This window comes from Providencia sp. PROV033 (assembly GCF_028484855.1).
GTDB lineage: Bacteria > Pseudomonadota > Gammaproteobacteria > Enterobacterales > Enterobacteriaceae > Providencia > Providencia alcalifaciens.
In genome coordinates, this window is sequence record NZ_JAMPSW010000002.1 from 57,672 (window position 1) to 115,342 (window position 57,671).

At 43.3% G+C, this 57,671-nt stretch carries 54 protein-coding genes, 2 tRNA genes and 1 pseudogene (2 of these 57 cut by a window edge); 35 read left to right on the forward strand and 22 right to left on the reverse strand.

Features of this window, described 5'->3' with window-relative positions; genetic code table 11:
• Positions 1–399 carry the 5' portion of a LysM-like peptidoglycan-binding domain-containing protein gene (locus PSF16_RS00825; RefSeq protein ID WP_272688622.1) on the reverse strand. It extends 222 nt beyond the left edge of the window, so the window shows 399 of its 621 coding nt (coding positions 1–399); its start codon is at positions 397–399; its stop codon lies beyond the left edge, outside the window.
• A gap of 208 nt (positions 400–607) precedes the next feature.
• Here PSF16_RS00825 and PSF16_RS00830 point away from each other — a divergent pair, with 208 nt between their 5' ends.
• Together PSF16_RS00830 and cysQ are read left to right on the forward strand one after the other, a co-directional pair.
• A complete protein-coding gene (locus PSF16_RS00830; protein ID WP_006662392.1) occupies positions 608–1,228 on the forward strand; it encodes a peptidylprolyl isomerase in 621 nt (206 codons plus the stop codon).
• A gap of 136 nt (positions 1,229–1,364) precedes the next feature.
• Positions 1,365–2,099 (forward strand): 3'(2'),5'-bisphosphate nucleotidase CysQ, encoded by a 735-nt coding sequence (gene cysQ / locus PSF16_RS00835; RefSeq protein WP_272688623.1) that lies wholly within the window; start codon positions 1,365–1,367, stop codon positions 2,097–2,099.
• Positions 2,100–2,162: 63 nt separating this feature from the next.
• Here the strand turns inward: cysQ and mqo are convergent, their stop codons facing one another.
• The 4 genes from mqo to PSF16_RS00855 form a co-directional block, all read right to left on the reverse strand.
• Positions 2,163–3,656, reverse strand: coding sequence for a malate dehydrogenase (quinone) (gene mqo / locus PSF16_RS00840; protein WP_272688624.1), 1,494 nt, complete (start codon positions 3,654–3,656; stop codon positions 2,163–2,165).
• A gap of 8 nt (positions 3,657–3,664) precedes the next feature.
• Positions 3,665–4,054, reverse strand: a complete 390-nt coding sequence (locus PSF16_RS00845; RefSeq protein WP_006662395.1) for a cupin domain-containing protein — start codon at positions 4,052–4,054, stop codon at positions 3,665–3,667.
• Between the two features lie 463 nt (positions 4,055–4,517).
• Positions 4,518–5,111 carry an NUDIX domain-containing protein gene (locus PSF16_RS00850; RefSeq protein WP_272688625.1) on the reverse strand — a complete coding sequence of 198 codons (594 nt, stop codon included), beginning with the start codon at positions 5,109–5,111 and terminating at the stop codon, positions 4,518–4,520.
• A 119-nt stretch (positions 5,112–5,230) separates the two neighbouring features.
• Positions 5,231–5,644, reverse strand: coding sequence for a YgiW/YdeI family stress tolerance OB fold protein (locus PSF16_RS00855; protein WP_006662397.1), 414 nt, complete (start codon positions 5,642–5,644; stop codon positions 5,231–5,233).
• A 177-nt stretch (positions 5,645–5,821) separates the two neighbouring features.
• On the opposite strand from PSF16_RS00855, the gene qseB reads away from it, so the two are divergent.
• Both qseB and qseC read left to right on the forward strand, forming a co-directional pair.
• The gene (gene qseB / locus PSF16_RS00860) at positions 5,822–6,484 is read left to right on the forward strand and encodes a quorum sensing response regulator transcription factor QseB (RefSeq protein WP_272688626.1); all 663 of its coding nucleotides are present in this window, start codon (positions 5,822–5,824) and stop codon (positions 6,482–6,484) included.
• Positions 6,481–7,833 carry a quorum sensing histidine kinase QseC gene (qseC, locus tag PSF16_RS00865; protein WP_272688627.1) on the forward strand — a complete coding sequence of 451 codons (1,353 nt, stop codon included), beginning with the start codon at positions 6,481–6,483 and terminating at the stop codon, positions 7,831–7,833. The genes qseB and qseC overlap by 4 nt, the downstream gene beginning before the upstream one ends.
• Positions 7,834–8,029: 196 nt before the next feature.
• On the opposite strand, the gene PSF16_RS00870 is transcribed toward qseC, so the two are convergent.
• Positions 8,030–8,593 (reverse strand): YtfJ family protein, encoded by a 564-nt coding sequence (locus PSF16_RS00870; RefSeq protein WP_006662400.1) that lies wholly within the window; start codon positions 8,591–8,593, stop codon positions 8,030–8,032.
• A 288-nt stretch (positions 8,594–8,881) separates the two neighbouring features.
• On the opposite strand from PSF16_RS00870, the gene PSF16_RS00875 reads away from it, so the two are divergent.
• Positions 8,882–9,088: a DUF1107 domain-containing protein gene (locus PSF16_RS00875; RefSeq protein ID WP_006662401.1), complete on the forward strand. Its 207-nt coding sequence runs from the start codon at positions 8,882–8,884 to the stop codon at positions 9,086–9,088.
• 72 nt (positions 9,089–9,160) lie between these two features.
• Here PSF16_RS00875 and PSF16_RS00880 read toward each other — a convergent pair whose 3' ends face one another.
• Complete coding sequence (locus tag PSF16_RS00880; protein WP_272522531.1) at positions 9,161–10,504, reverse strand: hemolysin family protein; 1,344 nt, start codon at positions 10,502–10,504, stop codon at positions 9,161–9,163.
• Positions 10,505–10,670: 166 nt separating this feature from the next.
• Complete coding sequence (gene msrA, locus PSF16_RS00885; protein WP_272688628.1) at positions 10,671–11,300, reverse strand: peptide-methionine (S)-S-oxide reductase MsrA; 630 nt, start codon at positions 11,298–11,300, stop codon at positions 10,671–10,673.
• Between the two features lie 133 nt (positions 11,301–11,433).
• Between msrA and tamA the strand changes: the two are divergent.
• From tamA to PSF16_RS00900, 3 genes and pseudogenes are all read left to right on the forward strand, one after another.
• Positions 11,434–13,175, forward strand: a pseudogene (tamA, locus tag PSF16_RS00890) (autotransporter assembly complex protein TamA).
• On the forward strand, positions 13,172–16,942 hold the full coding sequence (gene tamB, locus PSF16_RS00895) for an autotransporter assembly complex protein TamB (RefSeq protein WP_272688629.1): 3,771 nt from the start codon (positions 13,172–13,174) through the stop codon (positions 16,940–16,942). The pseudogene tamA and the gene tamB overlap by 4 nt, the downstream one beginning before the upstream one ends.
• Positions 16,943–16,945: 3 nt before the next feature.
• On the forward strand, positions 16,946–17,293 hold the full coding sequence (locus PSF16_RS00900) for a gamma-glutamylcyclotransferase family protein (protein WP_006657999.1): 348 nt from the start codon (positions 16,946–16,948) through the stop codon (positions 17,291–17,293).
• Between the two features lie 189 nt (positions 17,294–17,482).
• Here the strand turns inward: PSF16_RS00900 and ppa are convergent, their stop codons facing one another.
• Positions 17,483–18,013 carry an inorganic diphosphatase gene (gene ppa, locus PSF16_RS00905; RefSeq protein ID WP_006658000.1) on the reverse strand — a complete coding sequence of 177 codons (531 nt, stop codon included), beginning with the start codon at positions 18,011–18,013 and terminating at the stop codon, positions 17,483–17,485.
• 137 nt (positions 18,014–18,150) lie between these two features.
• On the reverse strand, positions 18,151–19,158 hold the full coding sequence (gene fbp, locus PSF16_RS00910; protein WP_006658001.1) for a class 1 fructose-bisphosphatase: 1,008 nt from the start codon (positions 19,156–19,158) through the stop codon (positions 18,151–18,153).
• 171 nt (positions 19,159–19,329) lie between these two features.
• Between fbp and mpl the strand changes: the two genes are divergently transcribed.
• Positions 19,330–20,709: a UDP-N-acetylmuramate:L-alanyl-gamma-D-glutamyl-meso-diaminopimelate ligase gene (gene mpl, locus PSF16_RS00915; RefSeq protein ID WP_272688630.1), complete on the forward strand. Its 1,380-nt coding sequence runs from the start codon at positions 19,330–19,332 to the stop codon at positions 20,707–20,709.
• A 45-nt stretch (positions 20,710–20,754) separates the two neighbouring features.
• Here mpl and PSF16_RS00920 read toward each other — a convergent pair whose 3' ends face one another.
• Positions 20,755–21,165 carry a DUF6122 family protein gene (locus tag PSF16_RS00920; protein ID WP_006662405.1) on the reverse strand — a complete coding sequence of 137 codons (411 nt, stop codon included), beginning with the start codon at positions 21,163–21,165 and terminating at the stop codon, positions 20,755–20,757.
• Positions 21,166–21,272: 107 nt separating this feature from the next.
• Positions 21,273–21,743: a transcriptional regulator ArgR gene (argR, locus tag PSF16_RS00925; RefSeq protein ID WP_006662406.1), complete on the reverse strand. Its 471-nt coding sequence runs from the start codon at positions 21,741–21,743 to the stop codon at positions 21,273–21,275.
• A gap of 471 nt (positions 21,744–22,214) precedes the next feature.
• Between argR and mdh the strand changes: the two genes are divergently transcribed.
• On the forward strand, positions 22,215–23,153 hold the full coding sequence (gene mdh / locus PSF16_RS00930) for a malate dehydrogenase (protein ID WP_006658005.1): 939 nt from the start codon (positions 22,215–22,217) through the stop codon (positions 23,151–23,153).
• Positions 23,154–23,351: 198 nt separating this feature from the next.
• Here the strand turns inward: mdh and PSF16_RS00935 are convergent, their stop codons facing one another.
• Positions 23,352–23,669, reverse strand: a complete 318-nt coding sequence (locus PSF16_RS00935) for a helix-turn-helix domain-containing protein (protein WP_006658006.1) — start codon at positions 23,667–23,669, stop codon at positions 23,352–23,354.
• Positions 23,670–24,183: 514 nt separating this feature from the next.
• On the opposite strand from PSF16_RS00935, the gene PSF16_RS00940 reads away from it, so the two are divergent.
• Complete coding sequence (locus PSF16_RS00940; protein WP_272688631.1) at positions 24,184–24,540, forward strand: DNA-binding protein; 357 nt, start codon at positions 24,184–24,186, stop codon at positions 24,538–24,540.
• 100 nt (positions 24,541–24,640) lie between these two features.
• A complete protein-coding gene (locus PSF16_RS00945; RefSeq protein ID WP_272688632.1) occupies positions 24,641–24,994 on the forward strand; it encodes a DNA-binding protein in 354 nt (117 codons plus the stop codon).
• Between the two features lie 62 nt (positions 24,995–25,056).
• Here PSF16_RS00945 and ispB read toward each other — a convergent pair whose 3' ends face one another.
• Positions 25,057–26,028 (reverse strand): octaprenyl diphosphate synthase, encoded by a 972-nt coding sequence (ispB, locus tag PSF16_RS00950; protein WP_272688633.1) that lies wholly within the window; start codon positions 26,026–26,028, stop codon positions 25,057–25,059.
• A gap of 334 nt (positions 26,029–26,362) precedes the next feature.
• Between ispB and rplU the strand changes: the two genes are divergently transcribed.
• The 3 genes from rplU (at position 26,363) to cgtA (ending at position 28,256) form a co-directional block, all read left to right on the forward strand.
• Positions 26,363–26,671: a 50S ribosomal protein L21 gene (gene rplU, locus PSF16_RS00955; RefSeq protein ID WP_006658010.1), complete on the forward strand. Its 309-nt coding sequence runs from the start codon at positions 26,363–26,365 to the stop codon at positions 26,669–26,671.
• 19 nt (positions 26,672–26,690) lie between these two features.
• The gene (gene rpmA, locus PSF16_RS00960; protein ID WP_004905922.1) at positions 26,691–26,948 is read left to right on the forward strand and encodes a 50S ribosomal protein L27; all 258 of its coding nucleotides are present in this window, start codon (positions 26,691–26,693) and stop codon (positions 26,946–26,948) included.
• A gap of 132 nt (positions 26,949–27,080) precedes the next feature.
• On the forward strand, positions 27,081–28,256 hold the full coding sequence (gene cgtA / locus PSF16_RS00965) for an Obg family GTPase CgtA (RefSeq protein WP_006658012.1): 1,176 nt from the start codon (positions 27,081–27,083) through the stop codon (positions 28,254–28,256).
• An 85-nt stretch (positions 28,257–28,341) separates the two neighbouring features.
• Here the strand turns inward: cgtA and dacB are convergent, their stop codons facing one another.
• Positions 28,342–29,790 (reverse strand): serine-type D-Ala-D-Ala carboxypeptidase, encoded by a 1,449-nt coding sequence (gene dacB, locus PSF16_RS00970; protein ID WP_006662408.1) that lies wholly within the window; start codon positions 29,788–29,790, stop codon positions 28,342–28,344.
• Between the two features lie 256 nt (positions 29,791–30,046).
• Here dacB and greA point away from each other — a divergent pair, with 256 nt between their 5' ends.
• Positions 30,047–30,523 (forward strand): transcription elongation factor GreA, encoded by a 477-nt coding sequence (greA, locus tag PSF16_RS00975; protein ID WP_006658014.1) that lies wholly within the window; start codon positions 30,047–30,049, stop codon positions 30,521–30,523.
• Between the two features lie 118 nt (positions 30,524–30,641).
• On the opposite strand, the gene yhbY is transcribed toward greA, so the two are convergent.
• Positions 30,642–30,935 carry a ribosome assembly RNA-binding protein YhbY gene (yhbY, locus tag PSF16_RS00980; protein ID WP_006658015.1) on the reverse strand — a complete coding sequence of 98 codons (294 nt, stop codon included), beginning with the start codon at positions 30,933–30,935 and terminating at the stop codon, positions 30,642–30,644.
• 259 nt (positions 30,936–31,194) lie between these two features.
• Here yhbY and rlmE point away from each other — a divergent pair, with 259 nt between their 5' ends.
• The 16 genes from rlmE (at position 31,195) to PSF16_RS01060 (ending at position 49,368) form a co-directional block, all read left to right on the forward strand.
• Positions 31,195–31,824, forward strand: coding sequence for a 23S rRNA (uridine(2552)-2'-O)-methyltransferase RlmE (gene rlmE / locus PSF16_RS00985; protein ID WP_006658016.1), 630 nt, complete (start codon positions 31,195–31,197; stop codon positions 31,822–31,824).
• A gap of 57 nt (positions 31,825–31,881) precedes the next feature.
• Positions 31,882–33,849, forward strand: coding sequence for an ATP-dependent zinc metalloprotease FtsH (gene ftsH, locus PSF16_RS00990; RefSeq protein ID WP_036967645.1), 1,968 nt, complete (start codon positions 31,882–31,884; stop codon positions 33,847–33,849).
• 70 nt (positions 33,850–33,919) lie between these two features.
• Positions 33,920–34,768, forward strand: coding sequence for a dihydropteroate synthase (folP, locus tag PSF16_RS00995; RefSeq protein ID WP_006658018.1), 849 nt, complete (start codon positions 33,920–33,922; stop codon positions 34,766–34,768).
• Positions 34,761–36,098 (forward strand): phosphoglucosamine mutase, encoded by a 1,338-nt coding sequence (gene glmM / locus PSF16_RS01000; protein WP_006658019.1) that lies wholly within the window; start codon positions 34,761–34,763, stop codon positions 36,096–36,098. The genes folP and glmM overlap by 8 nt, the downstream gene beginning before the upstream one ends.
• A gap of 249 nt (positions 36,099–36,347) precedes the next feature.
• The gene (gene secG, locus PSF16_RS01005; protein ID WP_006658020.1) at positions 36,348–36,692 is read left to right on the forward strand and encodes a preprotein translocase subunit SecG; all 345 of its coding nucleotides are present in this window, start codon (positions 36,348–36,350) and stop codon (positions 36,690–36,692) included.
• A 121-nt stretch (positions 36,693–36,813) separates the two neighbouring features.
• A tRNA-Leu gene (locus tag PSF16_RS01010) sits at positions 36,814–36,903 on the forward strand.
• A gap of 57 nt (positions 36,904–36,960) precedes the next feature.
• A tRNA-Met gene (locus tag PSF16_RS01015) sits at positions 36,961–37,037 on the forward strand.
• 213 nt (positions 37,038–37,250) lie between these two features.
• Complete coding sequence (rimP, locus tag PSF16_RS01020) at positions 37,251–37,703, forward strand: ribosome maturation factor RimP (RefSeq protein WP_006662411.1); 453 nt, start codon at positions 37,251–37,253, stop codon at positions 37,701–37,703.
• 23 nt (positions 37,704–37,726) lie between these two features.
• Positions 37,727–39,235, forward strand: coding sequence for a transcription termination factor NusA (gene nusA, locus PSF16_RS01025; RefSeq protein ID WP_006662412.1), 1,509 nt, complete (start codon positions 37,727–37,729; stop codon positions 39,233–39,235).
• A gap of 23 nt (positions 39,236–39,258) precedes the next feature.
• Complete coding sequence (gene infB / locus PSF16_RS01030) at positions 39,259–41,997, forward strand: translation initiation factor IF-2 (RefSeq protein WP_272688634.1); 2,739 nt, start codon at positions 39,259–39,261, stop codon at positions 41,995–41,997.
• An 85-nt stretch (positions 41,998–42,082) separates the two neighbouring features.
• Positions 42,083–42,493 carry a 30S ribosome-binding factor RbfA gene (rbfA, locus tag PSF16_RS01035; protein ID WP_006657961.1) on the forward strand — a complete coding sequence of 137 codons (411 nt, stop codon included), beginning with the start codon at positions 42,083–42,085 and terminating at the stop codon, positions 42,491–42,493.
• A complete protein-coding gene (gene truB, locus PSF16_RS01040; RefSeq protein WP_272688635.1) occupies positions 42,493–43,446 on the forward strand; it encodes a tRNA pseudouridine(55) synthase TruB in 954 nt (317 codons plus the stop codon). Before rbfA ends, truB begins: the two co-directional genes overlap by 1 nt.
• Before the next feature lie 114 nt (positions 43,447–43,560).
• Positions 43,561–43,830, forward strand: coding sequence for a 30S ribosomal protein S15 (gene rpsO / locus PSF16_RS01045; protein ID WP_006814502.1), 270 nt, complete (start codon positions 43,561–43,563; stop codon positions 43,828–43,830).
• 280 nt (positions 43,831–44,110) lie between these two features.
• A complete protein-coding gene (gene pnp, locus PSF16_RS01050) occupies positions 44,111–46,231 on the forward strand; it encodes a polyribonucleotide nucleotidyltransferase (RefSeq protein ID WP_272688636.1) in 2,121 nt (706 codons plus the stop codon).
• 81 nt (positions 46,232–46,312) lie between these two features.
• Complete coding sequence (nlpI, locus tag PSF16_RS01055) at positions 46,313–47,230, forward strand: lipoprotein NlpI (protein ID WP_006657957.1); 918 nt, start codon at positions 46,313–46,315, stop codon at positions 47,228–47,230.
• A gap of 170 nt (positions 47,231–47,400) precedes the next feature.
• Positions 47,401–49,368, forward strand: a complete 1,968-nt coding sequence (locus PSF16_RS01060) for a DEAD/DEAH family ATP-dependent RNA helicase (RefSeq protein ID WP_006662415.1) — start codon at positions 47,401–47,403, stop codon at positions 49,366–49,368.
• Between the two features lie 69 nt (positions 49,369–49,437).
• Here the strand turns inward: PSF16_RS01060 and PSF16_RS01065 are convergent, their stop codons facing one another.
• From PSF16_RS01065 to PSF16_RS01075, 3 genes are read right to left on the reverse strand one after another with little or no spacing between them, the layout of a single operon-like run.
• On the reverse strand, positions 49,438–49,809 hold the full coding sequence (locus PSF16_RS01065) for a YjaA family stress response protein (RefSeq protein WP_036978238.1): 372 nt from the start codon (positions 49,807–49,809) through the stop codon (positions 49,438–49,440).
• Between the two features lie 23 nt (positions 49,810–49,832).
• Positions 49,833–50,549 carry a two-component system response regulator BtsR gene (gene btsR / locus PSF16_RS01070; protein ID WP_006657953.1) on the reverse strand — a complete coding sequence of 239 codons (717 nt, stop codon included), beginning with the start codon at positions 50,547–50,549 and terminating at the stop codon, positions 49,833–49,835.
• A 32-nt stretch (positions 50,550–50,581) separates the two neighbouring features.
• Positions 50,582–52,264: a sensor histidine kinase gene (locus tag PSF16_RS01075; protein WP_006662417.1), complete on the reverse strand. Its 1,683-nt coding sequence runs from the start codon at positions 52,262–52,264 to the stop codon at positions 50,582–50,584.
• A 323-nt stretch (positions 52,265–52,587) separates the two neighbouring features.
• Here PSF16_RS01075 and PSF16_RS01080 point away from each other — a divergent pair, with 323 nt between their 5' ends.
• From PSF16_RS01080 to PSF16_RS01090, 3 genes are read left to right on the forward strand one after another with little or no spacing between them, the layout of a single operon-like run.
• The gene (locus PSF16_RS01080) at positions 52,588–53,559 is read left to right on the forward strand and encodes an HlyD family secretion protein (RefSeq protein ID WP_006657950.1); all 972 of its coding nucleotides are present in this window, start codon (positions 52,588–52,590) and stop codon (positions 53,557–53,559) included.
• Positions 53,560–53,570: 11 nt separating this feature from the next.
• The gene (locus PSF16_RS01085) at positions 53,571–54,716 is read left to right on the forward strand and encodes an ABC transporter permease (RefSeq protein ID WP_006657949.1); all 1,146 of its coding nucleotides are present in this window, start codon (positions 53,571–53,573) and stop codon (positions 54,714–54,716) included.
• A complete protein-coding gene (locus PSF16_RS01090) occupies positions 54,716–55,873 on the forward strand; it encodes an ABC transporter permease (protein WP_272688640.1) in 1,158 nt (385 codons plus the stop codon). Before PSF16_RS01085 ends, PSF16_RS01090 begins: the two co-directional genes overlap by 1 nt.
• A gap of 39 nt (positions 55,874–55,912) precedes the next feature.
• Here the strand turns inward: PSF16_RS01090 and PSF16_RS01095 are convergent, their stop codons facing one another.
• From PSF16_RS01095 to ubiU, 3 genes are all read right to left on the reverse strand, one after another.
• Positions 55,913–56,401 carry a hypothetical protein gene (locus tag PSF16_RS01095; protein WP_154631842.1) on the reverse strand — a complete coding sequence of 163 codons (489 nt, stop codon included), beginning with the start codon at positions 56,399–56,401 and terminating at the stop codon, positions 55,913–55,915.
• 216 nt (positions 56,402–56,617) lie between these two features.
• Positions 56,618–57,493: a U32 family peptidase gene (locus PSF16_RS01100; protein ID WP_036967638.1), complete on the reverse strand. Its 876-nt coding sequence runs from the start codon at positions 57,491–57,493 to the stop codon at positions 56,618–56,620.
• Positions 57,494–57,534: 41 nt separating this feature from the next.
• Positions 57,535–57,671, reverse strand: partial view of a ubiquinone anaerobic biosynthesis protein UbiU gene (ubiU, locus tag PSF16_RS01105; protein ID WP_006657945.1) — the 3' portion only. 859 nt of this gene lie beyond the right edge of the window; the window shows 137 of its 996 coding nt (coding positions 860–996); its start codon lies off the right edge, out of view; the stop codon is at positions 57,535–57,537.

The window sequence follows — 57,671 nt, forward strand, 5'->3', positions numbered from 1 at the left end:
TAAGGTTTTTCCTTTTTGAACGCGATAATTTTGCCATTCATTGGCAGAAGGTCGAGTTGCTGTTGGTTGTGAAGGCTGTGTTGCTGGCGGTGTAGTTGTCGGGGCTTGTTGTGTAGATTGAGCTGTTTCTGGCTGTTCTTGAATAATTTCAGGTTCACTGGGCAGTGATGGCGAATTATTGGTAGAGGTGGCTGTCGATTGCTCTGGTTGTGACAGAACCGTATCAGGTATTGGATTAGACTGTGAAGCTGGAGGAATCACAATAGGCTGGTTTGGTATGTTGCCATCCTTGTTGTGCACTGTATTAGGCTTATCGCTAGCTGGCCAAAAAATGGCAGCGATAATAATGAGCGCTAAAATTGCAATCCCATAACGATGAAAAGTGGATAGTCTCAGCATGACCCCTCCTATATTTGAGGAATAATAAATCACAGACGTTTTAACGCATACTAGCACTATTTATGAGTAACTTAACAAGTTAAAGGTTAATTTAGGAGAACACTGAATAATTTATGCAGTTTTATTCTTCTGTTATCGGGTTTAGGTTTACCCATAAGAGATGGGCTGTTATCCTTGGTTTTTCTCAAAAAATGAAATGGGTATTTTCATGGCAAACCAAAACTTTGATTCAGTAGAAGCTCAAGCGAGCTACGGCATTGGTCTACAAATTGGACAGCAGTTATTAGAATCAGGACTGGAAGGTTTAGTTCCAGACGCAATTTTAGCAGGTCTGACTGATTCTTTAGAAGGTAATATGCCTTCAGTGCCAGTCGAAGCACTGCACAAAGCATTGCGTGAGATGCACGAGCGTGCAGATGCGGTTCGCCAAGAGCGCCAAAAAGAGCTGGCAGTAGAAGGTCAAAAATTCTTAGATGAAAATCAAAAGAAAGATGGCGTATCAACCACTGAATCTGGTTTGCAATTCTCTGTGATCAACCAAGGTGAAGGTGCAATTCCTACACGTTCTGATCGTGTTCGCGTGCATTATACTGGTCGTTTAATTGACGGTACTGTATTTGATAGTTCCGTACAACGTGGTCAACCTGCAGAGTTCCCAGTGAGCGGTGTAATCCCTGGTTGGATTGAAGCACTGACTCTGATGCCTGTAGGATCTAAATGGGAATTATACATTCCTCATGAATTAGCTTACGGTGAGCGTGGTGCTGGTGCATCTATTCCTCCGTTCAGCACCCTCGTTTTTGAAGTTGAGTTACTGGAAATTTTATAATTTTCTGACCGACTTACAGAAAAGAATAATAGCCTCATGAGTTTGCTATTTTGGCATAGCTAATGAGGCTTTTTTATTAGCGTAAGTATTCAGCCCTTGTTACTCTTGATAACGTCATGTCATAAGGGGAAATAAAATGCGTCAGCAGCTATGTAACCTTGCCCGAGAAGCGGGTGATGCCATCATGAATATCTACAATGGTCATGCACCATTGCAAGTTGAACATAAGCAAGATGATTCTCCCGTAACGGCTGCGGATATTGCCGCTCACCAAATTATCAACGCGGGGCTTTTGCGTTTGACTCCGGATATTCCCCAGCTTTCTGAAGAGGATCCACCTGAATGGTCGGTACGTCGCCACTGGCAACGTTATTGGCTTATTGACCCTCTTGATGGAACAAAAGAGTTTATTAATCGTAATGGCGATTTCACGGTCAATATTGCTTTGATCGAAAAAGGTATTCCTGTCATGGGGGTTGTTTTTGCTCCGGCAAAAGGGCTGATGTATTACGCCAAAGGGGAACAAGCGTGGAAGGAAGAGAATGGACAAGTACAGCGTATTCACGTTAAACCCACGATCCCCCCAGTGGTTGTTATCAGTCGTTCTCATCAAGATCCTCAATTGATAGCATACTTATCTCAATTGCCGGAGCACCGTACGGTCGAGATTGGTTCATCACTGAAATTTTGTTTAGTCGCTGAAGGTCGCGCTCAGTTATATCCACGTTTTGGACCGACTAATATCTGGGATACAGCCGCAGGACATGCAGTGGCATTAGGAGCAGGGGCGAGCGTGGTGGATTGGCAGGGAAATACACTGGATTATTCACCGAGAGAGTCTTTTTTGAACCCCGGTTTTGAATGCCGATAAATAACCCGATAATAAAAAGTCGGGCAGTGTAATCTACCCGACTTAATGGAACAAACTTGATACTTAGTTATCTAACTGTAGCACTTTAGCGGTTGCTGCTCGGATATCTAAGCATGCCTTAGCATCCTGTTTTAAATCAATACCATAAGTTGGAATGATGTTCTTCAGGCGCGCTTCCCAGCCATCTGCGGAGAGCTGATCCGCGAAGCAAGTTTTCAAGACATTGAGGGCGATAAAGGCAGCGGTTGATGCGCCAGGTGATGCGCCCATTAATACGGTGAACGATTTATCTGCACTCGTAATCAGCTCAGTACCGAACTCCAATACGCCTTTTTTCACAGGATCTGGCTTAATGATCTGTACGCGCTGACCTGCAACCACTTCTTTCCAATCTTCACGCTGCGCATCAGGATAGAATTTTTGCAGCATAGAGAATTGATGAGCAGACGTTTGCAGTACTTGCCCCACGAGATATTCAGCCAACGACCAATCATCTTTCGCGATGGCAAGCATCGGTTCAATATTGTTCAGTCTGATAGAATCAAACAGATCCAGATAAGATCCATGTTTTAGGAACTTACTCGAGAAACCAGCATATGGCCCAAACAGTAAAGAGCGTTTTCCGCCGATGATGCGGGTATCTAAATGCGGTACAGACATCGGTGGTGAGCCTTTATCGGCTTTCCCGTAGACTTTGGCATGGTGGCGAGCCGCCACTTTTTCATCGTCACAGCGTAGCCAAATTCCACTCACAGGGAATCCGCCATAGCCTTTACCTTCAGGAATACCGGATTTTTGCAGTAACTCAATGGCGCGACCACCGGCTCCTACAAACACAAATTTTGCGGACGTAATGGTTTTTTCGTGAGTCAGAAGGTTCTTCACTTCGACATTCCAGCGCCCATCAGGCGTCTGTTTTACATCAATAACTTCATGTTTATAGTGGAGAGAGAAACCGCTCTGTTCACTCAATTGTGCCATCAGTAAATGGGTTAAGGCGCCGTAATCGACATCTGCCCCTGTGATAACGCGAGTGACTGCAATTTTGTCATTAGGATCACGACCTTCGACGACTAATGGCGCCCACTCATCAATCTGTTTTAGATCATCGCTGTATTCCATATTTTGGTAGCAGTGATGGGCAGACATCTGGCGGAAGCGTTGCTGTAGGAATTTAATGTTGTCTGCACCAGACACAAAGCTCATGTGCGGGCATGGGTGGATAAATTCCCGTGGATTTTTAATTTTTCCTTTGGTGACTAAGTAGGACCACAGCTGGCGAGACAGGTCAAATTCGGTATTTACTTCAAGGGCTTTGCTGATATCAACCGTTCCGTCAGGATTTGGTGGCGTATAGTTCATTTCACAGTTTGCAGCATGACCTGTGCCTGCGTTGTTCCATGGATGAGAGCTTTCTTGTGCACAGTCATTCAGTCTTTCGAATACCGCAAGAGTGAGATTAGGCTCCAACTCTTTAAGAAACGTACCGAGTGTTGCACTCATGATCCCAGCGCCAATTAGCGCGATATCAACATTTTCTGCAATGGGTTTTGTCATGGAAATACCTATTTTTTATTGGGAGTGAAACACAAATCGGTGCCTTCTTGATACACCACATAGGCGCGTCTCCAAGGTTCATCACCAATCAGACGCCATTTATGCCCTGTTCCAGTATTGTCTTGAGCCAGCAAGATATCGCCTGGCTTAATAATAAATGTTGAGCCATCTTTAGTTTCGAACTCTAATGTGCCCGTGAGCGTGATGACATAACGAGGAACGGGGTCTTTGTGCCAGTCCCAAGAGCCGCCCGAAACTGTTTCACGAAACGTGAGCTCATTGACGGCAATGACAGGGCTTTGGTCATCTCCACGAGCGACACCATTAAGCTCAACAGTGCCTTCTTCAAATAGAGAATTACCATCTTCACCTGTCCACATACGAATACAACGGATCATCTTATTTAGCTCCTAATAATATTGCGTAATAACTAAGATAATGTTCAGTGTTTCGATTTTTACCTTAACGAGAAAAAATAGTTAAATTTAGAAAATATGATGTCTTCAAATCTAAAGTTTTTTAATGATAAGGTCAAAGTTAATATTTTTAAGTTGAAGAGTGTTATTGAAAAAACACTATTTTGATTTTTTTTTGATGATTGTTTTTGGATGAGTTGGTTTGATATATTTTTGATTAAAATCAACGCGATAAAAGATAATACTTTTTTGATTAAATAAACTCTATTTTATTCTTTTTATTATCATGTTGTGATGCTCAACAATAGAGAGTGTAATAAATTGTAATGTATAAAAAATAAATGAATAAAATAGAAAAATAAAGGGTAAAGAAGTCATTTAGTGATGTTTATATAGTGCTCTCTAAAATAGTCAGGGTAAAAAGGATATTTTTACCCTTTACGGATTAATTACTTTTTGGGTTTAGAATTCCGCTTAAAGCAAGATGTTGAATAAGCATGATAGTTTTACCATCCATGATCTCCCCATGTTTGATGGCAGAAAGTGCATCAGGAAATGACCATTCCATGACTTCAATATCTTCACCTTCATCAGCCAGCCCACCGCCTTCACTTTGGCGATCTTTATCGCTGTATTGTGCAATATAAAAATGCAGTTTTTCAGTGACTGAACCGGGACTCATAAAAGCTTCAAATACTTTTTCGAGATTATCGATTTTATAGCCAGTTTCTTCTTCTGCTTCAGCAATAATTCTGGCTTCTGGAGATGAGCCTTCCAGTAACCCCGCTGCGGCTTCAATAAGTAATTGTTTATATCCGGAAACGTACATCGGCATACGGAATTGGCGGATCAGAATAATGCTATTTTTGGCTTTGTTATATAGCAAGATCACGGCGCCATCACCACGATCATACACTTCACGCTCTTGCTTCTGCCAAGTGCCATCGTGTCGCTGTAGTTCATAGGTATATTTTTTAAGTATATACCAGTTATCTGACAGTAATTTTTCGCTGATATTCCTAACGTGAGGTTGTTTCATAAATAAGTGCAAGCAGAGACAAGGTAAAGATAATCTAGCACTATAAACAGAGAGGGGAAATAGGCATCAAATAGCAAAAAGCCAGCAAGGTTTATTTGCTGGCTTTTTGTGGGGGTAAATTATTTAATGATTTGAAGCTGTTTCACATCAATTTCTTTTGAGTTCCAATCTTTATCAACTTCACCACGAATTTCGATTTTATCCTTCGGTGTTACATTCACACCATTGAAGCGTTTTTGGCTAATTTCGACGGTAATGGTGCCAGTACCATCGGTAAATTCGTAATGTTTTTTATCCAGTTGTTTGACGAGGTTTCCGCGTAAAACAACCCAGCTATTGTCTGATAATTCAAGCGCTTTAGCGACGGTAGTTTCACTTGCATTAGGACCACTAAATCCGCCATCTTGGGTTTTCATGGTGTCGGTGTTGGTGGTGTTGGCAATTTCACCAGGACCTGAAAAACCACCAGTAGCAGCGAAAACAGGGGCAGTAGCAAGTGCAGCGATTAAGGTGATTAAAGGTAATTTTTTCATTTTTGTTTCTCCATGAGTAACCAGAAATTTGGTCTATGGGATGTATTTAACCAAGTAAATCTTAACAGGATCTTAAGAACTCAAATTAATTAAATATATTTTTAATTTGGGCAATCACCACTGGTCATCGTGAATTGAATAAGATAAATATAACAATATTCGATGTGGAGGTTAACTATGCGTATTTTATTAATAGAAGATGATCGACTTATTGGCGATGGATTAAAGGTGGGTTTAACCCAATTGGGATTTACCCTCGATTGGTTTATGGATGGTAAACAAGGTCAGCAAGCTTTGTTTGATGCCCCTTATGATGCCGTAGTACTGGATCTCTCTCTTCCTCATATCGATGGTATGGATATTTTGAAATTTTGGCGTAAGCAAGGGCGCGATGAACCTGTATTGATTTTAACGGCTCGCGATGCGCTTGAACAACGGGTGAATGGACTACAACAGGGGGCAGATGATTATCTGTGTAAGCCTTTTGCATTGGCAGAGGTTGCTGCTCGCTTACAAGCACTGATTCGTCGGCGCAGTGGGCAGCTCTCTCCAACCTTGGTGCATGGCGATGTGGAGATGGACCCTTTAGCGATGACCGTGACTTATCAAGGAAAACCCGTACAGTTAAAGGGTAAAGAACTGGCATTATTGTCTCTGTTTCTACATAACCCGAAAAAGGTACTATCCCGTAGTGCAATAGAAGAAAAGTTATATAACTGGGATGAGGAAGTATCTAGCAACTCAGTTGAGGTACATATTCACCATTTACGGCGTAAATTAGGCAGCAAATTTATTCAAACAGTTCATGGTATTGGCTATCGACTGGGTGATGAAGCATGAAAACATTCAGTTTAAGACTCAAATTGACGTTAATGTTATTGCTCCTTGCCGTCATGACATGGGGAATTGCGAGCTCTCTTGCGTGGTATCAAACCTATAAAACCATTAACGAATTGTTTGATACTCAACAAATGGTATTTGCAAAACGCTTGTCAGTGCTACCAACGGATATCGATTTACCCCAAGCATCATTGAGTAAAACTAAGCGATTATTACGAAAAAATCGAGGTAGCCAAGATGATGACGCGCTGGCATTTGCGATTTTTACACCAAGTGGTGAGATGGTCCTGAATGATGGAGATAATGGACGCAAAATTGAATTTCAATTTGATCGTGAAGGATTCAGTGAAGGTAAGCTGAAAGGTAGTGATGATGAGTGGCGTTTTGTTTGGCTAAAATCTATAGATAATCAATATATTATTGCAGTTGGGCAAGAATGGGAATATCGCCAAAGTATGGCTAACAGTATTATGCTTTCCCAGTTAATTCCGTGGCTGGTGGCATTACCTATTATGTTGATAGTCTTTTTGTGGTTGCTCACTCGAGCATTAAAACCGCTGCGGGATGTAGCAAAACAGTTACGACAAAGAAAGCCGGATGAGCTGAGCCCTGTCATGGTACCGACGATTCCCAGTGAGGCTAAGCCAATCTTGGATTCCCTTAATGGATTATTTGCCAAAATAAACCAAATGTTTGTGCGTGAGCGGCAGTTTACCTCTGATGCTGCCCATGAGTTACGTAGCCCGCTTGCTGCACTGAAAGTACAAACGGAAGTGGTACAAATTGCAGGAAGCGATGAGGCTATTCGTCAGCATGCGGTCGCGAATCTTTCGGAAGGTATTGATCGAGCCACTCGACTGGTCGATCAACTATTGACGTTATCTCGCCTAGAATCGTCTAACCAGTTGGACGATGTGGGGGAGGTGAGCTGGTCAGACTTAATTGAGCAAGCGGTAAAAGAGAGTGAGCGGGAAGCGCAGCAAAATCAGGTGACTTTGGATGTATCGATTGTCGAAACACCGCCACCTTTTAAGGGGCAAGCGCTTTTACTGTCCGTATTGTTAAGAAATCTGCTTCATAATGCCATTCGTTATGGTAAGCCATCGGGTAAGGTGGAGATCAACTTATATCGCCATTATTTAGAAGTGAAAGATAATGGTGCTGGGGTATCTTCTGAAGTGCTGGCTCGTTTAGGTGAACGTTTTTATCGACCGCCGGGACAAGAAAAAACAGGTAGTGGTTTAGGCTTATCAATTGTTAAACGTGTGGCTCAGCTGCACCATCTTAATGTGACATTTAATAATGTTACTGAAGGTGGATTCTGTGTAACTATTCATTGGAATGAATAATTTTGTTTGTTTTATGCGTAATGCTGCATAGAATTGCCGCGGAATAATCGACTATTGTTACATCTTATTGGGATGTGATTTTGCGGTAATATCCACTGAAATTTGATCATGATAAACGAAATTTCTGTGCGCAGGCTCATTTTTGCGCACAGAAAAATATCGCATGCCTATGATACACAAAACCTTATCGGTTCACTTATTGTTTTCCTAATTCTGCGACAATCACGCTAATCGCTTTATTAATTTCTTGTGGAGTGAGCGCGCCATCTTTATAAAATAAAACATTACCTTGTTTGTTGAGAATAATAATGGCAGAACTTTCTGGTGCAAGGCTCCATGCATTCTTCACTACGCCATCGCTGTCTATTATGAATTGGGAGTAAGGAAACTCCTTTTTACTGTCTTCTACGCTGTTTTTGACAAAAACACCTGTACCGAACATGGCATCATCAGTATTGATAATGCTGGTGGTTTGGTATTTATCATGAGGGAACTTAGCTTGCTTAATAGCTTCAATAAGCGGGGCATTGAGCTCCTTGGCTGACGACCGTCCAGCGATATGTTGGATAGTGCGGACTTTGCCCGCAAGTTGTTGGCTCTTCCATGGCTGATAATCGAACTTACCTGCGTTATCTAACAGGAGTTCACCTTTATCGGTAACGGTCACGGCAGGGACGGGTTGGTTTAATTGAATGTTAATGGCAAATCCTGTTGAAGATAAACCGAGTAAGCAGGCTAATAAGAACAGTTTTTTGATCATAAAAAGTACCTTTAGAAATCATTGTCGTTGTTGTGTAGGGTGGGGATCTCAGGTGTTGCTAGTTATAGCATAGCTCATCGGATGAGTAGTAAGACAAAAATTAACAAACTGATAAAATTCAGCATAAAAAGGAGGTTTTGGGTGAATTTAACAGAGTATTGACAATGTCATGTTATGTCAGCATTTTGAATAAAATTGCAATTCTAGAACCAAAAAAAATTTTCTAGTCTATGATTACTGAACGGTATGCAGTGGGATATCGTCAGAACAACATGGAGATTCGTTCTAATGAAAATTTTTAAGCATTATAACCCATCGAAAATTGCTCTTTATGTGAAAACATTATTCAGAGGTAGGCTCTACATTAAGGATTTTGGAGCTTTCGAATTCAATAATGGAAAAATTTTACCACCCAAAGTGAGCGATAAAACCCATTACAATGTAATGAATGAAGTGAACAAGCAAGTGGTGCTATTACGAGCTGAGTTGGGCTAACAACCTTCAAGCTCCTTAAGAATAACAACGCCACATACAGTGGCGTGTTCATATTAGCTATCAGTGGTTATTTTAAGTTTTTGACGTATCTTCACTACCCGCAGTACCTGGCTGAACCACAACTGCGGACGGTGTGTTTGTGATACGCGTGACTAACAGCTGATCAATCTTGTAGTTATCAATATCGACTACTTCAAATTTGTAGCCCGCATATTTCACATAATCAGTGCGTTTCGGCATCTTTCTCAAGCGATACATCATAAAGCCTGCGATGGTTTCGTAGTTGCTGAAATCTGGGAATTCGTCGATATCAAGGATACGTTGAACATCCTCGATTGGCGTGCCCCCATCAACCAGCCATGAATTCTCATCACGGGTAATAATTTGCTCTTCTTGTCCTGGCCCAATCAAGTCACCCATTAAGGTGATCATCACGTCATTGATGGTAATAACACCCATCACTAAGGCATATTCGTTCAGGATAACGGCAAAATCGACGCCACTATTTTTAAAGGCTTCTAAGGTATCAGATAGGGATAAAGTATCCGGAAGCATTAAGGTATTCTGGATATGTACACCGTCACGTAAACTCAGGCTTTGGCCATTCAATACGCGGTTGAGGAGCTCTTTGGAATCCACATAACCAATGACATGGTCAATATCCCCTGCACAGACTAAAAATTTCGAATGTGGCTGGGTGGAGATTTTGTGTTTGATGCTCTCTTCAGATTCGTCTTTATCAAAGAAAATGATGTTTTCTCGTGGTGTCATCGCCGAAGGAACAGTACGTGACTCAAGTTCAAACACGTTTTCAATAAGCTCGTGCTCTTGTTTACGCAACACCCCAGCGACCGCGCCCGCTTCAACAACAGCAAAGATATCATCAGAAGTAATGTCTTCATTACGTGCAGTGGGTAATTTGAAGAGTTTAAAAATTAAGTTCGCTAAGCCATTGAAGAACCATACGAGCGGGCTTAAAACCACTAAGCAGAAACGCATTGGGTTAACGATGCGTATAGCGATAGCTTCAGGTTTTACCATTCCAATACGTTTTGGTGTTAAGTCCGCCACGAGAATAAATAAGCTGGTGACGATGGTAAATGACACAATGGAAGCGGCTTGCTGTGCCCATGTAGGGGATAAGAATTTAATGAATAGCTCTTGCAATGCAGGAGAGAATGCAGATTCACCCACAATACCGGCTAAAATCGCGACGGCGTTTAAACCAATTTGTACAACGGTGAAGAACATGCCCGGCATTTCTTGTAATTTGAGAACGCGAGCGGCGTTAATGTTGCCTTCGTCGGCCATTAACTTCAATTTAATACGGCGAGAAGCTGCCAATGAAATTTCGGACAGCGAAAAAAATGCGCTGATTGCACATAATAAAAGAACGATAAGTAAACTGTTTAGCATAAATTATCCAACCCTCTAGGTAGTGAATTGTCACTTCTTGAAATCCTAAAGGCAATGTAAGGGTATTCCATTTCAATATTAATTAGCGCCTTAGCGCGGTGGGTATCGCGCTAAGTATAGCACTAGCCTATTTTATCTGGCTATATATTCGTCATTATAAAATTATTTAGGCAGGTAAGCAGACGCCAATCCCTCCCAGCCCACAATAACCATTTGGATTTTTATACAGATATTGCTGGTGGTAATCCTCCGCAAAATAGAATGTATCAAGTGGACGAATTTCTGTTGTGATTGGGCGATGGTCCTGCTTTTCAGCCATAGCGTGTTGATACGCATCACGAGTTTGTACCGCTTGTTGGTACTGTTCATCTGACACCGTATAAATAGCAGAACGATATTGCGTGCCAATATCATTACCTTGACGCATACCTTGTGCCGGATCGTGGTTTTCCCAGAATAGTGTGAGCAATTGTGCAAAACTGATTATTTGCGGATCAAAAACCACTCGTACGACTTCAGTATGCCCTGTTAGTCCAGTACACACCTCTTCATAGGTTGGGTTCAGAGTTATGCCGCCACTATAACCTGCGGATGTGGAGAAAATTCCCGTTTGTTGCCAAAATAATCGCTCCACGCCCCAGAAGCAACCCATTGCAAAATAAGCAATTTCCATATTCTTAGGAATAATCTCAATCGAATGATGGGTCACCGCATGATAAGGTGACACTTCCATTGATGTGTGACGACCAGGCAGTGCCTGAAATTCATTATCGGGCTGAAATTGATTAAAAGTCATAACGATTCCTAAATACACTCAGTATAGAAATAAAGTAAAAATTGGGATAAAAACTTGTATCAGTGGCTTATTTTACTCAAAATAAGTCGTTGCTGAGTAATAAGTCAAATTGTCTATCACCCTAGGAGCAGGCGTGTCGAAATATCTTACCCTTTGTGCAGTATGCCTAACAACGGCGGTACCTGCAGCATTTGCTGCGAACCTACGCCTTAATATTGAAGGGCTTGAAGGGCAACTCAATCAGAATGTCCGTATTCAACTTTCTAATATTTCACAAGATGAAGTGGTTGCAAATGGGCGTTTTCGTGCTCGAGTAGAAAAAGCGATTCGTGAAGGGTTAAAACCGCTGGGTTATTATGATCCTACGGTGGAATTTAGTTATGAAGAAAAAACGCCACCGGCTCGTTCAATATTAACCGCTAAGGTGTTGCCAGGTGAACCCATTCTTCTTCAAGGGGTTAATGTGGTACTCGAAGGTGGGGCGAAAACAGATCCTGATTACGCCAGTATGATTAAAAAAATACACCTAAATATGGCATCATCCAAAATGATGGTGAGTATGAAGACTTCAAAGGTAAATTTAGCAGCTTAGCTATCCGTAAAGGGTATTTCGATGCCATGATGGAAAAAAGTCAGCTAGGCATTTCTGTTGATCATCATGCCGCGTATTGGGATTTTGATTTTAACAGTGGTGAGCGCTATCGCTTTGGTAAATTAACCTTTGAAGGCTCTCAAATCCGCGAGGATTACCTCAAAAATCTGTCTCCTTTTAAAGAAGGGGAATATTACACTTCTGAACAGCTTGCGGAGTATAACCAACGGTTGGCTTCTACGGGATGGTTTAGCTCTGCAATAGTGACCCCGAATATTCAAAAAGCGCGTGAGGAACACACGGATTTATTACCAATGGAAGGCATCATGAGCCCTAGAGCTCAAAACTTCTTAGAGCTCGGTGGTGGCTATGCGACGGATGTTGGTCCTCGTGTCAAAGCAACATGGAATAAGCCGTGGATTAACTCTCGCGGGCAAAGCTTAACATCGAATATTAGCCTGTCACAGCCAGAACAAGTTATTGATGCTAGCTATAAAATCCCACTCAAAGCGAATCCTCTGGAACAGTATTATGCGGTTCAAGGGGGCTTTAAACGTACAGATTTAAATGATACGCAAGCCAACACCACGACATTGAACGTTTCGCGTAATTGGGATTATTCAAGCGGATGGCAATATGGCGTGAATATGCGCTGGATGCTCAGTAACTTTACTCAAGCCGATGTCACCAATACGACCATGTTGCTGTATCCGGGCGCAAACGTGAGCCGAATTCGCCAGAAAGGCGGCGTAATGCCAACGTGGGGTGATAGTCAACGTTATTCTATTGATTATTCGAATAAAATCTGGGGGTCGGATATCGACTTCCTCGTTTTACAAGCCAAAAATGTGTGGATTCGAACGCCGTGGGAAGGGCATCGATTTATCGTGCGCGGTAATGTGGGTTGGATTGAAACTAATAACTTTGACAAAGTCCCACCTGACTTACGTTTCTTCGCAGGGGGGGACGGTAGTGTTCGCGGTTATGGCTATCAAAAGATTTCTCCAGAAGATAGCAGTGGCAAGTTAACCGGGGCATCCAAGCTAGCCGTCGGTTCCGTTGAATATCAATATAACTTCACCGGAAATTGGTGGGGAGCCACGTTTATCGATAGTGGTGAAGCGGTTGATGATTTTAAAAACAGTGATTTTAAAACGGGTGCAGGTGTTGGTATCCGTTGGGTATCTCCAGTTGGACCGATTAAATTGGATTTAGCTAAGCCTATTGGCGATCCAGATAATAATAAAATTCAGTTTTACATCGGATTGGGGACAGAACTATGAAATGGATGAAGTGGCTAAAATGGATTGCAATCACCCTTTTATTATTGTTAGTTCTGGTCGTTAGCGCTCTATATTGGGTATTAGGAACAAAGTCAGGTTTGCATTTTGCATTGAATTCAGCCACGCGTTTTGTGCCTGAGCTCACTATCGGTTCGATTGAGGGTGATATTAATGATTTAACGCTCTCAGGTGTAAAATATCAGATGCCAGGTGTGGATGTGGATGCGAAAAAGATCCACCTAGCATTACGTTTGAAATGCCTGACCAGCCGTGAAGTTTGTATCGATGATTTATCAACAGAAAGTGTGATGGTCAATGTAGATACCAGCCAGTTTCCTCCCTCGGAAGAGACTCCACCATCAGAGCCGTTAACTGAGCTAAACGCACCTTTGACGATTCGTCTTATGCAACTGGCACTGGTTGATACCCATGTTAATGTAGATGGCACCGTTATTGACCTCGACAAGTTCGCGACAGGGATTACATGGCAAAAAAGAGCCATTGAAATCACCCCGACTGATATTATTAATTTAGCAATAAGCCTGCCTCCGAGTGAACCAGCTGCGGAAGTCAAACCTGCTGAACCTGTCGTACCTGAAGGTGAGCAGCAATCACTTGGTGATCAGCTTAAGGCATTATTCTCTAAACCGTTATTAGCGGATCTTCCTGAAATTATCCTGCCTGTTGATTTGAACGTTGAGGGGATCCATGCCTCTAATTTCCAGTTGAAAGGCGATACGGACATTACGATTAACAGCCTGAATTTGCAGTTAGAAAACACAGGGCAAAATGTTTTATTGAAACAGCTGAAAGTAAATGCACCTCAAGGGGATGTTGCCGTTTCAGGATCCATTTCACTGCAAGAAAAATGGCCTGTCGCATTGTCTGTGATTGGTGAAAGCCGCTTTGAAGATTTAAATGGGCAAAAAGTCGATTTAATGCTTAAAGGTGGGCTGATGGATGAGCTGATGCTGGCACTGAATCTAAATGGTCCAATTACCGCAACATTAGAAGCTCAAACTGATTTAGCACAAGCTGATTTTCCAATTGAGTTGACCTTAGAAAGTAAAAAATTAACGTGGCCGCTGGTGGGGGAAAGCCAATATAAGCTTGATGATACCCGCCTACGTTTGAATGGTCGTCCTTCCAGTTATGATCTCTCTTTACGTTCAGCCATTACAGGCAAAGATTTACCACCATCGAAACTGTTGTTAGATGCAAAAGGTAATGAAGAGAAAATTGATTTAACACGCCTGCGCTTATCCGCATTGCAAGGTAATGCCGACCTTTCTGGTGTTGCTGATTGGAGTAAAGCCATCAGCTGGAATATGGTACTGACGTTATCGGGTATCAATACAGCAAAACAATATCCAGAATGGCCTGCAAAAGTTGAAGGAAAAGTTGCCACGAGAGGCAGTATGTATGGCGGAAGTTGGCAACTAGAAGTTCCTGAAATTACTTTAGATGGTCATGTTAAATCGCATATTTTAAAGGCTCGAGGTAACGCGAAAGGGAATGCGGCTGGGCAATGGGATATTCCAGATTTTAACCTCATGCTGGGTAAGAACAGCGTGAATGTAAAAGGCTCCTTGGCGGATAAATGGAATCTCGATGCCAAGATAAATGCGCCAGCACTCAATGGTTTGCTACCTGGATTAGGCGGTGTAATCATTGGGGATCTGAAACTTCGCGGTGATTTACAGGCGCCACAAGCACTTGCAGATTTAACGGCTCGCAATGTGAGATGGCAAGATCTCACCGTGGAGACCACAACGATTAAAGGTAATGTCGCAACAGGTGACCAAATTAAGGGTGACTTGTCTGTAATAGTTCGTGGATTGCATCAAGGGGATCTCGCGATTAGCAATCTGACACTCGATGCCAAAGGTAGCGAAAAACAGCACACCTTAAAATTGAATGTAACGGGAAAACCGGTTTCAGGGCAGCTTGCTCTTGCGGGTAGCTTCGATCGCCAGACTGAGGTTTGGAAAGGTAATTTAAGTAACACTTTGTTTGATACTGAAGTTGGAGAATGGCGTCTTAATCAAGCAATGTCCTTGAACTACAACAACACCACGCAAGAAGTGTTGATTGGTAGCCATTGCTGGGTAAATCCAAATGCGCGCTTGTGTGTACCTAAGCCTGTTAAGGCCGGTAAAAGCGGTAGCGCAGATATTGTATTAGAGCGTTTTGATCTTGCGATGATCAAACCTTTCATGCCTAGTGATACACGGGCTACAGGCGTATTTACTGGGCGAGCGAACGCAGTTTGGAAAGCAGATGGTAGCCTGCCACAGGTGAAAGTCGACCTGAATGGTGATGGCGTCAAAGTCGTGCAGTTTGTTGATGGTGCGCGTTTACCTATTGAGTTTGATACGCTGACATTAAATGCTGGTCTTAAAAATGGTAGAGCGGATCTGAATTGGTTATTGAAGATTGCTAACAATGGGCAATTCAAAGGAAATGTACAAATTTCTGACCTAGAAAGAAAGCGTCTCCTTTCCGGTAATATCGAAATCAATGCCATTACGTTGGGCTTAATCAAACCACTGCTGGGTGAAAAAGACATTGCAAATGGGAATTTGAATGCAAATTTACGCGTAGGGGGCTCGGCTTATAATCCATTAATGAACGGTAATGTCACGTTATCTGGCCTAGAAATTAAATCTGGTTTGATTCCGTTTGATATTCAAAATAGCCAACTAGCGATTAACTTTAATGGCACCAGTTCGGTGATGGTCGGTCAGATTAAGACCCCAGAAGGTTACCTCAATATTGATGGTGATGCCGATTGGCGAAATATCGATGCGTGGCGAGCAAAAATATTGGCAAGAGGGAACAATTTACGTGTTTCTCTGCCACCGATGATCAAAATTGATGTGCAACCTGATCTCATTTTAGAGGCTTCACCGAAGTTGCTAACATTAAATGGGAGTGTGACCATTCCATGGGCACGAATTACTGTACAAGAACTGCCTGAGTCAGCAGTTAGCGCTTCTTCTGATGTTGTCATGTTAGATGATCAATTAAAGCCAATTAACCCGAAACAGCCCTCGATCCCAATCCAAACGAATTTAAATATTAATATTGGTCATGATGTGCGTCTGGATGCGTTCGGTTTGAAAGCTCAGCTAACAGGCTTATTAAAAGTTGTTCAGAATAAGCAGGGGTTAAGCTTAAACGGCCAAGTGGATATTCCTTCTGGGCGTTTCCGCGCTTACGGGCAAGATTTGATTGTGCGTAAAGGGCAAATTCAGTTCTCTGGACCTGCGGATCAGCCATTCTTAAACTTAGAAGCAATTCGTAACCCAGATAATACAGCCGATGATGTTATCGCTGGAGTCAAAGTTACAGGACTTGCCGATAAGCCGAAAGTTGAGATATTCTCTGAGCCCGCAAAAACACAGCAAGAAGCACTTTCCTATCTGTTAAGAGGAGAAGGGCTTGATAGCGGGGATGCGAATGGGTCACAAATGACTTCAATGTTGATTGGGTTGGGCGTTGCTCAAAGTGGTCAATTAGTGGGTAAAATTGGTGAAACATTTGGCGTGTCAGATTTAGCAGTTGATACGCAAGGCGTAGGTGATAGCTCGCAAGTGGTTGTGAGTGGGAAAATTACGAACGACTTGCAAGTTAAGTATGGAGTTGGCATATTTGATTCTCTAGCGACGCTCACTTTACGCTATAGAGTCATGCCGAAACTGTATTTAGAAGCAATTTCTGGCGTTAATCAGGCTTTAGACCTGCTTTACCAATTCGAGTTTTAATATATGCGTATCATTGTTTATGGCAGTTTAAGACGCAAGCAAGGGAATCATCACTGGATGACTTATGCTCAGCTGCTAGGTGAGCATAAGCTAGAAGGCTATGAACTGTATGACCTTGGATATTATCCAGCGGTTGTTCGAGGGAATGGCACGATTGAATGCGAAGTTTATCGCATTAATCCCTCTATCTTAACTGAGTTAGACGAATTAAAGAAAAATTCGCAAGATTACGAGCGCGAGTTAATCCCGACACCTTATGGTAATGCGTGGATTTATCTCTATAAACATTCAGTTGAAGGTCTTCCCCGCATCAAAAGTGGTGATTGGCTAAAGCGCAATGAAGAAGAGTAATCCGTAGTGAATCCGTAATAAAAAAACGCCGGCACTGTATCAGTGACCGGCGTTTTTTCATATGCACTAAGCGTGGCTCATCGTATTGAATTCTCTTTTTTGAAATACAGCCAGCTTGCGTGATAAACATTGAGATAAAAAAAAGCACTGGCAAAAACCAGTGCTTTTTCTATCCACGGAAGGGATTAATTATTTTTTTGCAGCGCGTTCGAAAGAAGCGATAATTTCAGCTTTAGCAGCTTCCGCATTCTCCCAACCATCAACTTTAACCCACTTACCTTTTTCTAAATCTTTGTAATGCTCAAAGAAGTGAGTGATTTGTGCACGCAGCAGCTCAGGAATATCGTTCACATCTTTGATGTGGTCGTATTCTTTGCTCAGTTTAGTGTGTGGTACTGCAACTAATTTTGCATCTTCACCAGATTCGTCAGTCATTTTCAGCACGCCAACTGGACGGCAGCGGATAACTGAACCTGGTTGTAATGGGTATGGAGTTGGTACTAAAACGTCAACAGGGTCACCATCTAAAGACAGAGTATTGTTGATGTAACCATAGTTGCATGGATAGAACATCGCAGTAGACATGAAACGGTCTACAAACAATGCGCCAGATTCTTTATCAACTTCATATTTGATTGGATCAGCGTTAGCTGGAATTTCGATAATTACGTAGATATCTTCAGGCAGTTCTTTACCTGCCGGTACATTGTTCAGGCCCATTAAAATGTATCCTTATGAGTGCTTAAAATAACGTGGGGGACATTATAGCCGCAAAGAGAGGTAAAACTCACTAGTTGGAGAGAAATTCGATCAAAAAAGGCGAGAGAGCCTCGCCTTCAGGTCAAACGGAATGTTGATTATTCTGCGTCAGGGTACTCACGCATAAAGGATTCCGCTTTTTCAACCATGGCTTTCGTGCCCACAAAGAACGGCACACGTTGGTGCAATTTAGTTGGGACGATGTCTAACACGCGGTTAGTACCATCGCTTGCTTTACCGCCAGCTTGTTCCGCTAAGAATGAAATTGGGTTGCATTCGTACAGAAGGCGCAGTTTACCCGTAGGGTGACTTGCGGTGCTTGGGTAAATGTAAATACCACCTTTGAGCAGGTTACGGTGGAAGTCTGCCACTAAAGAGCCGATATAACGAGTGGTATATGGGCGGTGGGTTGCTTCATCTTGCTCTTGGCAATATTTAATGTATTTCTTCACACCCATAGGGAACTTGATGTAGTTACCTTCGTTAATGGAATACATTTTACCTTCTGCTGGGAACATGACTTTTTCATGAGACAGACAGAATACACCTAATGATGGGTCGTAGGTGAAAGCATGAACACCGAAACCTGTGGTGTAGACCAACATGGTTGATGAACCGTAAACCACATAGCCCGCAGCAACTTGGCGGTTACCAGGTTGTAAGAAGTCAGCTTCTGTAACCGGTTGACCAATTGGAGTAATACGGTGATAAATAGAGAAGATAGTTCCAACGGAAACGTTTACATCGATGTTCGAAGAACCATCTAGTGGGTCCATTAAAACAACATATTTCGCGTTTTCTGCACGATCACCTTCGAAAATGACGATTTCATCTTCTTCTTCAGAGGCGATACCGGCAACTTCTCCGCGCGCTTTCAAAGCCGCTTTCAGTTTTTCGTTTGCATACAGGTCAAGCTTCATCTGAACTTCACCTTGGACATTCGACACACCACTAGTGCCGAGAATGTCAACGAGTCCAGCTTTGTTAATATCACGATGGATAATTTTAGCGCCCAGTTTAATCGCTGACAGTAATGCAGTCAGCTCACCTGTTGCATGAGGAAAATCTTGTTGCTTTTCGACGATGAATTCGCCTAATGTTTTCATGACGAAGGTCCTGAATAAAATTGACAGAAATTTGCGGGTCTTTATTGTACCCTCGGGCGGAGAGTTTATCTAAATAAAGAAAAGATTAATAGGCTAATACATTTATAAACCGGTGATTGATGAGTAGAATAGTAGAATAGTGACAAACCTCATGCTATTGGATGGAAAAGAATGCACATACATATTTTAGGCATATGCGGAACCTTTATGGGCAGCTTAGCCATTTTGGCTCGTTCTTTAGGGCACAAAGTGACTGGGTCTGATGCAAACGTCTACCCACCGATGAGTACATTGCTTGAAAAACAAGGCATTGAACTAATTCAAGGATTTGATCCCGCACAGTTAGAGCCAATCCCCGATATGGTGGTGATTGGGAATGCGATGACCCGTGGAAATCCGTGTGTTGAAGCGGTATTAGAGCGCGGTTTACCTTATACCTCAGGGCCTCAATGGCTCCATGATCATGTTCTTCCTGAGCGTTGGGTATTAGCGGTTGCAGGTACTCACGGTAAAACAACAACCGCGGGGATGCTTGCGTGGATCCTCCAAGATTGTGGCTATGAACCTGGCTTCCTGATTGGCGGTGTTCCGGGGAACTTTGATGTTTCTTCCCAAATTGGTAAGAGTCCTTTCTTTGTCATTGAAGCGGATGAGTACGATTGTGCATTCTTTGATAAACGTTCCAAGTTTGTTCATTACAGCCCTAAAACTCTGATTTTGAATAACCTTGAGTTTGACCATGCGGATATTTTTGAAAATCTAGAAGCGATTCAAAAGCAATTCCATCATTTGGTTCGTATTGTACCTAGTAGTGGCAAAATCTTTATGCCTAGTAATGATAGTAACCTCAAACAAGTCATGAACATGGGGTGCTGGAGTGAACAGGAGCTGGTGGGAGAAAACGGCGAATGGCATGCAGTGAAACTCAATCATGATGGTAGCCAGTTTGAAGTGTATTACCAGCAAGAAAAAGTGGGTGAAGTGAGCTGGTCCCAAGTGGGTAATCACAATATTCAAAATGGCTTGATGGCAATTGCAGCTGCTCACCATGTTGGGGTTCCTGCGAAAGAAGCCTGTTTAGCATTGGATAAATTTATTAATGCGCGTCGCCGTCTTGAGCTACGCGGTGTTGAGAATGAGGTTAGTGTTTATGATGACTTTGCTCACCATCCAACGGCAATTTTAGCGACGTTAGAGGCATTACGTAGCAAAGTTGGTGGTACTTCACGTATTATTGCTGTGCTGGAGCCTCGCTCAAATACCATGAAAATGGGGATCAGTAAGAATGATATCGCGCCAGCTTTAGGTCGTGCGGATGAGGTCTTTTTATTCCAACCCGCCAATATTCCGTGGATGGTAACGGAAATTGCGGAGCATTGTGTGCAGCCAGCGCGTTGGCACGCTGATATTGATGCTCTCGCCAACATGGTGATTGAGACAGCTCAACCTGGCGACCACATTTTAGTCATGAGTAATGGCGGGTTTGGTGGGATCCATGAAAAGCTACTCGCTGGATTGAAGCGTAAAGCGGAAGCAAAACCGGAAGAGTAATATCAAAACTTCACATAAAAGCCCTAACAGTTTGTTGGGGCTTTTTTATAGTTGCTGAAGAATTTCGGTATTTGCTGAAGCAGGAGGACCTGAACAGCTTAATACCGTACCCTGTATCTCTTTCTTCACGTTGCCTAAATAACAATCTACAGAATCAGTAAATAGATGGAACAGGCATCCGACAGCAATAGCTTTTAATTTCCAAGATGGGAAAAAGAACAGCACAACATAAGCGATTGCCGCCCAAATTGTATGCATAGGATGGAAACCCACACCGCAACGATCAGGATCAAAAATAGGATCCGCAAGAAGATGGTCGAGATCGATAACCATCGTTGAGACCATTAATAATCCAGCAAGCTTCCAATTTTTTCGCCAAAATAAATAGCCAAATAAAAAAGGCACTAAAAAATGGAAACCGTAGTGAACGATGTTTCTTAAGATCTCAAATAACACAGGTTTATCTCGATAAGAATCAGTGGAAGACGGGTCACTATAGTGCCAAAAATGAAAAGAGGGAACTCAGTTCCCTCTTTTTAGATATATAAAGCGACGGGAAAGGACTAAAGTTCTTGTTCAAAGAGAACCTGAATGGCTTCGTACAGTTCGCGAGTCGTAAAATCATTCGTTGGTGTGGAGAAAATCGTATCATCACCAGCGATGCTGCCTAAGATACCTTCAGCTTTGCCGAGGGAGTCTAGCAGTCGGGCGATGAGCTGTGCTGCCCCTGGACTGGTACGGATCACAACGACAGAGTGGTTGTAATCAACATCTAAAACTAAGTTTTTCAATGGGCTAGTAGCAGTTGGGACACCTGGCTCGGTAGGTAAACAATACACCATTTCCATTTTTGCGTTGCGGGTACGTACAGCACCAAACTTCGTTAACATTCTGGAAATTTTAGATTGATTAATGTTTTCGAAGCCTTGCTCTTGAAGCGCAATCACAATTTCTGCTTGGGAGCTGAACTTTTCCTCTTTAAGGAGTGCTTTAAAGGCTTTTACCAAGTCTTCTTGTTTCGACATAGTGCGCATAATTAACCCATCTTTTTGGTATTAAACTGAGCTGTATTATGTGGAAAAGTGCATTTTTATGCAAGATAATTGAGTTTTGATGGTTTAATGAGCGATTTAAGATACGGTTTTTCTGGTAGGACGCGCGTGATTATCTTAAATTGTTGGTTTGAAATTTAGTTTAAAAATAATTTGGTTTAACAATAAGTTGCTGTGAAAAAAATGTTAAATTATTAATCGGTGCTTAATAAAGCATCAAGTAAAATTACATTTGATGTTAAATGCAATAGCAATAAAAACTATTTGTTAAAAAAGTGCCCGTTATCTCATTAACAGATAAGGAATTTGTTTAGAATAGCCCTATTGTGTTGGTGATTTATCTTGCGTTAACACTTCTCTCTAACTGTTAAAGAATTGTTTTTTATAAGTAATATGTTTAGTGCGTAGTCAGATGAATTCATATATTTTAAAGTACAATTAAGGAGTTTTAGAATGAAAGTTGCAGTCCTAGGTGCAGCAGGTGGTATCGGTCAGGCTCTCGCCCTTCTTCTCAAAAACCAGCTCCCAGCAGGTTCAGAACTCTCCCTCTACGACATCGCGCCAGTCACTCCGGGTGTTGCTGCTGATTTAAGCCACATCCCTACAGACGTTAAAGTTGTTGGTTTCGCGGGTGAAGATGCTACACCAGCACTGAAAGGTGCAGATGTTGTATTAATTTCTGCGGGTGTTGCACGTAAGCCAGGAATGGATCGCTCTGACCTGTTTAATGTGAACGCAGGCATTGTACGTAACCTTGTTCAACAAATCGCGGTCACCTGCCCGAAAGCACTGGTTGGTATTATTACTAACCCAGTGAATACTACCGTGGCTATCGCGGCTGAAGTCCTGAAAAAAGCGGGCGTATATGATAAAAACCGTCTGTTTGGTGTAACCACACTGGACATCATCCGTTCAAATACGTTTGTTGCTGAATTAAAAGGCAAGAAAACCCACGAAATCGAAGTGCCGGTTATCGGTGGGCACTCAGGTGTGACAATTTTGCCATTACTGTCTCAAATTCCAGGTGTTAGCTTCACTGATGAAGAAATTGCTGCACTGACTAAGCGTATTCAGAACGCGGGCACTGAAGTGGTTGAAGCTAAAGCAGGTGGCGGGTCAGCAACATTATCTATGGGTCAAGCAGCAGCTCGTCTGGGCTTATCTCTGGTCCGTGGTCTTCAAGGCGAAAGCAACGTGGTTGAATGCGTATACACAGAAGGTGAAGGTGAACACGCTCGCTTCTTCGCACAACCTGTTGTATTAGGTAAAAACGGTATCGAAAAACATTTACCAATTGGTAAGTTAAGTGCATTTGAAGAGAAAGCGCTGAAAGAGATGTTAGGCGTACTGAAAGCAGATATCGAATTAGGTGAAAAATTCATTAACAGCTAATGCTAGTTAAGATTTAACGCTTAAATAAGGGCTGAATTGTTTGATGCAAATCAGCCCTTTATTTTCATGTCTTATAAGTTTTCACTTATCAAAATAAGGGGAAATCCCCTGAAGGTGTAATAGCGTAATACCGCTCATTATTAATGAGAGAAATAATATATTTTATCTTTCAGCGCTGAATAGGAATGAAGACGAATTTTAACTGTTTTCCTCTGTTGGCTCCCTGTTTTCTATTTCTTCTATTTCTGTGACTTTTCTTGGTTTATCTCGAATCCTTCTTTCTAAGAGTTCACCCGTCATGGGGTCATAATAGCGGCTAGGCCAAATTTCGGATGGGTGAATACCTAAAAAGTTTGCGATGATCCATTCACCTTTTGGCCAAGGTCGCGATAGTGCATTCGCGAGAGTTGATGAGCTAAGCCCCGCTTCACGAGAAATAGCAGCAAGAGTTGTTCCACGTTTGCGTAATGCCGCAATGATATCTGCTGGGTGCCAGTTTGATTTCCGTAACATCATTTTTTAATCCTTTTTTCATTCAGAATCATGTAGAGTTAGTGGTACATCTAACAGAATATTGTGGTACATTCAGTACAATTGTTCTGTTATTGGAAATAAAATAACAGAATTTCCCAATAATAATTTCTAATTTTTTCTTAAAGTTCATTTTTATGGAACTGTCGTTATTTTTATGAAAATAGTAGAAAGATTTAGATAATTATTGTGAGTTTAGCTAACACATTGAAAATAAAAATAACTCATCGTAGTTAGCTCTCTGTTTTTTATAATTTCTTATATTTATTCTCTTTATCGCGAAGATTTATATTTCTTAATAATGTATTGAATTATTTAAAAAGAATGAATTTCTTAATCCATACTATAAGTCTATTGATATAAAACAGAAAATACCGATATCTATATAACTTAGTAATAATTATTTTTAATATTAAAAGTAGGTATTGAAATGATTAAGAAAATAAGGAAAGTTTTTAGTTAATCGAAGTCGTCATCGTAATGACAAGGAGCGTCGATAATGATTAAAGAATGGTTAACAGCAAAAGAACTCGTTGGTCGTCAGGGGCTTCCATCAAGTACTCAGGGAATAAATGCGATGGCAAGGAGAGAAAATTGGTTGAGTCGAAAGCGAAGGGGGATTCAAGGTAAAGCACTTGAATACCATATTAGTTCGATTCCCATTGATCTCGAAGAACCAGCCGTGATGTATGAAGCTCCAAGGATTTATCACGTTAAACGTGATGAGCATGCACATATTTGGCAGGAAGCGTATAACCAGCTTTCCCATGATGAGCGAGTGGCAGTTTTATCCTTCATTATGCGTAAAGGTGCTTTAGCGTTAATTGATCTTATTAATCAAAATAATCACATGTAAATTACATACTGTATTGAATCGAATAAATTTTTAGAAAAATAACTTTGGTATAGCGACAAAAGCAGGTTGCAAAATATAAGCTAAGCGTAAAAGTGATATTATGAAAAAATTGTGGTTCACTGCGAAAGAATTAGCAGGGTTAGAAGGTCTTCCATCTTCACCTCAAGGCATTAACTTGATGGCAAGAAGGGAAGGTTGGAAAAATCGTCGAAAAAGAGGTGTTCAAGGGAAGGCCGTTGAATACTATGTAGAAAGTTTACCAAATGAGATCCAAAGGGAACTCTCACTTCACGAGCCATCGACACCTTATCAAGTGCAGCGGATTGATGCGCTACAAATTTGGTCTGAAGCTTATTATCAATTGACTGAAGCTGAGCGGAAAACGTTCGTAAAATATATTCTTCGTCACGGGCTATCGTCATTATTGGCTAAAATTGAGCCTGAAGAAGAGTAGGAAATTAAAAGGGTGAAATCACTTTCACCCTTTTAATTGTTTGTGTCGTGCTCTATCTCTGGTTATGAATGACGCTGAATTGCCACATGTGCTAAGCCAATCAAGGCTTCTTTATAAACAGAGTCTTCAAGCGCATTTAAAGCATCAATGGCTTTTTGTGCCTCTTCTTGCGCACGTTGGTATGTGTATTCTAAGGAGCCACAGCGTTTCATTGTGCTAAGAACGGTTTCTAACAGATGACGCCCATTACCTTGCTCAATAGCTTGCCTGATCAGAGCTGACTCTTCTTCATTACCATGTTGCATTGCGTGTAATAGTGGGAGCGTTGGTTTCCCTTCATCAAGATCATCACCTGTATTTTTACCTAATTGAGTATTATCAGCATCATAATCCAGAAGATCGTCAACTAATTGGAATGCCGTACCAATATAGCGACCATAATCTTGCAATGCTTTCTCTTGCTCAGGTGTTGCATTAGCTAAAATAGCGGAGGCATGGGATGCCGCTTCAAATAGGCGCGCAGTTTTACTGTAGATCACCTGCATATAGCTCTCTTCAGTAATGTTAGGATCGTTACAGTTCATCAGCTGTAAAACTTCACCTTCTGCGATCACGTTGGTGGCTTCAGACATGAGTTTTAGAACACGCATCGAATCCAGATCCGTCATCATCTGGAAGGATCGTGTATAAATAAAGTCGCCCACTAATACGCTTGCAGCATTACCAAATACCGCATTAGCTGTCTGCTTCCCGCGACGCATATCCGATTCATCGACCACATCATCATGCAATAAAGTGGCTGTATGGATAAATTCGATTAATGCAGCGACTTGGATATGTTTGTGTTCAGAATAGCCAAGGGATCGTCCCGCAAGGATCGCGATCATCGGACGTATCCTTTTTCCGCCCCCACTCACGATGTAATAACCTAATTGATTGATTAATGCTACGTCTGAGTTTAATTGGCTGAGGATCGCTTCATTTACTGCTGACATATCCTCGGCTGTCAGTTCAACGATAGATTCTAAATTCATTGTAATATATTCATATTATTAGTTTTTGGGGAATTCCCTAAGTCAAAAATGGGAAAACCGATATCACAGTAATGACGTAAGCATAACACTATTAATAATAAGATTATCGGGTGAAATGCAAAAAATGTTTAAATAAGTAACAATTCAAGATATTCCTGATAAATCAGCTGGAAAAAGATATGACTGATAAAAAAGTCGTATTTTTTGTAATCTAACTGCATTATAGGCTTGTGTTCTGCTGCTTTTTTGCGTAGAATTCGCGCCCTATTGTGAATATTTTATAGCGTGCTCTGGAATTGAAATATTTAGCGAGTACGCGGAAAGCGGAGTTAATATGTACGCGGTTTTCCAAAGTGGTGGTAAACAACACCGAGTTAGCGAAGGTCAAACTGTCCGCCTAGAAAAGCTGGACATCGCAACAGGTGAAACTGTTGAATTTGATCACGTTCTGATGGTTGCTAATGGCGATGAGATCCAAATCGGTGCTCCTATCGTTGAAGGCGTTAAAGTGAAAGCGGAAGTAGTTGCACACGGTCGTGGCGATAAAGTTAAAATCGTTAAGTTCCGTCGTCGTAAACACAGCCGTAAACAGCAAGGTCACCGTCAGTGGTTCACTGATGTTAAGATCACTGTCATCGCTTAAGATTTAGGAGAGCAGATTAATGGCACACAAAAAGGCTGGTGGTTCGACTCGTAACGGTCGTGACTCAGAAGCAAAACGTTTAGGTGTTAAACGTTTTGGTGGTGAAGCTGTATTAGCAGGTAGCATCATCGTTCGTCAACGTGGTACTAAGTTCCACGCAGGTAACAACGTTGGTTGTGGCCGTGACCACACTCTGTTCGCATTAGCGGACGGTAAAGTTAAATTTGAAGTTAAAGGTCCTAACAATCGTAAATTTATCAGCATCGAAGCTGAATAAGTTTTCTGACTTTTAATTTTTGAATTAAAGCCCTGCAAAAACCTTTTGCGGGGCTTTTTATATTCAGAATACGCCATCTCTGGGTAATACCGCCATTCGGCACTATAATGGCCAGCAGACGGAGAAAGAATTATGAAATTTGTAGATGAAGCCAAAATTTTGGTCGTGGCAGGAGATGGTGGCAATGGTTGTGTCAGCTTCCGCCGTGAAAAATATATCCCGAAAGGTGGACCTGACGGTGGTGACGGTGGTGACGGTGGAGATGTCTACTTACAGGCAGACGAAAACCTTAACACGCTGATTGACTATCGTTTTGAAAAATCATTTCGTGCAGAACGTGGTCAAAATGGTCAAAGCCGTGAGTGTACAGGTAAACGTGGTCAAGACATCACGGTAAAAGTCCCTGTAGGAACGCGTGTACGCGATCTTGGCACCAACGAAGTACTCTGTGACATGACTCGTCACGATCAACGCCACATGGTCGCTAAAGGCGGTTTCCATGGGCTTGGTAACACCCGTTTCAAATCTTCTGTTAACCGTGCTCCGCGTCAGCGTACCATGGGAACAAAAGGTGAAACGCGTGAGATCTTATTAGAATTGATGTTACTTGCGGACGTAGGAATGCTGGGGATGCCGAATGCGGGTAAATCCACCTTTATTCGCTCCGTATCAGCTGCAAAACCAAAAGTTGCAGATTATCCATTTACTACCTTGGTCCCAAGCCTGGGTGTGGTACGTATGGATAACGAGCAAAGCTTTGTAGTTGCAGATATTCCTGGGTTGATCGAAGGCGCGGCAGAAGGTGCGGGTCTGGGGATTCAATTCCTGAAGCACTTAGAACGCTGTCGTGTATTACTGCATCTTATTGATATTTGCCCAATTGACGAATCGGATCCAGTAGAAAATGCCAAGATCATCGTGGGTGAATTAGAGAAATACAGCGAAAAACTGGCACAAAAACCACGTTGGTTAGTCTTCAACAAAGTGGATATCTTAGGTGAAGAAGAGTCTGCAAAACGTGCAGCCGAAATTGCCAAAGGTATGGGCTGGGAAGATAAGTATTATATGATTTCTGCGGTGAACCACGAAGGTGTGAAAGCACTGTGTTGGGATATCATGGAGTTCATGAATACTCAGCCGCGTAATATGGCAGTTGAAGATGAAAATAGCCAACCAGAAAAAGTTGAATTCATGTGGGATGATTACCACAAAGAGCAGCTTTCTGGTGCTGAAGATCTTGATGACGACTGGGATGATGATTGGGATGAAGATGACGACGAAGGTGTCGAATTCATTTATCAAAAATAAGCATTCTTAAGTCACATAAAAAGGCACAACTTGCGAAGGTTGTGCCTTTTTTATTATCTAGATCCTAAAAGGATCTTTGATAGGATCAGTTCTTCTGATAGAGATCGCGATAAAGGCGGCTTTCAAAACGAACCAATGGTACCCGGCGGCTGTTGTATTGACTTTGTGGAACTGCATAAGCAGAAATAAACTGAACAAATGCCACTTTTTCGCCACTCGCAGTTGTGATAAAGCCTGCGAGGTTATAAACGCCTTGTAGTGCGCCTGTTTTCGCTGATACTTTGCCATTGACTCCAGCCTCATCCAAGCCACCACGATAACGTAATGTCCCGTCATGCCCTGCAAGTGGCAGCATTGAAATGTAATCGAGCTGCTGATCATTTTTCGCGATAAATTGCAAAACTTGCATCATTGTCGCAGGGGTGATCAAGTTATGGCGAGATAAACCAGAACCATCGACCATTACTGTGTTGCCCAAATCAATACCTGCTTTTTGTTTGAGAACTTGTCTAACCGCATCAGAGCCTGAGCGCCAAGTACCCGGTACACCATAATAATCCCGACCAATGGTTCTAAAAACAGTATCAGCAATCATGTTATCTGATTTTTTCAGCATGATTTTTAATAGATCATGCAGTGGCTTGGATTCTGTTTTGACGAGTACTTGAGACTGAGGTGTTGGTTGAGTTCGTTTTTTAACCGCTCCGGATAGCTCAATACCTGCAACCTGTAGTTCATTTTTGACGATAGCACCTGAGTAACTGGCACCATTTTGTACAGCAAATGCGAGTGGCAAGGGTTCGCTACGTTGGGTTAAGCAGCCTGTTAAGGTATAGCGATTCAATTCGCCAGGAACAACGTCTAACTCGCAGTAACGAGCTTCTGGTGAGCCTTTAGCGAGGGTTTTGACCTCACTAAACATATTAACGGGGTAGAAACTCGCTGTTTTGATATATGCCATCTCCCCAGCTTTATCTGATGGGTAAAGGGAAACAGAAAAACAGTTTCGATCAATAATTGCGGCAGCCGGCGGAGCACTAAAACACTGTGTCATGTCGTTCCATACCCAGCCAGGTGCTTTATCATGGCTAGCAAAAGCTGAAATATCGACAATAAGATCACCATCGACTTTATGTATGCCGATTTGTTTCAAGGCATTGACCATATTTCGAATTTGCTGGCGCGTTAAGGTTGGGTCTCCACTAAAACGGATCACCAAGTCCCCAGACAATGTATTGTTATTCAACTTTCCATTGGTTTCAAAGTTAGTCACAAAACGGTAGTCAGGACCAAGTTGTAATAATGCAGCAAGGGCAGTAACAACTTTTTGTGTACTGGCGGGCAGAGCCATCTGTTGAGCGTTATAATCGATAAGAGGGGTATTACTTCCTACTTTTTGCGCAACCAGAGCAAGGTTAGTGCCGTCAGGGAGATACTGCTTGTAATCATCGATAGGGATAGCAGAAGCTTGCGACGTGATGAAGGCAAGCCCTAAAGTGAAGATTAATTTTCTGGTTGATGTTAGTAGCGACATATATTTCACGCATTAGGGTAGACATAGTGCACATACTAAAGTGTAATGCCCAATAAAGTAAACGATGATCCGCTATTAACTCTCAGTTAAAATAGCGAACAGTATGATAAGATAAGTCATTAAGTTGGTCTGATTGAGTTATTGACACCCTAAGTTGTTGAACACCCCCTACATACCCTGGTGTTCGGTGTACTGTTGTTACAAAATCAGGAAGATACTTTTTTTTAGATAGGATTGAATTAGAGGTATTTATCAAATGAAACAGATTCCAATGACGGTATTTGGTGCTAACAAGCTAAGAGAAGAGCTCGAGTATCTGAAATCTGTCCGTCGCCCTGAAATTATTGCTTCGATTGCTGAAGCTCGCGAACATGGCGATTTAAAAGAAAACGCGGAATATCATGCTGCGCGTGAGCAACAAGGCTTTTGTGAAGGCCGTATTCAAGAGATTGAATCTAAACTTTCTCATTCTCAAGTGATTGACGTGACAAAAATGGCAAATAATGGTCGAGTCATTTTTGGTGCGACGGTTTCTGTATTGAATGTGGATACTGACGAAGAGTTAACCTATCGAATCGTAGGTGATGATGAAGCTGACATTAAAGTGAACTTAATCTCAGTGAACTCACCGATTGCACGTGGGTTAGTGGGTAAAGAAGTTGATGATGTCGTGACAATTAAGACACCGGGCGGAGATGTTGAGTTCGAAATTCTTAAAGTTGAGTATATCTGATTCCTATTTCCCTGAATTGGTTATATTATTTTACTGATTTAGAGAAAAAGGCCGCTGGCGGCCTTTTTCGTCATATAAAACATGCGTTCAATGGCATTTTTATATAAATGAGTAGTTATTATTTAGGTAAACTAATTTTGCGCTCTACTGATGGACGATAGAGAACAAGAATTTTACCGATAACTTGAACATTTGCTGCACCAGTTTCGCGAACAATCGCTTCAGCGATCAAATTTTTAGTTTCACGATCTTCGCCAGCGATTTTGACTTTGATAAGCTCATGGTGTGCTAATGAGACTTCGATTTCAGCCAAAACGCCCTCAGTTAAACCATTGTTGCCAATCATAACAACTGGGTTTAAGTGATGAGCGAGACTTTTTAGGTGTTGAATTTGTTTTTTGTTAAGATTCATCGATTTTTTGCTTGGTTAGTATTGAAAATGGCATATTCTACCGCCATCTGATTACTATCACCATCTATTAATCTTGTTTGATGGTAATGAAGCAGCTAATGATTACCCGAAAGTAATCCAGTAACAGGTTGGCAGCGCGTTAACACTTTCCCAGTAAACAGCGTTATTTATGTGACTTGGGTAGAAAAAATGAAGCTAACTCTCTGTAACTTGAAGAATGTCGGGAAATGTATTTCTATTAGTATAGTTGGAAAGTGCAATGGCCAATAAAAAACGTTCAGCAAGCTCCAGTCGTTGGTTGCAAGAACATTTTAGTGATAAATATGTTCAGCAAGCACAAAAGAAAGGGCTCCGCTCGCGTGCATGGTTTAAACTGGATGAAATCCAGCAAAGTGATAAGATTTTTAAACCAGGTATGACCGTTGTTGATTTAGGTGCTGCCCCTGGTGGATGGTCACAATACGTTGTTGGTCAAATTGGTCACAACGGTCGTATTATTGCTTGTGACTTACTACCAATGGATCCAATCGTCGGCGTGGATTTCCTTCAAGGGGATTTTCGTGATGATGCCGTGCTAGCTGCTTTGTTAGAGCGAGTGGGCGATAAAAAAGTACAAGTGGTTATGTCTGACATGGCCCCAAATATGAGCGGAACACCCGCAGTGGATATTCCCCGCTCTATGTATCTGGTTGAATTAGCATTGGATATGTGCCGTGCGGTATTGGCTCCTGGGGGAAGTTTTATCGTTAAAGTATTTCAGGGAGAAGGCTTTGACGAATACCTTAGGGATATCCGCTCCCTGTTTACGAAGGTTAAAGTTCGTAAACCCGAATCTTCGCGGGCACGATCGCGTGAAGTATACATTGTAGCGACAGGACTAAAACTATAGTACCCTGAGCGTTATTTGTTAACACAGTTGTAAGGTGAGGTTAATCCCTTGAGTGACATGGCGAAAAACCTAATTCTCTGGTTAGTCATCGCAGTTGTTCTGATGTCCTTGTTCCAGAGTTTTGGCCCAAGCGATTCGAATAGTCGCAGAGTTGATTATTCAACGTTTATCAATGAGTTAGCCCAGGATCAGGTACGTGAAGTTCGTATCACAGGTCGTGAATTGAACGTCAGAAAAGCGGATAACAGCCGCTACACTACTTATCTGCCTATGCAGGATGAGAAGTTGTTAGACACCTTGTTAAACAAGAATGTTACTGTCGTCGGTGAACCACCAGAAGAGCCTAGCTTACTGACATCTATTTTCATTTCCTGGTTCCCAATGCTGCTGTTGATTGGTGTCTGGATCTTCTTTATGCGCCAAATGCAAGGTGGCGGCGGTAAAGGGGCGATGTCATTCGGTAAAAGCAAAGCTCGTATGCTGACAGAAGATCAGATCAAAACAACATTTGCTGATGTTGCGGGCTGTGATGAAGCGAAAGAGGAAGTGGGTGAGATCGTAGATTTCCTACGTGAACCAGCTCGTTTCCAAAAACTCGGTGGTAAAATTCCGAAAGGTGTCCTGATGGTAGGACCGCCGGGTACAGGTAAAACATTACTCGCTAAAGCTATTGCGGGTGAAGCAAAAGTCCCATTCTTTACCATTTCTGGTTCTGACTTCGTGGAAATGTTTGTGGGTGTGGGGGCTTCCCGTGTTCGTGATATGTTCGAACAAGCGAAAAAAGCAGCTCCTTGTATCATCTTTATCGATGAAATCGATGCTGTTGGTCGTCAACGTGGCGCAGGCTTAGGCGGTGGTCACGATGAACGTGAACAGACACTGAACCAAATGCTGGTTGAGATGGATGGTTTCGAAGGTAATGAAGGTATTATCGTGATCGCGGCAACTAACCGTGCTGATGTTCTGGATCCTGCATTACTGCGTCCAGGCCGTTTTGACCGTCAAGTTGTGGTTGGTTTGCCAGATGTTCGTGGTCGTGAGCAAATCTTAAAAGTTCATATGCGTCGTGTGCCAATCGATCCAGCAGTTGATACTACGATTCTGGCTCGTGCTACCCCTGGTTTCTCGGGTGCGGAATTAGCAAACTTAGTGAACGAAGCGGCATTGTTTGCAGCGCGTGAAAATAAACGTGTTGTTACCATGGCTGAATTCGAAAGAGCACGCGATAAAGTATGGCTGGGTGCTGAGCACCGCTCACTGATGATGACTGAAGAGCAGAAAGAATCGACAGCCTATCATGAAGCTGGACACGCAATCGTTGGTTACTTAATGCCAGAGCATGACCCAGTGCATAAAGTGACAATTATTCCTCGTGGTCGTGCTCTGGGTGTGACTTTCTACTTACCTGAAGGCGACCAAATCAGTGCGAGCCGCCAGAAGTTAGAAGGAAATATCGCAAGTACATACGGTGGTCGTATTGCAGAAGAACTGATCTACGGTTATGACAAAATCTCAACTGGCGCATCAGGTGATATTCAGCAAGCAACCAGCACTGCGAGAAAAATGGTGACTCAGTGGGGCTTTTCTGACAAGTTAGGTCCAGTGTTATATTCTGAAGAAGAGGGTCCTGCATTCTTAGGCCGTTCAGGGCAGAGCTCAACTTACTCTGATGAAACTGCACGCATCATTGACGAAGAAATTAAAGCAATTATCGACCGTGGTTATCAGGTTGCACATAAAACCTTAACCGACAATATGGATATTCTGCATGCGATGAAAGATGCATTATTGAAATATGAAACAATCGATATGCCAATGATTGATGACCTGATGAATCGCCGCCCAGTACGCGCGCCAGCAGGCTGGGATGAGGATAAAAAAGTGAACAATGTTACAGGTTCATTTGGTGCTGCGGCTAGCACATCAAAACCTGAAGCAAAGCCAGCTGAGACTCAACCAGAAGAGCCAACTGAAAAATCAGATGAAAACGATTCATCCGATAATAACGAGAGCAAGCCACAATAAGCTGTCGTGATAAGTTGAATAATTAAAAACCCCAGGTTACTGGGGTTTTTTACGTTAAGGAAAAATAATCATGCATATTAAAGCCCGAGGTCGCCTCCTTGACTTATCAACCCCTCAAGTGATGGGGATTCTGAATGTTACTCCTGACTCATTTTCAGATGGTGGCACTCATAATCGTTATCACGATGCCCTCGACCATGTTGCTAAAATGGTCCAAGCCGGTGCAACAATTATTGATATCGGCGGCGAATCAACTCGACCAGGTGCTGCTGAAGTTTCGATTAGTGAGGAGCTCGATCGTGTTGTACCCGTGGTAGACGCTATTGCAAAGCGTTTTGATGTGTGGATTTCTGTCGACACTTCGAAAGCTCAAGTTATGGATGAAGCCGCAAAAGTAGGTATGCATATTATTAATGACATTCGTTCACTACATGAAGCAGGTTCCCTTGAAGTGGCTGCAAGGCTGGGGCTACCTGTGTGTATTATGCATATGCAAGGTCAGCCGAGAACAATGCAAGATGCACCAAATTATGTGGATGTTGTCAAAGACGTTAAAGATTATCTTGCCGGTGAAATTGAACGCTGTGTGGCGGCGGGAATTGATAAACAGCAAATAATCCTCGATCCAGGCTTTGGTTTTGGCAAGAACCTGTCGCATAATTACCAGCTACTAGCGCATTTAGATCAATTTCATGATTTCGGACTACCGCTCTTGGCAGGACTGTCACGGAAATCTATGATTGGACAATTATTAAATGTTCCACCTCAAGAACGTCTTGCGGGCAGCTTAGCTTGTGCCACCATTGCGGCAATGCAAGGGGCACAAATTATCCGAGTTCATGATGTGAAAGAGACTGTACAAGCAATGCAAGTCGTTCAGATGACTCTGTCAGAAAAGGAAAAATTAGCGTATGAGTAACCGTAAATATTTTGGTACTGATGGTATTCGTGGAAAAGTAGGCGACAGCCCAATTACTCCTGATTTTGTTTTAAAATTAGGCTGGGCCGCAGGTAAAGTGCTGGCTCGTCACGGTTCACGTAAAATTATCATTGGTAAAGATACGCGTATTTCTGGCTATATGTTGGAGTCTTCATTAGAAGCTGGTTTAGCTGCGGCAGGGTTATCCGCATCATTTACAGGCCCAATGCCAACACCAGCTGTGGCTTACTTAACTCGTACTTTCCGTGCAGAGGCAGGGATTGTGATTTCAGCTTCTCATAACCCTTACTATGATAACGGGATTAAGTTCTTCTCTATTGACGGAACTAAACTGCCTGACGAAGTTGAAGAAGCCATTGAAGCTGAAATGGAAAAACCGATCACTTGCGTTGAATCAGCAGAACTTGGTCGTGCGAACCGTATCGTTGATGCGGCGGGGCGTTACATTGAATTCTGCAAAGGGACATTCCCTAACGAACAGAGCTTAAACAGCCTTAAAGTGGTTTTAGATTGTGCGAACGGCGCCACTTATCATATTGCACCAAACGTTTTCAGTGAGTTAGGTGCTCAAGTCATCACTATGGGTTGTGATCCTAATGGGATCAACATCAACGAAGAGTGTGGTGCTACAGACGTTCGTAAGTTACAAGAGCGTGTGATTGCAGAAAAGGCAGATGTGGGCTTAGCGTTTGATGGTGATGGTGACCGGATCATTATGGTCGACCATCAAGGTAATAAAGTCGATGGCGACCAAATACTGTATATCATTGCTCGTGAAGCGCTGCGTCAAGGTCAGTTAAAAGGTGGCGTTGTCGGTACTCTAATGAGCAACATGGGTCTGGAAATAGCCCTGAAACAGTTAGGTATCCCGTTTGAGCGTGCAAAAGTGGGAGACCGTTATGTGCTCGAAAAATTACAAGAAAAAGGCTGGCGTATGGGGGCTGAAAACTCCGGTCATGTGATTTTATTAGATAAAACCACCACAGGTGACGGTATTGTCGCGGGTCTTCAAGTGTTAAGTGCAATGGTTCGTAACCACATGAGCTTACATGACCTGTGTAGCGGTATGAAGCTTCTACCTCAAATTCTTGTTAACGTGCGCTTTAAAGGCAAACACGATCCTTTGCAAAGTGAAGCGGTTGTTGCTGCGAATGAACAAGTTGAAAAAGAGTTAGCGGGTAAAGGGCGTGTGTTACTGAGAAAGTCCGGTACTGAGCCTCTGATCCGTGTCATGGTTGAAGGTGAAAACGAAGACGTTGTCACTGAAATGGCAAACCGCATTGCCGATGCAGTTAAAGCGGCCGGTTAATGTTGCACATTCTCCCTTATCGCGGATAAAAACTGACCTAAGGGAGAGAAATTACTAAGCTGAGTATGATATTTCGATGGTTTGCTGTTTTTTTCTTCAATTAGTCAAATGAAATCAAAATAGACTTGCTTGTCAGCTCAGCTTTGGTTAGTATTCGCACCTGCTCAATTCCGTAATAGTGTTTTGAGTAGGTGTGCAGTATAAGGGTCATAGCATAGGCTATGCGCCGTAACTGAATAGGTAACTCAAATGTATATAGCTCTTTTAGTTGTTTTCTTGCTCGCGGCTATCGGCCTGATTGGTCTGGTCATGTTACAGCAAGGTAAAGGTGCTGACATGGGTGCATCATTCGGTGCGGGCGCTTCTGCAACACTGTTTGGTTCATCGGGTTCAGGTAACTTCATGACCCGTATGACTGGAATCTTGGCTGCTGTGTTTTTCGTTATCAGTTTAATTCTTGGCAACATGACTGCCAACAAGTATGGAACTGGTGCAGGTAGTAAGTGGGAAAACATTAGCGAACCGGCAAAAGTCGAGCAACCAACAGACGTTCCGGCAGCACCAGCAACACCAACGAGCGATATTCCTCGTTAAGTGTGAAAGATTCCGGATGACCGCATTGTGTTCTCATCAATGTAGTCCCAACTAGCAGTAACGTAGTAAGAAGTTAAAAATTTGAGGTTATTGATTGATAAATTAGTAACCTCGCCTCAGTGCCGAGGTGGTGAAATTGGTATACACGCTACCTTGAGGTGGTAGTGCCTACAAAACGGGCGTACGGGTTCAAGTCCCGTCCTCGGCACCATTATTTTAGACGACTTGTGAAGTCACAATAGTCAGTGTAAAATAGTCACGTTTCGAACGCGGGATGGAGCAGCATGGTAGCTCGTCGGGCTCATAACCCGAAGGTCGTTGGTTCAAATCCAGCTCCCGCAACCATTTCTCTTAGTCAAACATATCTTGCAGCAACAATATCAGATATCGTTATCGTAATTTCTCATCGATTTATCTAGATTTTCAAGGTATACTAAGAGCACGGTAAACCCATGCACTATGGGTCCAGTTACAAAAGCCCCGAATTTCGGGGTTTTTTGTTATTTGACAATCGAATTAACTGGGCTTTATGCCCTTTTTTTATGTCTGGGGGTGGGCTTGTCCACATTAGAGCAAAAATTAACAGAGATGGTTTCGGCACCAGTGGAAGCACTAGGCTTTGAGTTTGTAGGCTTAGAATTTGTTCGCGGGCGTACGTCGACACTGCGTATTTTCATTGATAGTGAAGAAGGCATCACTGTTGATGACTGTGCTGATGTCAGCCATCAAGTGAGTGCAGTATTGGATGTCGAAGATCCAATTTCTGTGATTTATAACCTTGAGATATCGTCACCGGGTATGGAACGTCCACTGTTCACCATCGCTCATTATGAGCGTTTTATGGGTGAAGAAGTGGCTCTGTCACTGCGTATAGCGATGCAGAACCGTCGTAGATGGCAAGGAATTATCAAAGCCGTTGATGGTGAAATGATTACGGTTACTGTAGATGGTAAGGATGAGGTGTTCGCCCTCGGCAACATCCAGAAAGCTAACTTAGTACCACACTTTTAATTAAGTTCAATGAGGCAACTAGGATGAACAAAGAAATTCTGGCTGTTGTTGAAGCGGTTTCTAACGAAAAATCCCTCCCTCGTGAAAAAATCTTCGAGGCTCTGGAAACTGCGCTGGCGACAGCAACGAAAAAGAAATATGAGCAAGAGATTGATGTTCGCGTAGAAATCGATCGTAAATCGGGTGATTTCGATACGTTTCGTCGTTGGGTGATTGTTGACGAAGTCACAATGCCAACGCGTGAAATTACACTGGAAGCTGCACAATTTGAAGATCCTGCATTGCAGTTAGGTGAATACGTCGAAGACCAAATCGAATCAGTTGTATTTGACCGTATTACCACGCAAACCGCTAAGCAAGTTATCGTACAAAAAGTTCGTGAAGCTGAGCGTGCGATGGTGGTTGACCAATTCCGTGAGCAACAAGGTGAAATCATCACTGCTCAGGTTAAAAAAGTTAACCGTGAAAACATTACCTTAGATTTAGGTAATAACGCAGAAGCTGTGATCCTGCGCGAAGATATGCTACCACGCGAGAACTTCCGCCCTGGTGACCGTATCCGCGGAGTCCTGTATGATGTTCGCCCTGAAGCTCGTGGCGCACAGCTTTTTGTAACTCGTTCTCGTCCAGAGATGCTGGTTGAATTATTCCGCATCGAAGTACCAGAAATTGGCGAAGAAATCATTGAGATCAAAGCTGCGGCTCGTGATCCCGGTTCTCGTGCAAAAATCGCAGTAAAAACGAACGACAAGCGTATCGATCCAGTTGGAGCTTGTGTTGGTATGCGCGGTGCTCGAGTTCAAGCGGTTTCTAGTGAATTAGGCGGCGAGAGAATCGACATTGTGTTATGGGATGATAACCCAGCGCAATTCGTTATTAATGCTATGGCTCCGGCAGATGTGGCATCTATTGTGGTTGATGAAGACAACTGTACGATGGATGTTGCCGTTGAAAGCAGTAACTTAGCACAAGCAATTGGACGTAATGGACAAAATGTTCGCTTAGCGGCTCAGTTACTGAAAATCCACCGTGGTGATGACAAGTGGGAACTGAATGTCATGACAGCGGAAGAGCTGAATGCAAAACATCAGGCAGAAGCACACGCTTCTATTGAAACATTCACTAAGCATCTAGATATTGATGAAGAGTTTGCTACAACACTTGTTGAAGAAGGCTTCTCGACATTAGAAGAACTGGCTTACGTGCCTATTAAAGAACTTCTGGAAATTGACGGTCTTGATGAAGAAACCGTTGAAGTTCTACGTGAAAGAGCAAAAGCTGCCCTCACCACAATTGAACTAGCTCAAAAAGAGAGTTTGGGTGATAATCAGCCAGCAGAAGATTTGTTGAATCTTGATGGTATGGATCGTACTCTGGCCTATAATTTGGCTACTCACGGTATCTGTACACTGGAAGATCTTGCTGAGCAGGGCATCGACGACCTGATTGATATCGAAGGTCTGAATAATGAGAAAGCAGGTGAACTCATTATGGCAGCACGTAATATTTGCTGGTTCGGAAACGATGCGTAAACACTGTAGCAGGAAGGAACGGCATGACAGAAACTGTAAAATCACTGGCAACGGAAATTCAAACCACAGTTGAACGCCTGGTACAGCAATTTGCTGAAGCAGGGATCACGAAAGGTGCGAATGACTCTGTTAGCCAGACTGAAAAAGAAACTTTACTGAACCACTTAAACCGTGAACAAGGCGGAGCAGCGGGTCAGCCAAGTAAATTAACACTGCAGCGTAAAACTCGTAGTACGCTGAGTGTTCCAGTCACCGGTGGCAAAAGCAAATCGGTAAATGTTGAAGTCCGCAAAAAACGCACTTATGTGAACCGCGACGCTGAAGAAGCGCAAGCGGAAGAGCAGGCGCAGCGTGAAGCGGAAGAGCAAGCACAGCGCGAAGCTGAGGAACTGGCAAAACGTGAAGTTGAAGCGAAACGTGCAGCGGAAGATGCTGCAAAACGTGACGCTGAAGCTAACGCAAAACGTGAAGCCGAAGAGAAAGCAAAACGTGAAGCAGCTGATAAAGCTACGCGCGAAGTAGCGGAAAGAGAAAAAGTGAAACAAAGCGAAAATCAAAAACCAAGCAAAGCGGCGACAGAAAGTAACGCTGACAAACAGCGTCTTGAAGCCGAAGCTGCCCAACTGAAACGCAAAGCGGAAGAAGAAACTCAACGTAAAGTTGAAGCTGATGCGCGTCGTGTTGCTGAAGAAGCCCGTAAAATGGCTGAAGAAAAAGCGGGAGACTGGAACTCAGAGAGTAAATCTGAAGAAGACAGCGACTATCATACAACGACATCTACTCACGCTCGTGCGGCAGAAGATGAAAGTGATGAGAAAGAAGAAGGTCGTCGTTCACGTAACCGTACCGCAAAAGCACCTCGTCAAAAGAAAGGTAATAAACTTTCTGAAAAAGCGGATCGCGAAGAAGAACGCGCAGCTGGTCGTTCAGGTCGCTCTAAAGGTAAGCAACGTAAAGGTAGCTCTTTACAACAAAGCTTCACCAAACCTGTTGCAGCAGTAAACCGTGATGTCGTTATCGGCGAAACTATCACTGTTGGCGAATTAGCCAACAAGATGGCGGTTAAAGGCTCTCAAGTCATTAAAACGATGATGAAAATGGGCGCAATGGCAACCATCAACCAAGTGATTGACCAAGAAACTGCACAATTAGTTGCAGAAGAAATGGGTCACAAAGTTATTTTGCGTCGTGAGAATGAGTTAGAAGAATCGGTAATGAATGACCGTGACACTGGCTCCGCAGTAAGAGAACCTCGCGCGCCAGTTGTTACTATCATGGGTCACGTTGACCACGGTAAAACCTCTTTACTGGATTACATTCGTTCAACGAAAGTGGCATCAGGTGAAGCAGGTGGTATTACTCAGCACATCGGTGCATACCACGTTCAAACTGACAAAGGTATGATCACCTTCTTAGACACCCCAGGTCACGCCGCGTTTACATCAATGCGTGCTCGTGGTGCTCAGGCAACGGATATCGTTGTTCTGGTTGTTGCTGCGGATGATGGTGTTATGCCTCAAACAATCGAAGCTATCCAGCATGCGAAAGCAGCGGGTGTGCCAATCGTTGTTGCGGTAAACAAAATGGATAAACCAGAAGCTGACCCAGATCGCGTCAGAAATGAGCTGTCTCAGTACGGCGTTATTTCTGAAGAGTGGGGCGGTGACACTCAGTTTATCGGTGTATCTGCGAAAGTCGGTACCGGTATCGATGAACTGTTAGATGCTATTTTACTGCAAGCTGAAGTTTTAGAACTGAAAGCAGTCTATGCAGGCATGGCAAGCGGTGTGGTTGTTGAATCTTACCTAGACAAAGGTCGTGGCCCAGTTGCTACAATCTTAGTTCAAGAAGGTACATTGAACAAAGGCGACATCGTGCTGTGTGGATTTGAATATGGCCGTATTCGTGCAATGCGCAACGAATTAGGTAAGGAAGTGCTGTCTGCGGGGCCTTCAATGCCAGTTGAGATTCTGGGTCTGTCCAGTGTTCCTTCTGCCGGTGATGAAGCTACCGTGGTTCGTGATGAGAAGAAAGCGCGTGAAGTTGCCCTGTATCGTCAAGGTAAATTCCGTGATGTGAAATTAGCTCGTCAGCAGAAATCTAAACTGGAAAACATGTTTGCTAACATGGAAGAAGGTAAAGTTTCTGAACTGAATATTGTACTGAAAACTGACGTTCAAGGTACCTGTGAAGCTATCACTGACTCTCTGATGAAACTGTCAACTGATGAAGTTAAAATTAAAATCATTGGTTCAGGCGTGGGTGGTATCACCGAAACTGACGCAACTCTGGCAGCGGCTTCTAATGCGATTATTCTTGGCTTTAACGTCCGTGCGGATGCATCTGCTCGTCGTGTAGTTGAAAGCGAAAGTGTTGATTTACGTTACTACTCAGTTATCTATAGCCTGATTGATGAAATCAAACAAGCGATGAGTGGTATGTTGGCACCAGAATACAAACAGCAAATCATGGGGCTTGCAGAAGTCCGTGATGTATTTAAATCACCGAAATTTGGTGCAATTGCTGGTTGTATGGTTACTGAAGGTACCATCAAACGTAATAATCCAATTCGCGTTCTGCGTGATAACGTGGTTATCTACGAAGGTGAGCTGGAATCACTGCGCCGCTTTAAAGATGACGTTAGTGAAGTTCGTAACGGTATGGAATGTGGTATCGGTGTTAAGAACTACAACGATGTCCGTACCGGCGATATGATCGAAGTCTTTGAAGTTATCGAAGTTAAACGTTCAATCGACGGTTAATTTTGTGAGTACCCACGAAGTATCGTGGTGACAAAATAGTATTAATGAGGGGGCTATTGCCCCCTTTATTGTCAGGAGATTAACGATGGCAAAAGAATTCAGTCGTTCTCAGCGCGTAGCGCAAGAAATGCAAAAAGAAATTGCGATTATCTTGCAGCGTGAGATCAAAGATCCTCGTATTGGAATGGCAACCGTTTCTGGTGTTGAGCTGTCACGGGATCTGGCATACGGTAAAGTCTTTGTTACTTTCTTTAACTTTGCGAATGAAAAAAGTGAAGAAGAGATGGTGGCTGACGGTATCAAAGCCTTAAATGAAGCATCAGGTTTCATTCGTTCATTACTGGGGAAAGCGATGCGTTTACGTATTATTCCTGAATTAACGTTTGAATATGACAACTCATTGGTTGATGGTATGCGTATGTCTAACTTAGTCTCAAACGTGATCCGTAGTGACGAAGAACGTCGTGCTGGTACAGATAGTAAAGAGGAAAAATAATGGGGCGTCGTCGTAGCGGGCGCAATATTGACGGCGTTGTGCTGTTAGATAAGCCCACCGATATTTCCTCAAATGATGCGCTGCAAAAAGTGCGGCGCTTTTTCAACGCGAATAAAGCTGGGCACACGGGGGCACTTGACCCATTAGCGACAGGCATGCTGCCGGTCTGTCTTGGTGAAGCGACGAAATTTTCACAATTTTTACTCGACTCAGATAAACGTTATCGGGTGATTGCGCGCCTTGGACAGCGAACGGACACTTCCGACTCCCATGGCGAAATTATCTGTGAGCGTGACATTACCTTTACCGCGAAGCAACTCGAAGAGGCTCTAGAGCATTTTCGTGGTGATACGCTGCAAGTGCCTTCCATGTATTCTGCGCTGAAACATCAAGGGCGCCCACTGTATGAATATGCGAGAAAAGGAATTACGGTAGAGCGTGAAGCGCGTCCCATCACGGTGTATGAACTTCAGTTTATTCGTTGGGATAACAATGAATTAGAACTGGAAATTCACTGCTCTAAAGGCACCTATATTCGGACTATTATTGACGATTTAGGTGAAATGTTAGGATGCGGTGCGCACGTAACGTATCTGCGTCGTGTACAAGTGGCAAATTATCCTTACGATCGCATGGTCACGTTGGAACAATTAGCTGCTTTGCGGGCAAAAGTGGATGCGGGAGAAGGTTCATTTGAATCCTTGCTCGATTCGCTATTATTGCCAATGGATACCGCAGTGGTTCATTTTCCTGCAGTGAATATTACTGAGGAAACAGCCGCGTATTTTAAACAGGGTCAACCTGTACGTGGTGATGTAAAAGACCTAGTGGAAGGCGACATGATCCGCGTCACTTGTGGTTCAGAGCAGCGGTTTATCGGTATTGCTTTGATTAGTGAAGATGGACGTATTGCACCGAAGCGTTTGGTCGTTGAAAATGAACCGTCCGCATAATGGCGCTTATTGCTTTGCTGCCCTAAGCAGCGTAGAATGACGGCGCTAAATCTTGAGATGCTAAATTAGAGATTGGCTCTCATCACTTAAATTTATATTATTTTGGAGTTTATTATGTCTCTAAGTACTGAAGCGAAAGCGAAAATCGTTGCTGAATTCGGCCGCGGTGAAAACGACACGGGTTCAAGCGAAGTTCAAATCGCTCTGTTAACTGCACAAATCAACCATCTGCAAGGTCACTTCTCCGAGCACAAAAAAGATCACCACAGCCGTCGTGGTCTGCTGCGTATGGTTGCTCAGCGTCGTCGTTTACAAGCTTACCTGAAAGGTAAAGATATCGCACGTTACACAGCGCTGATCGAGCGTCTGGGTCTGCGTCGTTAATCTTGTCAGTTTCAGAGGAAAGGGGCCAAATGGCCCCTTTTCTTCTAAAAATTAGTTGAAAGTTGAAGTAATACTCGAATTATACTTAACTAAAATGTTAAGCTATTATCGATAATTGACTGTTTTAATTAAAACCACTTAAAACTACATCCGTATTCGCGCGACTAATGAGAGAATTGATGATCGGAATATCAATCCTCTCATTAGTCGCGAGGCTGTAGTCAGAAAATAAACCATGCTACGTGAGAATCTCTCGTAGCCTTACAAAAAGGGTAATATTTTGTTAAATCCTATTGTTCGTAAGTTCCAGTATGGCCAGCATACCGTAACATTAGAAACAGGCATGATCGCACGCCAAGCAACGGCGGCGGTGATGGTAAACATGGATGACACTGCAGTATTCGTGACTGCTGTGGCACAGAAAAAAGTTAAAGAAGGGCAAGATTTCTTCCCTTTAACGGTTAACTACCAAGAGCGTACTTACGCTGCAGGTCGTATCCCAGGTAGCTTCTTCCGTCGTGAAGGCCGTCCTGGTGAAGGCGAAACTTTAGTTGCACGTCTGATTGACCGTCCATTACGTCCTCTGTTCCCAGAAGGCTTCCTGAACGAAATTCAAATCATCGCTACCGTTGTTTCTGTTAACCCACAAGTTAACCCAGATATCGTTGCGATGATCGGTGCATCTGCTGCACTGGCACTGTCTGGTGTTCCATTCAATGGTCCTATCGGTGCTGCACGTGTTGGTTTTATCAATGACCAATATGTTCTGAACCCAACTGCTGATGAATTAAAATCAAGCCGTCTGGATTTAGTCGTTGCAGGTACTGACAGCGCAGTATTAATGGTTGAATCAGAAGCTGAACTGTTAAGCGAAGAGCAAATGCTGGGTGCAGTTGTATTTGGTCATGACCAACAACAAGTTGTTATCCAGAATATCAACGAATTAGTGAAAGAAGCGGGCAAAGAGAAGTGGGATTGGCAGCCAGAGCCAGTTAACCAAGCTCTGCACGACCGTGTTGCTGCACTGGCTGAAAGCCGTATGGGCGATGCTTACCGTATCACTGAAAAACAAGAGCGTTATGCTCAAGTTGACTTGATCAAAGACGAAGTGATTGGCGCGTTGGTTGCTGAAGACGAAAATGTTGATGTTTCTGAAGTGTCAGATATTCTTGCTCACTTAGAAAAACAAGTTGTTCGTAGCCGCGTAATCCGTGGTGAGCCGCGTATTGATGGTCGTGAAAAAGATATGGTTCGTGCATTAGACGTTCGTACTGGTGTTCTGCCACGTACTCACGGTTCTGCACTGTTCACCCGCGGTGAAACTCAGGCACTGGTTACTGCAACATTAGGTACAGAGCGTGATGCACAAGTTATCGACCAATTAATGGGCGAATACACTGACCGCTTCTTATTCCACTACAACTTCCCTCCATACTCTGTTGGTGAGACTGGTATGGTTGGTTCACCTAAACGTCGTGAAATTGGTCACGGTCGCTTAGCGAAACGTGGTGTGCTGGCAGTTATGCCTTCACAAGCAGAATTCCCGTACACTGTACGTGTGGTTTCTGAAATCACGGAATCTAACGGTTCTTCTTCAATGGCATCGGTATGTGGTGCATCTCTGGCTCTGATGGATGCTGGTGTGCCAATTAAAGCTGCTGTTGCGGGTATCGCAATGGGTCTGGTGAAAGAAGGTGACGATTTCGTTGTCCTGTCTGACATCTTAGGTGATGAAGACCACTTAGGTGATATGGACTTTAAAGTAGCGGGTAGCCGTGACGGTATCAGCGCACTGCAAATGGATATCAAAATCGAAGGTATCACTCGCGAAATCATGCAAGTTGCTCTGAACCAAGCTAAAGGTGCGCGCCTGCATATCCTTAGCACAATGGAACAAGCAATCAATAGCCCGCGTGAAGAGATCTCTGAATTTGCTCCACGTATTTACACCATTCGCATCAACCCAGACAAGATCAAAGATGTCATCGGTAAAGGTGGTTCTGTAATCCGTGCATTAACGGAAGAAACAGGTACAACGATCGAGATCGAAGATGATGGTACTGTGAAGATCGCTGCGACTGATGGTCTGAAAGCGAAAGAAGCGATTCGTCGTATTGAAGACATTACCGCAGAAGTTGAAGTGGGTCGTATTTACCAAGGTAAAGTGACTCGTATCGTTGATTTCGGTGCATTCGTTGCTATCGGTGGCGGTAAAGAAGGTCTGGTTCACATTTCTCAAATCGCTGACAAGCGTGTAGAGAAAGTGACTGATTACCTGCAAATGGGTCAAGAAGTTCCTGTTAAGGTGTTAGAAATCGACCGTCAAGGCCGTATTCGCCTGAGCATGAAAGAAGCTGTCGCTGGTGAAGAAGCTCCAGTACAGCAGGAATCAGCAGAATAAGCTGACCTAAAGTGTAGCGCCTGATAAACTTGGGCGCTATCAGCCTAAATTTGCTGACTAGTGGTAATGTAAGGGCGTAGTATGCAGAACTGTATTAACTTTCGTTTTTTAGATAGTCGCACCTTAGTTCGTGTGCTATCGGCGTTTATCTTTTTTATTATTATTGGATGTAGTAATAAAGATTGGCGTAAAAACGAGGTTTTCGCGGTTCCATTGCAGCCTTCATTGCAACAAGAAGTGATTCTGGCTCGTATGGAACAAATCCTTGCGAGCCGATCTTTAACCGATGATGAATACGCGCAGCTTTTATATGAGCGCGGAGTATTGTATGATAGTCTCGGTTTAAGGGCGCTGGCACGTAATGATTTTTCAACTGCGTTGTCAATCCGTCCGGATATTCCTGAAATCTTTAACTTTTTAGGAATATATTTTACGCAGGCTGGCAACTATGATGCCGCCTATGAAGCGTTTGATTCTGTTTTAGAGCTTGATCCAACTTACAATTTCGCGCGTATGAATCGTGGCATCGCATTATATTACGGTGGACGATACAAATTAGCGCAGGATGATCTGCTGGCGTATTATCAGATAGATCCAAATGATCCTTTTCGTACTCTATGGCTTTATCTCGTAGAAAAAGACATAGACCCGCGTATGGCGCAAGACAATCTTGCAGCCCGCTACAATCAAGCGGAGAAAGGGCAATGGGGCTGGAATATCGTAGAATTCTATCTTGGCAATATCAATGAAACAACATTGATGGAGCGTTTGAAAGAGACATCTACGGATAACACTTCGCTCGCTGAGCATCTCAGTGAAACTAACTTCTATTTAGGTAAGCATTACCTAAGTCTGGGGGATAAGGATAGCGCGGCTGCGTTATTCAAACTGACGGTAGCTAACAACGCACACAGCTTTGTTGAGCACCGCTACGCATTGTTGGAATTGGCGCTGTTAGGCCAAGAACAAGACGACCTATTAGAATCGGGCCAGCAATAGCTGACGAACATTTCTCTATCAATTCTTAAACCATCATCCATCATGGGTGAGGGTTTATTTGTTCGTTTAATAACACAATTTGAGCCAGTTCACATTTTAAATGATAATGACCGAAATGATTTTCGCTCCGTTATGTAAACTGGCCGCCATTAAGTATGAGGCACCTTTACATGACGACTGAGACCGATATGTCTTTTGCTGATCTAGGTTTATCAGCATCTATTTTGAACGCACTAAGCGACCTGGGATACGAAAAACCATCTCCAATCCAGCAGCAATGTATTCCATTGTTATTGGATGGTAACGATGTATTAGGTATGGCACAAACTGGTAGTGGTAAAACCGCTGCATTCAGCTTGCCATTACTGCACAACATCGACGCTGATCTAAAAGCGCCACAAATTTTAGTTCTTGCACCAACTCGTGAGTTGGCAGTACAAGTTGCTGAAGCAATGAGCGATTTCTCTAAACATATGAACCGTGTAAACGTGGTTGCCCTGTACGGCGGTCAACGTTATGACGTTCAGCTTCGCGCATTACGCCAAGGACCACAAGTGGTCGTAGGAACTCCGGGTCGTCTGCTTGACCACCTGAAGCGCGGTACTTTAGACCTTTCTAACTTGAAAGGCTTAGTATTAGACGAAGCTGATGAAATGCTGCGTATGGGCTTCATTGAAGATGTTGAAAACATCATGAGCCAAATCCCAGCAGAACACCAAACTGCGCTGTTCTCGGCAACAATGCCAGAACCAATCCGTCGTATTACTCGTCGCTTTATGAAAGATCCTAAAGAGATCCGCATTCAGGCGAGCATTACTACCCGTCCAGACATCGCTCAAAGCTACTGGACTGTTTACGGTATGCGTAAAAATGAAGCGCTGGTGCGTTTCTTAGAAGCTGAAGATTTCGATGCAGCGATTATTTTCGTTCGTACGAAAAACGCAACGTTAGAAGTTGCAGAAACTCTTGAGCGTAATGGCTACAACAGTGCGGCACTGAATGGTGACATGAACCAAGCACTGCGTGAGCAAACATTAGAGCGTTTAAAAGACGGTCGTTTAGATATCCTGATCGCAACTGACGTTGCAGCACGTGGTCTGGATGTTGAGCGTATCAGCTTAGTCGTTAACTACGACATCCCAATGGATGCAGAATCTTACGTCCACCGTATCGGTCGTACTGGCCGTGCAGGTCGTGCGGGTCGCGCATTACTGTTTGTTGAAAACCGTGAGCGTCGCTTGCTGCGTAACGTTGAACGTACGATGAAGCTGACTATTCCTGAAGTTGAGCTGCCAGATGCAGATCTGTTAAGCCAACGTCGTCAGGCTAAATTTGCTGAACAAATTCAACAGCAATTAGAAAGCAGCGACTTAGATCAGTACCGTTCACTGTTAGCGAAAATGTCTCCATCGGAAGATGTTGATATGGAAACCTTAGCAGCAGCATTACTGAAAATGGCTCAAGGCGAACGCGCTCTGATCCTGCCACCAGATGCACCGCGTCGTCCACGTCGTGAATTCAACGACCGTGATGACCGTCGTGGTAATGACCGTCGTAACAGCAACGGTAATGGTTTTGACCGTGCAGAACGCGGTGATCGTGGCGCTCGTCGTGAACGTCGTGATGTTGGCGATATGGAAATGTACCGTATCGAAGTGGGTCGTGATGACGGTGTTGAAGTTCGTCATATCGTTGGTGCGATTGCTAACGAAGCGGATATCAGCAGCCGTTACATTGGTAACATCAAATTGTACGGAACTCACTCTACAATTGAATTACCAAAAGGTATGCCAGCTGACGTGTTAACTCACTTAAGCCGTGCACGTATCCTGAACAAACCAACTCAAATGCAACTGATCGGTGATGCTCAGCCATTTGAACGCCGTGGTGGCGGTGAGCGTCGTGGTGGCCCACGTCGTGAAGGTGGTAGCGAAGGTGGCTTCGGTGCAGGTCGTCGCAATGACCGTGGTGGCGATCGTGATGGTCGTCGTGGCGGTGGAGACCGTGAAGGTTTCAGCGGCAACCGTCGTGGTGGAAATCGTGATGGTGCTAACCGTGGTGAGCGTGGTAACTCAGCACCACGCCAAGAAGGTAACAATGCAGCACCACGTCGTCGTAGCAGCAGCCACAACGCATAATAGCGCTATCCAGCCACGTAAATGTGGCTGAGATAAACACAAAAAACCCGCATTTAAATGCGGGTTTTTTTATGCGTCTAATAAGGCTTTTGCTTGCCGCTGAGGCATGGGGAGAGTATCGCGACTGACGAGTACTTTTTTAATGCGGCGATTAAACGCCCCATAGACCATTTCTGTAAATAGGCGCTCTTCGACCAGACTGACCCCCCCATCAATAATTTCAAGGGCTTGTACCAATACACGATGCCGAGAAGCGAAAGGGCGACGGACATTTAGTCCCATATCACACACCAATTGATACAGGACTGATTCAGCATTAAAAAAATCCCCGACGACCATTCGCTGGGTTGAAAACTCTCCGGTAGCACTATGCTCCTCGTGAGTCTCAAGGTTTTTCAACGTCATCGAATTTGTCCGAATTTGCAGGTAAAAATCAGCCATAACCTCTTCTCCTGTACGATTCGCTAAATCAATCCTAGTGCTTCTTTTAATGGTTTTAAATAACGGCGACTAACCGGAATATGCTCTCCTGAGCATAGCACTAATTCAGCTTGCCCATTATCGCCAAATAAAATTTCACTGAGCTGTGTCATATTGACTAAATATTGGCGATGACACCGAACTAACGGTGTGCGCATTTCCAAGGTCCGTAACGTTAATTCAGTGAATCCTTCTTGCCCTTGGGTACTCATAACATAGACACCACTCATACGTGAAGTAACGTATTGTACGTCCTCTAATTTCATTAGATAAATTCGGCTGTGTCCGGTACAAGGAATAAACTTGAGTGGCTCGTTATTATCCAGTAGTTCTAAGTTTTGTTTGTGCTTGCCTTGTCGTAAACGCGCTAGGGTTTTTGCTAGTCTTTCGGGTTCAAGAGGTTTGAGGAGGTAATCGAACGCGTGTTCTTCAAAGGCTTGAATCGCAAATTCATTAAATGCGGTCAGAAAGACGATATGTGGGCGCTCTTCAGGATCCAGCATACGTACCATTTCCAGCCCAGTCACGCGAGGCATTTGAATATCTAAAAACACCACATCAGGCTTTTTTTTGTGAATTAAACTAATGGCTTCTATCGCATTGGCACACTCGCCAATAATTTCGATATCGTCATGTTCCTCAAGTAAACAGCGCACGTTTTCGCGAGCTAGGGGTTCGTCATCAACGATCAATACATTCATAGCGTTATAATCATTTATTATGTGCAATGTTATTAGGTGGACATGTAAGGTAAGCGAATTTTCACGCGGGTGAATTTTTCTGGTTCATATTCCACGCCGATCCCATATTTTTCACCATATTTCAGGCGCAAGCGTTTGTCGACTAAGCCCATTCCTAAGCCATCAGATTGCCCGCTTGGTTGGTATAAACCGGCATTATCTTCGATTTCAATATAGACATGTTCACTGCGAATATAGCTGCGTATTGTAATGTATCCGGTATTTAATAACTGTGAAGTACCATGTTTTATTGCATTTTCGACAATGGGTTGCAGCGTAAATGCCGGCAATTCTACCTGTTTGACTTCATCAGGGATGTCTAAATGGATCTGCAAATTTTCTTGGAAGCGGGCTTTTTCAATTTGCAGGTAGGCATTGATGTGCTCAATCTCTTCCCCTAATGTCGCATTCTGCTCTGGGCGTTTTAAGTTATTGCGAAAGAAGGTCGAAATATATTGCACTAGCTGACCTGCTTGCTGGCTATCTTTGCGGATCACGGCTTGTAATGTATTCAGTACATTGAACAAGAAGTGCGGGTTGACTTGGGCATGGAGTAGTTTGACCTCCGATTGCAGCAAGGATTGTTTGTTGCGTTCGTATTGCCCAGCCAAAATTTGTGCGGAAAATAAACTGGCGATCCCTTCACCGAGGGTACGGTTAATGGAACTGAATAAGCTATTTTTGGCTTGGTATAATTTGATGGTTCCAATGACCCGTTGATTCTCACCTCGCAGGGGGATCACAAGGGTTGAGCCAAGTTTGCATGAAGGGCTTAACGAGCATTTATACGGGGTTTCATTACCATCGGCATAAACCACTTCATTATTATCGATAGCCTGCCGTGATTGGATGGATGAGATAGGTGTGCCGGGAATGTGGTGATCGGAGCCTAACCCGATAAAAGCGAGAATTTTTTCTCTATCCGTAATGGCGACAGCGCCAATATCTAACTCTTGGTAAATAATTTTTGCCACCTTCATACTGTTATCAGCATTGAAGCCTTTACGCAGAATCCCTTCGGTACACAGAGCAATTTTTAAGGCTTGAGCAGAGAATGCGGTGGTGTATTTCTCAACGATAGCGCGTCTGTCGAGCAAAATGCGGATAAACATCGCGGCACCAACGGTATTGGCAATAATCATCGGCGCAGCAATATTTTTTACTAATTCATAGGCTTCATCGAAAGGGCGAGCAATGAGTAAAATAATCAGCATTTGGATGACTTCAGCGAAAAACGTCACGCAGCTGGCAGTCACAGGGTTAAAAATTTTATTAATTTCCCCCCGTTTCATATAGTGGCGATGCACCAGCCCACCAATTAAGCCTTCGATAATAGTAGAGATCATACAAGCGAAAGCGCTCATCCCACCCAAAGAGTACCGGTGGAGCCCACCAGTAAACCCGACAGCAAAACCTACCGCAGGACCGCCTAACAATCCGCCAAGTACAGCACCAATAGCACGAGTATTAGCTATGGAGTCATTGATATGTAAACCAAAATAAGTACCGATGATGCAAAATACGGAAAAAATCAGGTAGCACATCACTTTATGAGGTAAGCGAATGGTCACCTTAAGAAGTGGGGTGACAAGTGGCGTGCGGCTGAGCGCCCAAGCGATGACGAGGTAGACGCACATTTGTTGTAAGAGGAGTAATATTAGATCGAATTCGTACATGCTCGTCATATTTCACATTATGGGGGTGTTGACTACGTTCAGCCCCTCTAGTCACATACTTGTGTATGCTCCTAGAGGTATCTTCTCTTGGTCGATTTAGCCATATACTTTTGGGGGATATTGTATCTTATTGGGCTGGTTAAGTAATCGTCATTTAATAATTAGTAAAACATCATTATTTGACATAAAGCCAAAAGCCCCTCAGACTAAAAAAATGACCTCAGAAGCGTGATTTTGCGCACAAATTTATTAACGCTCGTGTGAGTTTGTTGTCATAATAAAAAAGTAGTTTCCTCCGTTATTATTCAAGGCCCACATAAATAATGAAAAAAAGAACCATCATACTGATCTTGCTTATGCTGATCTTAATTGCTGCTGCGGCACTTTTTCATTCCCATAATCAATTTTTATTATTGCAAGGGGAAGTGGATGCGCCTGAAGTTATCGTGACTTCAAAAGCCAAAGGTAGAGTCATGGAACGCCATGTAGAACGAGGGGACGATGTGAAAAAAGGGCAATTGCTCATCACACTTGAGAGCCCTGAGCTACAAGCTCAATATGCGGCATTAAAAGCAGCGAAAGATCAAGCTCAAGCGCAACTCGATCAATCCTTAAATGGTACTCGTGAAGAGACCCTACGAGACTTGCAAGCGGCATTAGCCCAAGCCAATTCCCAATACCAAAATGCAGCTCGCGAATTTACGCGTTTAAGTAATCTTTCTGGTAAAGGCTATGTTTCTGCGAATGAACTGGATACAGCCCGTAAAGCAAAAGAGGTGGCTTTCCAGCAAGTTCAAAGTGCAAAAGCGCGTTTGGAAGAGGGAAAAAATGGTGATCGTATTGAGCTACGTCAACAATATGAAGCTGCGGTAAATCAAGCCGAACAGAAGCTGGCTGAGCTCCAAGTCCAACTGGATGATTTGCAAGTTAAAGCCCCTGTTGATGGCGAAGTGGGACCAATCCCTGCGGAAATAGGGGAGTTATTTAATGCGGGTAGCCCATTAATTTCACTGATTAGTCTTCCTCAAGCATACTTTGTGTATAACTTACGTGAAGACATTTTAGTGGGTGTGAAAAAAGGGGATAAAATCGAATTAACCGTACCAGCTTTAGGGGACAAAACGGTTGAAGCAGAAGTTCGCTACATTGCACCAAAAGGGGATTACGCGACCAAGCGTGCGACTCGAGCAACGGGTGACTTCGACTTAAAAACCTTTGAAGTTCGTCTTTATCCACAACAACCGATTGAAGGACTGCGACCGGGGATGAGTGTCTTGTGGCATTGGGATAAATAACAGGTGACGCCATGAAATTAAAATTCGCTTGGCATGGATTCGAACATGCCTTTAGCCGCGAAACTCAAATGGCGATCCGCAGCCCAGTCTTTCACTGGCTGAGCTGGCTATTTCCCTTGATGCTGTTCACGTTAGTCAGTGCTAACTTTTCAGAGGGGACCCTGATGGATGTCCCTGTTTCCGTGGTAGATAACAATAACAGCCCTATTTCGCGTCAGATCATTCGTGACCTTGATGCTGGTCCACATGCGGATGTGAAAGCGATTGATGGCAACCTCGTGACGTCTATCAAGCAGTTGGGTAGCGCGAAAGATTATGCCCTATTGTACATTCCTCATAATTTTGAAGAAGATATACTGCGTGGACGTCAACCTGAATTACGTATGTATTACAATGCATTATTCTATGCATCCGGCAGCTACGCGATTCAAGATTTTAGTGGGTTAGTCGCGGAGCTTAACGCAAAATACCGCCAAGAAATGGCGAAATCAATGGGGCAAGCTTTGCCGCCATTGGCACAGGTCACATTGTCTTACGATAGTTTATTTAACCCAAGTGGTAGCTATATTTATTACCAGCAATTTGCTGCTACCATTCATATGCTGCAATTATTTGTCGTGACCGCCACTATCTATACGATGTCGCGGGGAACCATCTTACAGAGTGTGAAGCCTTTCTCTATGGCGTTGCTGGGTAAAATGGCACCGTATACGCTATTTTTCACGACATTACTGATAGTGGAGCTAGCAGCGTTAGTCTCTATCTTTGATGCAAAAGTTGTTGGGAATCCGTTGTATATGATGCTGGTGGGCTTTTTCTATGTGATTGCAGCACAAAGCATCGGGTTACTGCTATTTAGTTTTACCTCCAGTGCCATTATGGCTTACAGCTTAATCGGGATGTTGGTGAGTATCGCGCTAGCCTTTTCGGGGATGGCAGTACCGGAACTTTCCATGGTGTTACCTGCACGAATCATTTCTAATGCAGAGCCGCTCACCCACACCTTAAATGCAATGTTTGATATATTCTTACGGGAAATTTCGTTTGAACGTATTGTCGAAGTTTGTCTGTTTTTGTTGATTTACCCATTACTCACGGCATTTTTGATTCGTAAGCGTCTAGTCAAACGACTGGAAACCCAAGGAAGTATCGTATGATGACGGTCTATTTCGCGACGTTTAAAAAGGTGCTTTTAGGGATGCTGGAAAAGCCGATGTGGCTGTTGCTACTCGTGTCTTTATGCATCATGAGTTTGGTCTACGCGCGTCCTGTTCTGTGGGATTTACCGGTGGCGGTCATCGATATGGATCACTCTGGCGCGAGCCGTGAATTGATCCGCGATTTGGATGCCACACCCAAAGTGCAGCTACACAGCTATGATAATCTAGCGCAAGCTCGGCAGGATATGATTGCAAGGCAGCTATTTGCGATCGTGATTATTCCAACAGATTTTGAAAAGCATCTGTTGAGTGGGAAAAACATCACCGTACCTGTCTACGGCGATGCGACAAACCGTCTTGCCAGTGGGCAAATTCAGCAAGAATTATCGAAAGCCTATCAAACCTTACTGAGTGCGTATAATACCCAGTTATTGGAGAATGCGGGTTTCAGTCCCGAACAGACTAAAGTGATTATTGCGCCAGTCAGAAGTGAAACGGAGGCATTGTTTAACCCCGGTATTAGTTTTGCCGCGATTATTTTCCCTGGCTTGTTAGTGATGCTGTTACAGCACTCCTTGCTGATTGCTTGTGTGCGGGTCAGCATCGCCATTCGTTCTACACCAAAAGGTAAGCCACCATTGGCTGTCTATCTGGGCGCTTTGTCTGCGCTGGTGCCAATCTGGTTGTTTCTTTCGACCGTATTCTTTGCATTGTGGCCGTGGATATTGGGTTATCGGCAAGAAGCACCACTGTACCAAATTTGGATGCTGACCTTCCCATTCTTACTCGCAGTCATTGGTTTAGGTAAGCTTGTGACAGAATGTCTACGCAGTGTTGAAATGATTTACCTGACATTGGCATTTATTACCACGCCGGTGTTTTATATGTCAGGAACAATTTGGCCGTTACAAGCAATGCCTGACTGGGTGCGAATGATAGCGTCTGCGCTGCCATCCACATGGGCGACGAATGCCATGGCAGGTATCAACCAAATGGGGCTACCGTTTAGCGATATCTTGATGGACATTGTGATGATGTTAATTCTTGGTGTGATTTACTCATTTATTGGGATATTCATTGGCATGCTGCGAGATGGCGAACTACGCCACATTAGCCAGACTGTACATCGTTGGCGCAAACATCTTCATAAATAGTCAAAAAGAGGTTGGTTTCCAACCTCTTTTTTTATGCCATTATTCCTCGGCGAGGCTGAGGCTTAAATTGCACTCTTCAGGTGTTGAAACAGAATATGTCCGTCCATTCGCATTGGTGGTGCCGTGATAGGCTTCTCCGTTGCAGTCATTAATAATGATGTAGTTGACTGAAGAGAGTGGCAAATCATTTTCATCGGTTAAGAGGAAGCTCAGGTTGTAATCGTCTCCGCCGACTTGGGAATGAATATTACCATTACTTTTGGCAGCGAGTCCTGCAATAACAAATGGACCTGTTTTATTCTCTTTGTCTAGTTTGCCAACCGCATTATCTTGGGTTCCTGCTACGATATGGGCATTTTCAGGCACTGCAATAATTTTCTTACCTTTAAATACCACACGATAATAGCCTGAGTCGGAATAACTGACGTCTTGATTTTTTTCGAGATCCGCTTTGGTGTATTCAAGGGACGTTGAGCATCCTGCTAAAAAGATTGTCATAACGAGTAGGGTGCGTTTTATCACGGGCATTTCCTTATAGGTCTGTGAGTTTGATTGCTTATCTAATCTACAGCAGTGCAATCAGATTCAAAGGAGATAATTCCGTATATCTTTGGGGCATATTCAGGTTATAGGCTTATTATTGAGGCTATACGGAATGGGAAGTCATTAGCCATTATATGAAAGCTAATTGACGGTGGGAATGAAGCCGCGTTGATCAGACCGCCCTCATTCCCATCAAGAGTATTATCCTGCTAGCGTCAATCCGGCAATATTACGCCAATAGCCATTGCAGCTTTGCTCTGGGATAGTCAGGGGGGATTGCCCGTGTTGATTAGCTTTAAACTGTTTAATCACATTAAGGGATTCAAGGTCTTCTGGGGAAACGCGCACAATGTCCACCAAATCCCGCATTGATGAAATATCGTTACCTAAGTTATAGCAGTAGCCACTCAGAGTTTGGATGCCGTTCAGTGTGAAAACTTGCTGCTGTTCTTGTGACAGCACTTTGCGCCCTTGAGGATAATTGATGCAGCAGGTTTCGCACTCATCTTTTTGGCGGTTTTCAGAGCGAGCCGTAAAACAGCGGGCAGAATAGGCAAGGGGCAGATGACCGTAGCTGAAAACCTCAATCTCAAATTTATCGCGAATACCAAGGTCTTCACATTGATTGAGCAGATTCACCAGCCAATCACGGGAGAGCTCAACAGGCATACACCAACGTACCATCCCTTGACGCAGCAAAATATTCAGGGAAGGGGCGTTATAGCAATTGAGCCCATGACCTGCCACAAACGGCAATTTACGCTCCGTTAGCATGTTGATGACGCCAAAATCGTGAGCTTCAATCATAAACTCACCATTATCAACTAACTTACTGATTTCTTTAAGTTCAGATGGCGCTTGTAGTAGAGCAAGCGTGCTGAGAATAATTTGTTTTCCGCTTCCTGCGAGTTGCTTGGCAAGGTCAATCCAATCATTGGGTTTCATGTCTCGGCGCTTGCTGCACACGGTTTCCCCGAGATAGATAATGTCTGCTTCACTGTTTGCCGCATGCTGATAAAAATCATGTAAGGTTGATGTTGGCCAATAGTAAAGCACTGAGCCTAATGCATATTTCATTGTCTTACCCATTCTCTATGCTGGTGAATAATGCGCATCCGTTACTGCCATTTACGATGATAAGCGCCAAGGGTTGTTTGACTGCCTTCAGAAAGGTCACCAAGGGCTTTAAGCCATCTAGGATCGGTTACAAAACCCTCGGGATTGGTTTTATAACGGTTAATTGCCTGACGCCAAA

Excerpts from the sequence above, each read along its gene's own strand:
- fbp (WP_006658001.1), bottom strand. The coding sequence starts at position 19,158 with ATGAAAACATTAGGCGAATTCATCGTCGAAAAGCAACAAGATTTTCCT.
- qseC (WP_272688627.1), top strand. The coding sequence starts at position 6,481 with ATGAAAACATTCAGTTTAAGACTCAAATTGACGTTAATGTTATTGCTC.
- PSF16_RS00875 (WP_006662401.1), top strand. The coding sequence starts at position 8,882 with ATGAAAATTTTTAAGCATTATAACCCATCGAAAATTGCTCTTTATGTG.
- btsR (WP_006657953.1), bottom strand. The coding sequence starts at position 50,549 with ATGAATGTATTGATCGTTGATGACGAACCCCTAGCTCGCGAAAACGTG.
- qseB (WP_272688626.1), top strand. The coding sequence starts at position 5,822 with ATGCGTATTTTATTAATAGAAGATGATCGACTTATTGGCGATGGATTA.
- tamB (WP_272688629.1), top strand. The coding sequence starts at position 13,172 with ATGAAATGGATGAAGTGGCTAAAATGGATTGCAATCACCCTTTTATTA.
- rpsO (WP_006814502.1), top strand. The coding sequence starts at position 43,561 with ATGTCTCTAAGTACTGAAGCGAAAGCGAAAATCGTTGCTGAATTCGGC.
- PSF16_RS01085 (WP_006657949.1), top strand. The coding sequence starts at position 53,571 with ATGAAATTAAAATTCGCTTGGCATGGATTCGAACATGCCTTTAGCCGC.
- cysQ (WP_272688623.1), top strand. The coding sequence starts at position 1,365 with ATGCGTCAGCAGCTATGTAACCTTGCCCGAGAAGCGGGTGATGCCATC.
- PSF16_RS00855 (WP_006662397.1), bottom strand. The coding sequence starts at position 5,644 with ATGAAAAAATTACCTTTAATCACCTTAATCGCTGCACTTGCTACTGCC.
- PSF16_RS01075 (WP_006662417.1), bottom strand. The coding sequence starts at position 52,264 with ATGTACGAATTCGATCTAATATTACTCCTCTTACAACAAATGTGCGTC.
- ftsH (WP_036967645.1), top strand. The coding sequence starts at position 31,882 with ATGGCGAAAAACCTAATTCTCTGGTTAGTCATCGCAGTTGTTCTGATG.
- PSF16_RS01100 (WP_036967638.1), bottom strand. The coding sequence starts at position 57,493 with ATGAAATATGCATTAGGCTCAGTGCTTTACTATTGGCCAACATCAACC.
- PSF16_RS00880 (WP_272522531.1), bottom strand. The coding sequence starts at position 10,504 with ATGCTAAACAGTTTACTTATCGTTCTTTTATTATGTGCAATCAGCGCA.
- PSF16_RS01095 (WP_154631842.1), bottom strand. The coding sequence starts at position 56,401 with ATGCCCGTGATAAAACGCACCCTACTCGTTATGACAATCTTTTTAGCA.
- folP (WP_006658018.1), top strand. The coding sequence starts at position 33,920 with ATGCATATTAAAGCCCGAGGTCGCCTCCTTGACTTATCAACCCCTCAA.
- secG (WP_006658020.1), top strand. The coding sequence starts at position 36,348 with ATGTATATAGCTCTTTTAGTTGTTTTCTTGCTCGCGGCTATCGGCCTG.
- argR (WP_006662406.1), bottom strand. The coding sequence starts at position 21,743 with ATGCGCACTATGTCGAAACAAGAAGACTTGGTAAAAGCCTTTAAAGCA.
- PSF16_RS00945 (WP_272688632.1), top strand. The coding sequence starts at position 24,641 with ATGAAAAAATTGTGGTTCACTGCGAAAGAATTAGCAGGGTTAGAAGGT.
- PSF16_RS00940 (WP_272688631.1), top strand. The coding sequence starts at position 24,184 with ATGATTAAAGAATGGTTAACAGCAAAAGAACTCGTTGGTCGTCAGGGG.
- PSF16_RS00870 (WP_006662400.1), bottom strand. The coding sequence starts at position 8,593 with ATGATCAAAAAACTGTTCTTATTAGCCTGCTTACTCGGTTTATCTTCA.
- PSF16_RS01080 (WP_006657950.1), top strand. The coding sequence starts at position 52,588 with ATGAAAAAAAGAACCATCATACTGATCTTGCTTATGCTGATCTTAATT.
- mdh (WP_006658005.1), top strand. The coding sequence starts at position 22,215 with ATGAAAGTTGCAGTCCTAGGTGCAGCAGGTGGTATCGGTCAGGCTCTC.
- PSF16_RS01065 (WP_036978238.1), bottom strand. The coding sequence starts at position 49,809 with ATGGCTGATTTTTACCTGCAAATTCGGACAAATTCGATGACGTTGAAA.
- rlmE (WP_006658016.1), top strand. The coding sequence starts at position 31,195 with ATGGCCAATAAAAAACGTTCAGCAAGCTCCAGTCGTTGGTTGCAAGAA.
- nusA (WP_006662412.1), top strand. The coding sequence starts at position 37,727 with ATGAACAAAGAAATTCTGGCTGTTGTTGAAGCGGTTTCTAACGAAAAA.
- yhbY (WP_006658015.1), bottom strand. The coding sequence starts at position 30,935 with ATGAATCTTAACAAAAAACAAATTCAACACCTAAAAAGTCTCGCTCAT.
- greA (WP_006658014.1), top strand. The coding sequence starts at position 30,047 with ATGAAACAGATTCCAATGACGGTATTTGGTGCTAACAAGCTAAGAGAA.
- infB (WP_272688634.1), top strand. The coding sequence starts at position 39,259 with ATGACAGAAACTGTAAAATCACTGGCAACGGAAATTCAAACCACAGTT.
- ispB (WP_272688633.1), bottom strand. The coding sequence starts at position 26,028 with ATGAATTTAGAATCTATCGTTGAACTGACAGCCGAGGATATGTCAGCA.
- nlpI (WP_006657957.1), top strand. The coding sequence starts at position 46,313 with ATGCAGAACTGTATTAACTTTCGTTTTTTAGATAGTCGCACCTTAGTT.
- PSF16_RS00935 (WP_006658006.1), bottom strand. The coding sequence starts at position 23,669 with ATGATGTTACGGAAATCAAACTGGCACCCAGCAGATATCATTGCGGCA.
- rplU (WP_006658010.1), top strand. The coding sequence starts at position 26,363 with ATGTACGCGGTTTTCCAAAGTGGTGGTAAACAACACCGAGTTAGCGAA.
- rbfA (WP_006657961.1), top strand. The coding sequence starts at position 42,083 with ATGGCAAAAGAATTCAGTCGTTCTCAGCGCGTAGCGCAAGAAATGCAA.
- truB (WP_272688635.1), top strand. The coding sequence starts at position 42,493 with ATGGGGCGTCGTCGTAGCGGGCGCAATATTGACGGCGTTGTGCTGTTA.
- PSF16_RS00845 (WP_006662395.1), bottom strand. The coding sequence starts at position 4,054 with ATGATCCGTTGTATTCGTATGTGGACAGGTGAAGATGGTAATTCTCTA.
- PSF16_RS01090 (WP_272688640.1), top strand. The coding sequence starts at position 54,716 with ATGACGGTCTATTTCGCGACGTTTAAAAAGGTGCTTTTAGGGATGCTG.
- mpl (WP_272688630.1), top strand. The coding sequence starts at position 19,330 with ATGCACATACATATTTTAGGCATATGCGGAACCTTTATGGGCAGCTTA.
- dacB (WP_006662408.1), bottom strand. The coding sequence starts at position 29,790 with ATGTCGCTACTAACATCAACCAGAAAATTAATCTTCACTTTAGGGCTT.
- ppa (WP_006658000.1), bottom strand. The coding sequence starts at position 18,013 with ATGGGCCTGAACAATGTACCGGCAGGTAAAGAACTGCCTGAAGATATC.
- PSF16_RS00900 (WP_006657999.1), top strand. The coding sequence starts at position 16,946 with ATGCGTATCATTGTTTATGGCAGTTTAAGACGCAAGCAAGGGAATCAT.
- PSF16_RS01060 (WP_006662415.1), top strand. The coding sequence starts at position 47,401 with ATGACGACTGAGACCGATATGTCTTTTGCTGATCTAGGTTTATCAGCA.
- cgtA (WP_006658012.1), top strand. The coding sequence starts at position 27,081 with ATGAAATTTGTAGATGAAGCCAAAATTTTGGTCGTGGCAGGAGATGGT.
- PSF16_RS00830 (WP_006662392.1), top strand. The coding sequence starts at position 608 with ATGGCAAACCAAAACTTTGATTCAGTAGAAGCTCAAGCGAGCTACGGC.
- msrA (WP_272688628.1), bottom strand. The coding sequence starts at position 11,300 with ATGACTTTTAATCAATTTCAGCCCGATAATGAATTTCAGGCACTGCCT.
- glmM (WP_006658019.1), top strand. The coding sequence starts at position 34,761 with ATGAGTAACCGTAAATATTTTGGTACTGATGGTATTCGTGGAAAAGTA.
- PSF16_RS00850 (WP_272688625.1), bottom strand. The coding sequence starts at position 5,111 with ATGAAACAACCTCACGTTAGGAATATCAGCGAAAAATTACTGTCAGAT.
- rpmA (WP_004905922.1), top strand. The coding sequence starts at position 26,691 with ATGGCACACAAAAAGGCTGGTGGTTCGACTCGTAACGGTCGTGACTCA.
- mqo (WP_272688624.1), bottom strand. The coding sequence starts at position 3,656 with ATGACAAAACCCATTGCAGAAAATGTTGATATCGCGCTAATTGGCGCT.